The sequence below is a fragment of the Gemmatimonadales bacterium genome, assembly GCA_019637315.1.
Lineage (GTDB): Bacteria > Gemmatimonadota > Gemmatimonadetes > Gemmatimonadales > GWC2-71-9 > SHZU01.
Genome location: JAHBVU010000003.1, coordinates 1 through 57,671 on the forward strand (window position 1 = coordinate 1; position 57,671 = coordinate 57,671).

Genomic DNA, 57,671 nt, shown 5'->3' on the forward strand with positions numbered 1-57,671 from the left:
GCAGCCAGAGGATCGGCTCGATCGGGCCGAGCACCACGCGCTCCAGCGGCTCCACGAAGACACCACGTCCGGCGTTGACGGGATAGCGGCGCTCCAGATCCAGCGCGAGGGCGGCTGCTGCTTCCTGCGCAGCAGCCGGTTCCACGGTCGGCTGGAGGCGTCCGAGCAGCAGGAACGGATGGGTATAGCGTGGAAACGCGGCTTCGTTCACCTGGAGCGGAAGCCACGCCTCCACCGGTCCACCGCGCGGATATGGCGCATGGTATGCCGCCCGCGCATGGATCTGGTCGATCCCCGTGCTCGCCGCGTCCGGGACGACTCCGATCACGGTATACGCCTGATCGCCGAACGAGAGCGCGGCGCCGATCACAGCGGGGTCACCTGCCAGTCGCGAACGCCAGAACCCCTCTGCGAGCACCGCGACCCGCGGCCCGCCGGGAGCGGTCTCATCCGAGGTAAAGAGCCGCCCAGCGATGGCACGAACGCCAAGGGTTTCGAACAAGCTTGCCGTAACGGCGAGGCTTCGGAGCCGGGTCGGCTCTGCCCCGGAAGAGGTGTAGCTCACCGCTGTGCCCTGGATGGCGGCCAGATTGGCCAAGGTACCAGTGAGCCCAGCCTGAAAGTCGAGATAGTCGGGCCAAGAGCCCGGTTCCCTGGTCGTGCCGCTCCGGCGATCGGTTTCCCAGAGCATCACGAGCCGGTCCGGCGCCTCGAAGGGGAGCGGCCGCAGCAAGACGCCATCGAGCACACTGACGATGGCCGTGTTGGCTCCGATCCCAAGCCCAAGGGTCACGACGGTCACGGCAGCGAACGCCGGCGCTCTCCGCAGCTGGCGTATGGCCTGCTTCGTATCGCGGGCAAGATCCTGCAGCAGCGTCACCCCGCGCGCCGCGCGCACCGCCTCGCGCGTCTGGGTCACCCCGCCGAAGGCTACCCTGGCAAGGCGACGGGCCTCCTCGGCGTCATGGCCACGCTCGCGGTACTTCCGCTCCTCCATCTCCAAGTGGAAGCGGATTTCTTCCGCTGTGTCGTCATCTGCCGCGGTCCCGCTGTGGAGCGCCCGCCACCGGGCACGGATCTCGGTCCAGAGGCTCATAGTGCTTCCCCCGACCACGCCAGGATCGAGTTGACGGCCTGCGACGAGCGCTCCCAGCCCTGCTGCTGCAGGGCAAGCTGGCACCGCCCGTCATCGGTCAACTCATAGTACCGCGCTCGTCGGTTATTCTCTGTGATCCGCCACTCAGAGCGAATCCAGCCTCGGCGGCCAAGCCGCTCGAGGGCCGGATAGAGCGATCCTTGGTTGACCTGGAGCACCTGCCGGGAAAGCTGCTCGATCCGCTGGGTGATGCCCCACCCGTGCATCGGCTCGACTGAGAGAGTCTTCAGGATCAGCAGTTCCATCGTTCCCTGGAGCAGGTCGGCGCGTTCTTCGAGCATTCAACACCCCCTCTGGATCCTGCCAGACCACCCGCCCGACCCAGCGCGAGAACGGTTCGACCTCGACCCGGTCGGCACCATGGCTTCTCTTGACTGTCGAGAGCAAAAATGAGCCCATTACTCTCGACCGTCAAGAGTTACGACGGAGTTCTTGCCAGGCGGCTCAGGAGCGACCAAACGACAGGGGCCCATCGATGTCATCGATGGGCCCCTGTGTGCGGATCAGCTGATCTGCCGTTACGCCGGCTGCCCCTGCGGCTGTCCGGGGTCGCCGGCCTCATCCTCATGGTGGGCCCCGTGGCCCGCTTCATGGTCGGCCGCGATCTGCGCCAAGCGCGGTGAGACCATCGGATAGGTCCTGCCAAAGAGTGCGTAGCAGAAGAGGAACAGACCCAGCATGAGGAGGGTCGGGCCAAGTTCAGGCAGGCCGAAGATCGGACCGCTGCCGGCCGTAATCGAGGGCAGCACGAGCAGGTAGCGCTCCAACCAGAGCGAGCTGGCGCTGACGAGAGCAAAGAGCCCGAGGACCAGCGGCGACTTCTTCGCCGCGATAAACAGGAGCCCCCAGAACGGCAGCAGGAACATCCCGATAAACACGATCCGCGCCACCGGCATCCACTCGCCCCAGAGACGCTGGAACACGAAGCCGGTTTCTTCCGGGATATTGCCGTACCAGATCACGAGGAACTGTGACCACATCAGGTAGGCCCAGAAGATCGTAAAGCCGAAACAGAGCTTACCCAGATCGTGACGTTGCTTGGGCGTGACCAGGTCCGTAATGCCCAGGTGGCGACGGGTGTACAGCATCAGGAGCGCCAGCACGGTATGGGCACCGAGGAAGGAGCCCATGAAGTACCAGCCACCGAGCAGGTTACTGAACCAGTGCGGCTGCAACGCCTGGATCCCGTCGAAACCGATCAGGCTGAAGACGAGCGCGTACAGTACCACGTAGCCCGCGGCGAATCGGTTGGTCGAGGCGCGCTGGGTCTCGACGGCAGCCTCGGAGCCATCAAAGCCCTGCGTTGCGGCCTCATAGCGGGCCTTGCGGTCGTCGCCGACCGTGTTGCGTGCCAGGAACATGTCGCCCACCATATCGGAGCGGATCATCTTCCAGCCGACCCAGTAAAGGGCCGCCATGCCGACGAGCAGCCGACCGAACATGAACGGCTTCGACAACCAAACCGCTTTGCCGTGCGGCAGCGAATGCAGCTGCTCGTACATGTGACCGTAAATCGAGTGATACCCCACCGTGAAGATCAGGATGAGCCCGATCAGGGATACCACCGCAAAAAAGACGTGGGCCGCGGCAAACCTGACGATGACGCCCGACCACTTGGCGTTCGCCAGCTTGTTCGCAGCAACCAGAGCCAAACTGCCGCCGGTCAGGCCGGTGAAGTAGATCCAGTTGACGTGAAAGAGCTGCCAGGCGCGCTCGCTCTCGCCCGAGAACAACGAGAGCGCGAAGAGCGCGGCTCCAACGGCCGCCAGGGCCAGCCCCACCGTCCACAGCAGGTTGAAGCGCCCCGCATTGCCGCGAACGATGATGCGTTCGCGCTGTGCCGCTCGGCTCATTGGCTGGCTCCTTCCGCCACCGCAGCAGTCGCGGGCGGCGTGATCCCTTGCAGGTGCCGCATATAGTTCACCACGGCCCAGCGGTCATGCTGCCGAAAGATCTTGTCACCGTACATTGGCATGATACCGCGGCCATAGCGCACGATGCTGTACAGGTACCCGTCCGATAATCCCTTGGCCTTGTCGGTCAGCAGGGACTGCGCGCCTAATCGAACACCGACCGGACCGTCTCCCGCACCCGAATCACCGTGACAAACCGTGCAGAAGTTCCGGTAGACCTCTTCCCCGCGCTTCAGCGTTTCGGAGAACTCGGCAACGGTCGGGTTGCGCACCCTGGCGGCCGCGAGCGTGTCGAAGCCGTACATAGGCACGGGTCCCGAGAAATTCAGGAGTCCCCAATCCGCCTCCCCGCCGGTGATCGGCACCGATCCCTTCGGGGTGTACCGAGGAATGTCAGCCCGCTGATATGGCGATGGCGTGGGCGACTTGATCATATGATCGAACCACGGCACGGCCTTCATCAGGTCGTCGGGCGACGGCAGCGTGTCGTAGTACCAGTTGCAGCCCGACAGCCCCGCCAGAAGGCCGAGGGTCGCGAGCAGTCGCTTACGCGCCATGTTCCGTCACCTCGTCTGAACCGATTTCTTCCAGAAACTTCCGAACTCCGTTCCGCTGGTCCGGCGGGCACGGCACAAACAAACCGATGGTGTCGTCACTGAACTCGGGCTTGAATGGGCGTCCTTTGAGGGACTTGAGCGCGGAGAGAATGATGACGCCCGCCACCGTGGAGAGCGAGCCGTACAGAATCGTCAGCTCGAAGGCAATCACGACGTAAGGCGGAATCGCCCCGATCGGCTTGCCACCGACGAGAAGCGGCCAGTCGTAGGACATCCAGAGGGTCAGCCCGAATCCGGCACCCAAGCCGATCAAACCGCCGATCAGCGTGAAGGCACGGACCCAGCTGGTCTTGTGCTCGAGCGCTTCTTCGATGTGGTGATTGTGTGCGGCCGTATAGACGGTCAGATCCCGGTATCCCCGAGCCCTGAGGCCTTTGATGGCATCAATTGCCGAGTCCTCGAACTTGAACGCAGCAAGCACACCCGAGAGGGTCTTGGCAGCCATCAATGCCCTCCCTTCTTACGGCGCGGCATCGGAATCATCTCCTTGATCTCCTGGATCGCGACGACCGGGAAGGTCTTAGCGAACAACAGGAAGTACATCCCGAACCATCCGAACGAGCCGATCAGAATGCCCCAGTCAGCCCAAGTCGGATTCATGCGGTCCCAGGCAAACGGAATGAAGTCGTTGGCCAGTGACGACGAGATGATGACGTAACGCTCAAACCACATTCCGATATTGATGAAGATCGAAATGACGAAAAGCGCAGTCAGGTTCTGCCGGATTTTCTTGAACCAGAGCAACTGGGACACAAACGCGTTGCAGATGATCATGGTCCAGCCGGACCACCAGAGCGGACCGAACGCACGGAGCCAGAAGGTCGTCTGCTCAAAGGTGTTGCCACTGTACCAGGCGATGAAATACTCCATCGCATAGGCGTAGAACAGAATCGTGCCGGTCAGTAGCGTGAGCTTGGCCAGATTGTCGAAGTGGTAGTCCGTGATCATGTGCTCGATCTTGAGCACTTTTCGGAGCGGAATCACCAGCGTCAACACCATGCCGATGCCGGAATAGATCGCACCGGCAACGAAGTAGGGAGCGAAGATGGTGCCGTGCCATCCGGGGATGACCGACACGGCGAAGTCCCAAGAGACGACCGAGTGCACCGACAGCACCAGAGGCGCCGCCAGCGCTGCCATGAAGCCATAGCCCTTGACGTAGTGTCGCCACTGGCTGTCCGCACCGGTCCAGCCTAGGGACAGCGAGCCGTACACCTTTTTGCGCCAGCCGGTGACCTTGTCGCGCACGGCCGCAATGTCGGGGATGAGCCCGACCACGAGGAACGTGGCTGACACGGTGAAGTAGGTCGAGATGGCAAAGACGTCCCAGACCAGGGGCGACTTGAAGTTCGGCCAGAGGAATCGCTGGTTCGGGTACGGCAGCAGCCAGTAGAAGATCCACTGACGTCCGATATGAATGATCGGGAACAGTGCCGCCGTCATAACGGCGAACACGGTCATGGCTTCGGTCGATCGGTACACCGCCGTTCGCCAGGGCGATCGGAAGAGGAACAGAATCGCGGAAATCAGGGTTCCCGCGTGGCCGATACCGACCCAGAAGACGAAGGTCGTGATGTAGACGGACCAGAAGATCGGCGGCTGATAGCCCGCCAGACCAAGACCTTCCTTGAGGAGCGCAACGAAGGTAACGGCACCAATCAGGAACATCGCGATGGCGCCGAAGAGCGCCATGTAGTAGCCGCGACTCGGTGTCTCGAGTGTCTTGACGACGTCACGAGTGACGTCGGCGTGGCTCATGTCCTGGTGCGGCATCCCGTGTGGCATCGCGGTCATTGGATTAGGCCTCCGATCCCGCCACGACCTTGGCCAAGTAGGTCACGGACGGCCGCACGTTGATGAGGTCGAGCACCTGATAGGCACGCGGATCACGCGCCGCGCGGCTCACCTGGCTGTTCGGATCGGTGATGTCACCGAAGGTGATGGCGCCGGATGCACAGGCCTGAGCGCATGCGGTCTGAATCTCGCCGTCGCGCACCGACCGATCTTCGAGTCGGGCCTGATGCTGCGCCGAGCGGATCCGCTGCACACAGAAGGTGCACTTCTCCATCACACCGCGCGCCCGCACCGTGACGTCCGGGTTGAGCTGGAGGTTGAGCGGCTCCGGAAAGGCGCGCTGATTGTACGCGTACCAGTTGAAGTAGCGCACCTTGTAAGGGCAGTTATTGGCGCAGAACCGGGTGCCGACACAACGATTGTACACCTGACCATTGAGTCCGTCAGGCGTATTGTACGCTGCGTAGACCGGGCAAACCGGCTCGCACGGGGCGTTCTCACAATGCTGGCACAGCATCGGGATGACTCGAGCCGAGAACGGTTCGCCGTCCTCGCCGCCGTGGTAGTAGCGCTCGATCCGGAGCCAGCTCATTTCGCGACCGCGGAAAATTTCCTCCTCACCCACGGTCGGAATGTTATTCTCGGCGTAGCAGGCGGTGACGCACGCAGAGCACCCGGTGCACTTGGCCAGGTCGATGACCTGATGCCATTGCGGGTGGTTGCCACGATACTCACCGAACTTCCGCTTCTCGACCTGCGCCTCGCGGAACCCGGCAATGGCTTCGAGTTCCTTGTCGGTGTTGATGTGGTGCTCTTCGCCGCCCTGTTCGTAGTACGCCTGCTTGACGGTCAAGCCACGTGCCGCGAGCGCGAGCGGCATTGTCTCTGTGATTCCCCGGCCGAGTTCACGCGGGTTACCCTCGGTCTTGGCGACCTTCCGGTAGCGGCCCGTCTTCTCGACCTTGATCTTGGTCGAAAGGTACGGCAGGAAGCCCTGACCATCGGCGGCCGAGAGCAGGTCGAGGGCGTTGACGCCGCGCCCAGTGGCGTAGCGACCGAACTCCGAGTGGCCCAAGCCGAGCGGCATCGCGAGCACGTCCTTGCGAATGCCAGGGTAGACATAGACCTGCGCTTCGATCGATCCGGCAGGCGAGACCAGACGAAGGATCTCGCCCTCCCGCACGTCGATGGCGCGGGCCGTCTCGGGATTCAGCTCAACCCAAGACTGCCAGGTAATCTTCGTGACGGGATCAGGAATCTCGAGCAGCCAGGGGCGATTGGCACCTCGGCCGTCGTGATAGTGAAGACTCGGGAATGGCGCGAAGATAAACTCGCCGTCGCCGTCCAGGGTGGGCGCCTGCGGGGCAAACGACGCAGCGGTGCTCGCCAGCCGCACCGGCGTCGCCGGCGCGGGAGTGTCGTAAACGCCGCCGCGGGCGAGCGCCGCGCGCCAGAACGCCTCCGTGTCGGCTGCGCCACGGCTGCGCGCAAAATCCGCCCAGACACTCTTCAAATGGGCTTCGAACGTCGGCGCGCTGAACGTCGCCGCCATGGTGCCGCCCAGCTTGCGGGCCGTCTGCAGCAGCACGTCGCCCGTCGACACGTTCTTGAAGACCCGCTCCATGACCGGCTGCATCAGCCCGCGCACCCCCGCCCGAGGGCGCGCATCGTCCCACCGCTCCAGCGAGTGGAGATTGGGAATCAGGAGGTCGGAGGCCGCAGCCGTCTCGTCGAAGTAGAGGCTGGTCGAGACCTTGAATCGTACCTTGTCGAGTGCCGACCGGAACCCGCCGCTCTTGGGCAGCGTGAAGAGCGGATTGACATCGTGGAAGATCACGACATCGATCTCACCCGCCTCCATGGCGCGTTCCAGGCCGAGCATGGCCCCGTAGCCGTCGCCGCCCGAGTTGCCACCCCCAAACCGGACCGTCGTTCCGACGTTGCCCGCGAGGTAGTTGAGCAGGTTGACCGCAGCGCAGAGATCCGCCGCTCCGCGATGCTGCGCCCCGATACCACCGGCCACCGCGAGGCTCGGCGCATGGGACACGAACTCGTCGTAGAAGCGGCGGATCTGATCGGAAGCAAGGCCAGTATCCGCGGCAACCCGTTCCAGTCCGTAGCCCGCGAGCAGGGGCCGAAGGGCGGCGGCATCCGCCGGCAGATTCGCACGGGTATTGATCACGGCGTTGGCCAGGCCGAGAACCAACGACGTTTCTGAGCCCGGAATCGGCGCGAGCCACTGGTCGGCATTGACGCCCGTCAGCGACATGCGGGGTCCGACGTACACGAACTTGGCCATCTGCCGGCCGACGAAGCCGTGGGCCTGGGCAAAGCCTCGCTCGTTCTCGATCGGGCCGTTCCAGGTCTCGAGGAAGTCGGCGCCGAACGACACGATGTACTTGGCCGCGGCAAAGTCGTGGGCGGGAATCTCGTCGAGCCCAAAGATCCGCTGACTCGCCAGCCGGAGCGGCTCGTGGTCGAACGCCTGATAGCGCACCAGCCGGCCGCCGAGCGTCGAGACCCACTGAGCCATCAGGTCGGACATGGTTCCGGCCCCTGCTCCGCTCACGATCGCCACGCGCGACCCTGCAGTTCGGAGTTCGGCCGCCAGTTGGTCGATCGCCTCGTTCCAGAGGATCTCGGCGTGCTTGCCGGCCGCGTTGCGCAGCTTGGGGCCCTTCAGCCGATCGGGATTGTAGAGTCCCTGGAGCGACGCCTGCCCCCGAGAGCACAGCGCGCCCCCGTTGACCGGATGCTCGGGATTGCCCTCGAGCTTGATAGCCCGACCCTCACGGGTCCGGACATGCAGGCCACAGCCTCCTGCGCATTCACCGCAGGTGCTCGCGTAGACCGTCGGTATGCTGGGCACCTGGTCTTCTGACTGGACCAGATACGGAATCAGCTTCTCGACCTTGCCCGTGGAGCACCCCGAAAGCGCGGCGGAGCCGGCACCGGCTACGCCCACAACCTTCAGAAATCGGCGTCGATCCAAGGCTTCGTTGTCTGCCATTCCCTCTCCTATCGGCACGGACCCGGTTGCGTCCGCCGCCCTATCCTGCCGTGACCGTCCGGTTCGACGTCCCGGCCCAATCGCCTGGTAACCTGCGCTGTTCTACCGTTGTGCTGCACCTAGTAATGGCACGCCGTGCAATCGCGCGTCACACCCCGCTCCACGTGGCAACTGATGCAGAAGCCCATGTTGTTCACGTTGTTGGCCTTGAAGACCTGCGGCATCCGCGCGACATCACCATGACAGGTGGAGCAGGCATTCGGCCCCATCGCCTTGACGTGAACGCTATGCGGGAAGTGGGCGTGCTTGGCAAGCGTGTGAATCCGAACCCATTCGATCGGCCGCTTCTCGCGGAACGCCTCACGCACCTTGCGGATCTCTGCCCGGTCCGTGCTGTCCGTGCCCGCAATGGCCAGGTGGCACCCCATGCACGTCTGCACCGATGGAATGCCCGGCTCGTTGCCATCGGCGACCGAGTAGTGACAGTACTGGCACTGAATCTTGAACTGCCCGGCGTGAATGTCGTGCCGGAAGAAGATTGGCTGCCGCGGGCCCCTCAAATTGGCCGAGTCCGCGACCGTGAGCCGCGGAGCGACGATCGAGTCGGCCGGCGCTTGGGCTGCCTGCTGTTGAGCAATGGAGGGCAAGGGCAACGTGAGAAATACCGCTGCGCCGGCTACTGCCACCGCAACTCCAGCAACCAAGAGCTTACGCATGCGTCTGCATCCGCCGATCCATGGTGACGAAGTATGTGAAACTTTTCACGACCAGAGAAAACGCGCGCAAGTGCATGTAGCGCAAGGCGCAACGCCGCGAGAAAAATACCCGCAAGCGACTCGGAAACAAGCCTCGAACCTTCGGGATAACTCCGGCCTCGACAACGAGATATGCGACCGAGAGAGTCCCTATTCTTCCCCAGGCTCCGACTCCCCCGGAGGCGTCATACCCGCCGGCCAGCGGAGAGCCGCCGGCAGTTCGCCAAGCACTTGATGCCGCGTGAGATAGTGGACCGTCTCGAGCGCCATGGCTCGCAACAACTTCGCCTCGCGCGAGTCCGGGTCGGCCCGATAGACGATTTCACGAAATGAGCGCATCACGTTCTCGGCATTTCGACTCTTGAAAAAGTCGAGGGCCCACAGGGCGCGGTGCCAGTCGTGAAAGGTTTTGTCGAGATCCTCGGCCGTAGCCCGGGTGGCGCGCCGACGCGGGGCCTTCCGGGTCTGCTCAGCGCCCTCCCGCGCGTTCCAGCACTCGTAGCTCATGATCGCGACCGCCTGGGCCAGATTGAGCGAACGATGGGTCGGATTGGTGGCGATGGTTGTCAGGGTCTGACAGGCGTCGAGTTCCGCATTGGTGAGACCGCTGTCCTCCCGACCGAAGACGAGGGCGACCGGCCCGTCCGCCGACTGCTCCGTCAACCACGCGGCCGCCGCGGGCGGGCGCAGCAGGCGGCGCTTGGCGGCCCGTTCCCGTGCCGTCATTGCCACCGCATGCACGCAGTCAGCAATGGCTTCGGCCAGCGAGTCGAAGTGGCCGATCCGTTCGACGACGTCACCGGTGTTGTGGGCAATGCCTTCGATCCGGTAGGGATCGAACACCGCGGGTTTGACGAGCCGGACGTTGGGAATCCCGAAATTTTTCGCGATCCGGACCGTTGCTGCGATGTTGACGAGGTCCTGCGGTTCGACCAGGACCAGGATGGGCGGCGCGGTCACCCGTTGTCCAGAAAGGCGGTCGAGACGCCACGCGATTTGAACATCGCGAGCAAGCCGGCCTTGTCGACCGCCTTGAGGTACGCCTCTTTCGGCTCGACCTGCTGCGACTCGACCAACTCAACCAAGGCATCATTGAGCGTGACCATCCCGGCCCGGCGGTTGGTCTGCATGATCGAGGGGATCTGAAACGTCTTGCCTTCCCGGATCAGATTCGAGACGGCGTGGTTCGCCAGCAGCACTTCGTACGCTGCGACTCGGCCACCGCCGACCTTCTTGCAGAGCGTCTGGGCGATGACACCGCGGAACGACTCGGCCAGCATGACGCGAATCTGCGCCTGCCGATCGGCGGGGAACTGGTCGATGATCCGATCGATGGTCGAGGCTGCCGTTGTCGTGTGCAGCGTCCCGAAGACGAGGTGTCCGGTTTCAGCCGTCTCGAGCGCTATCGCCACCGTTTCGAGATCTCGCAGCTCGCCGACCAGGATGACGTCCGGATCTTCTCGGAGTGCGGCGCGCAAGGCGGACTTGAACGTCTTGGTGTGCACCCCGACCTGTCGCTGGGTCACCACGCACTGCCTGCTCTGATGAACAAACTCGATCGGGTCCTCGATCGTCAGGATGTGATCGTTTCGAGTCGCGTTGACGAGATCAACCAGCGCGGCAAGCGTGGTCGATTTCCCTGACCCGGTCGGCCCGGTCACCAGCACCAAGCCCTTGGTGAGCTGACAGAGCGCCTGCACCTCGGCGCTCAGGCCGAGTTCCTGGACGGTGCGAATGCGGGTGGGAATCAGCCGAAAGACGCCGACGGGTCCCAGCCGATCCCGGGCCGCGTTACACCGGAGCCGCCCGACCTCGGCAAGTTCATAGGCGTAGTCGGCATCGCCGTCCTCGCGCCATGCGGCAAGATCGCGCGGCGTCATAGTGGCGCGCAGCATCAGTTCGATCTCCTCGGCGCTCAGGGCCGGCTCCTCGAGCACGGTCAGCGAGCCGGAGGCTCGGAGAATCGGCGGGCTCCCGACCCGGAGGTGGAGATCGCTGCCGTCCCGCTCCGCCAGCGTGTGGAAGAGGCCCTCGATTCGTTCACGCGGCCCGCTGAGGTCGACCGCCACCGGCTCCTCGGCCGGGGCGCGCGCCATCGGGGGGAAGAGCGATCGGAGAGTCGCTGACAGGCTCCCGTTGGACGGCGCAACCTGGACCTCGATGGCCCCATCCGGACCATCGTACGTGAAGGCGAACTCCACTGGCCCACTGCCCAGTCGGTCGCTCAGCTGCGCCGGCGCGATTTCCCGAAGCAGGCTGACAACCTGCTGCTCGGAGAGCGCCTCCTTGGTCATCGAGCGGACCAACCCGTTCTTCTTGAGGGCAACGGGCTGCCCAGGCACCAGGCGAATCGCTTCACCCGCCTGCGCCTTCATGACACCGAGAAAACGATCAAGCCTGGCCACGTCGAACACCCACGACTGGACTTGCGGCCCGAATGTGATTGCGGTTGACGATCCGCACCGCGTCCTCGGTCCACAGCGGGAAGAAGGTCGGCGCCGCATTCAGAAAATCCAGCGCGCGAAGCCGATCCGGCGGCAACTCGATCATGACCATCCCCTCCAACAGGGTTCCGTCGGCCAATTCGATTTCCAGTTCGAGACGCCGCGCAGCCGAGGCACGATCGGGGTCTTCGATGGCGGGCTGGGGCGGCAGCTCGAGGTACAAGGTGTGTCGCTTGGCGACGAAGACCGGTTGCCCCTCATCGAGGATAAGGACGTAGAACATCTCGTCTCGATTGAGGAGATCGTCCGTCGTTTCAGGACCGCTGTGATGGCGTGCGATCATCTGGAGATGGATACTGCCCGTCAGCACCCGCCGATCGGTCAGGTGGACGGCAGCCTGCTGGCGCTGGGTCGTAATCCAATCGCTCATCCGCGAATCTCTACTCCCGCCCGTTGCTCGCTCCGGCGAATCGGATCAAGGTAGTCTGCGGCCTCGCCCAACTCACTGCGCAGCGCGGCCGAATGCTCAGCCACGACATCGAGCAGCGGCGATTCGAGATCGAGCTGGCGAATCAGTTCCAGGGCAATCCGAACATCCTTGTCGAGCAAGGCCAGCCGAAACAACCGGGGCCACGCCCCGGTCAGGACCCGATCTGGCACCAGACTCTCGCTGACGAAGCTTCGGCCGCTCGAGGCGTTGAGCACCTCGAGGCCGGCCCGCGCCGGCACGCCGGCTTTCACCATGGCCGTAAGCGCTTCGGACAGCGCCAGGATATGGGTGGCGAGCAGCACCTGATTGATGGCTTTGATCGCGTCGCCGGCGCCGACGGGGCCCATGGGAACGATCAGTTTGCCAAAGGTTTCCAGGTAGGGACGGGCCCGGTCGAACACTTCCGGCTCGCCCCCTACCATGACTGTGAGGCCGCCCTGCTCCGCTCCAGGCGGCCCCCCACTCACAGGACAATCGGCAAAGGCAACCTCGCGTTCCGCCAGCCGCGCAGCAATGCGCCTCGAGGTGGCCGGATCGCCAGAGGTGCAGTCGAGAAACAAGGCACCGCGCCGAATGCCTGCGAGGACGCCATCCGGCCCGTCGAGGAGACCGAGCACATCCGCTGAGGTAGGGAGACAGGTCAGAACGACGTCAGCATCTCGAACGGCTGCGGCCGGGGTGGCGGCAACCCGACACGAGGTGGACCGCGCAAAGGCTTCCGCCCGCTCCCTGGTCCGGTTCCAGACCGTCAGCGGGTACCGTTCCGCGACTCGGGCCGCCATCGGTCGTCCGATGGCGCCGAGCCCGAGAAACGCGACAGCGGTCAATCGCCCGGCTCCCGCTTGCCGAGTTCACGATCGAAGATGAAGAGACCGGAGGCGTTGTCGCCGATCTGCTTCAGGGTATCGACGATTTCCGTCGAGGTCTTCTCTTCTTCGACCTGCTCCGTGATGAACCACTGAAGCATGGCCTGGGTAGCCCAGTCCTTTTCAGCCGCAGCCTGCTCATAGAGCTGGAAGATCCCCGCGGACACTTTCTTCTCGTGGTCACGCGCCAGCTCGAACACCGCGAGCGAAGACGGGAAATCCGGCGGCGGACGGTCGATCGCTTCGAGCACGACGCGGCCACCCCGATCCTCGACGAAGTCGATGATACGCATGGCGTGCTTGGCTTCTTCCATGGCCTGCATCCGCATCCAGCGGGCAAAGCCGTTGCGGCTCTTTTCCGCAAAGTACGCGGCCATCGAGAGGTACAGGTACGAGGCCCCGAATTCTTTGTTGATCTGATCGTTCAGCGCCTTCTGAATGCTGGCTGACATGCGCATCGTCGTGCTCCTTGAGGCTGGGACACCATCAATATAAAGCGGCGCCATCATGCTGCGCTGGGCCGGTGACGGGACTGGGATCACCCCGTGCGCCACGTTACCGGAAATTGCCCCCCTCGAACCGAAGTCCGACAATGCCACTCGGATCCACCTGGGTCCCCAGATCCAGGAACGTGGCCGTCCGCCCGGCTCGATCGACCGCCCGCACTGTGGTGTTGCGGTACAACGGATAGAAGCCGATCGGCATGCGGATCGCCCCGGCAGGCACCTCGCAACCGCAATCTGAGGCACCCTCGAGTCCCGCGTTGACCGTAATGCGGAGCGGGCTGCCGGTCTCATTGGTAATCAGCGGAGCGAACATCGGGATCCGGGTCCGCGCCAATGACAGAACGGCTCGATTCGACCCGCGTCTCGCCTCGAGCCCGACCTCGCCCGACAAGGGATGTCCATGGGTCGCACCACCGTCGCTCTGGAGCGGCGCTGCTCGCCAGAGCAGCCGGGCAAACCCAGGCCGATCGAGCCGGGTCGTGATGGTGCGCCCGGCCGCCACCGACAGACTGTCTCCGGCAGGCAACGTTACGACCGCCGCCACCGCGAGACGGTTGTCGAGTCGAACCGAAACGGGACGCCCGAAGAACCACCACGCCGCGCTCGCAGCGAGCAGGATGAACCAGAAGGTTCCCCAGCCACGGCGGCGCGGCGGTGGACCCACCGGTGCCACCGGCGCCTCCAGCTGCGCACTGACGCGATGCGCCACCTGGCCGGCTGAGACCGAGGGCCCGTGGAGGCCCCCCGCCTGACCCTGCCGAATCGCGGTGACGACTTCGTCGGCCGACTGATAGCGGTCGATCGGTCGCTTGGCGAGACACTTGACGATGACCTCGGAAAGCCAGATCGGAATCCGGGCGTTGCGATCGACCGGGGCCGGCACCGGCGCCGCGATGTGCTTGCCGACGATTTCCTGCGACGAATCGCCGTCATAGGGCGGCGCACCGGTCAGCATCTGAAACAGGAGGGCGCCAAACGCATAGAGGTCACTTCGGACGTCGACCTGGGTATCGCCCAGCGCCTGCTCCGGACTCATGTACTGGGGTGTGCCCACGACAAAACCGGTCTGGGTCTGCCCCGCCGCTGCATCGAGCCGCTTGGCGATTCCGAAATCCACCAGGAGCGCGCGCCCCGACACTGCGTCGATCATGATGTTGTCGGGCTTGATGTCCCGGTGCAGCAAGCCCGCCCGATGCGCATGCCCCAGTGCTTCCAAGACCGGGACCGCGATCTCGAGCGCCCGGCCGGACTCCAGGGCGCCGAAATCCCGCAAGTACGCACCAACCGAATGCCCGTCGACGAAGGGCATCACGTAGTAGGTGAGTCCGTGACCCTCGCCGACGAAGTGGATGGGCAGAATGTTGGGATGATTGAGACTGGCCACGACCCGGGCCTCGTCCCGAAATCGAGCCAGCATTCCCGGCGTCCAGGCAATGTCTGGCCGCAGCACTTTGACCGCCAGGCGACGAGCCAGGCCCCGATCATAGACCTCATAGACCTCGGCGAACCCGCCGCGACCGACGAGACCGCGAACCTCGTAGCCATCGCCGAGGACCAGGGCGAGCTGGTGGCTGAGATCGGCAGGTCGCACCTCAATGGCCGCCACTGCCCCTGCGCCTCCGAATCGCGTGCCACAGCGGGGGCAGAACGCCGCCGCGTCCGGTAGCTGCGCCTGGCAACTCGGGCAGGTTGTCTCCGCCATGCTCTCTCCTGACCGCTGCATCGGTTGGAACGGGCCATCACGAAGGGCTGCCCCGCGGGGCGGGCAGGACGCTCGAAATATAGTCGACACAGTTCGCCTATTGCGTTGCCAGGTAAACAGATATAGACTTGCTTGTCAGCTAGCAAGTTACTGATGACCAATTTGACGCTGTTCGCCAGAGACCGAGAACGCAACGCCGTTCGTTCGCGCGAGTTGATCCTCGACGCGGCGGAGCGGCTCTTTGCCGACCAGGGGTACGAGGAGACCAGCCTCAGCGATGTCGGCCGGGCGGCGGGCCTGTCGCGGGCGACGCCAGGGTATTTTTTCGGCTCCAAGGCCGACCTGCATCGTGCCGTTCTCGAACGGTGTTTCGAGGACGTTCGCCGAGCGGTTCGCGAGGGCCGCGACCGAGCCCTGGCCAGCGGCCACCCGCCGGAGGTTCTGCTGGCAGGCGCGGTGTCGGACTACGTCGATTTCGTGGCCGCGCGCCCGCATTTCGTGCGGCTGATTCAGCGCGAGGCCCTGAGCGGACGGACGACCCTGGACGCGTTTCCACTCGGTCTCGCTGCTGGTCGAGAAATGATCTCGGCGCTGACCCTGGAACTCGGCCTCGAGGAAGTCGACCCCGGCGAGGTGGCGCATCTGCTGTTCAGCCTGATCGCGCTGACCTGGTTTCCCCACCAGGGATCGAGCCTGGCCCGCGCCATCGGCATCGATACGGAAGCGCCGGGCTTCCCGACCGAGCGCAAACGTCACGTGACCGAACTCATCACCGGATGGCTGGCGGCGCGACGGGCCAGCATCCCATCCCGTTAGGCAGACCGGAGACCAACGCCATGACCGCGACTGCAGAGCCCCGCCCCACCGCGCGCCCAGCCACCGGACGAGAGGCCGAGCAGGCCGCGCGCGACACCGCCGAAGCGGCCCGCGAAACGGAGTGGAACGACAGCTTCGTCAAAGAACTCTTCGAGGGCAACCTCCGGCTCGACCTGATTCATCCTTTTCCCGAGCCCAAAGCCGAGGACGTTGCCCGTGCGGAACCGTTCCTGGAGGCCCTGGAGCAGTTCCTGCTCACCAAAGTCGACGCGGACCGGATCGATGAAGACGGTCAGGTCCCGCCTGACGTCGTCGAGGGGCTCCGCAAGCTGGGCGCGTTCGGGATCAAGGTGCCCGAGGCGTTCGGAGGCAAGGGGCTGAGCCAGTTGATGTACACGCGGGCCATTGCGATGACCTCGAGCATCTGCGGGAACCTGACCGCACTGCTGTCCGCCAGCCAGTCGATCGGCGTTCCCGTTCCCCTCAAGTTGTTCGGCACGCCTGAGCAGCAGAAGAAATACTTTCCGCGGCTGGCGAGCGGGCAGATCTCCGCGTTTGCCTTGACCGAGAACGACGCGGGGTCCGACCCGGCCGGCCTGTCCACCTCGGCGCGCTTGAGCGAGGACGGAAAGCACTGGATCCTCTCCGGCGAGAAGCTCTGGTGTACCAACGGCACGGTGGCCGACGTGATGGTGGTCATGGCCCGCACCGGCCCCAAGGCAATCACGGCGTTCATCGTCGAGGCGGATTGGCCCGGCGTCGAAGTGGTCCAGCGTCTGCACTTCATGGGATTGCGGGCCCTGGAGAACGGCATCCTCCGGTTTCACGACGTCAAGGTTCCGGTCGAGAACGTGCTCTGGGGCGAAGGCAAGGGACTCAAGCTTGCCCTCATCACGCTCAATACCGGGCGCTTGACCCTGCCGGCATCGTGCGTGACCGGTGCCAAACGGATGCTCGAGATCGCGCGCCGCTGGGCATCCGAGCGGGTGCAATGGGGCCAGCCGATCGGGAAACACGACGCCATCGCGCAGAAGGTCGGTCGGATGGCCGCAGAGACGTTTGCCCTCGAAGCCGTCAGCGATCTGTGCTCGCTGCTGGCCGATCGACCCAAGACCGACATTCGGCTCGAAGCCGCGATTGCCAAGATGTGGAACTCCGAGGTCGGCTGGCGGATCGTCGATGATACGCTGCAGATCAAGGGCGGGCGCGGCTATGAGACGGCAGCCTCCCTCAAATCACGGGGAGAGCGGCCCGACCCGGTCGAACGGGCGCTGCGCGACTGGCGCATCAACCTGATCTTCGAGGGCAGCTCCGAGATCATGCGGCTCTTCATTGCCCGCGAGGCCGTCGACACCCATCTCAAGGTCGCCGGGAAGCTGATCGACCCGCGCTCGTCGTTCGGCGACAAACTCGGCGCACTCCTCAAAGCAGGCCTCTTCTATGCCTGGTGGTATCCCAAGCAGTACCTCGGATGGGCCCTGCCGCCTCGCTATGCCGAGTTCGGGCCGCTGGCCAAGCACCTGCGGTTCGTCAACCGTGCCTCCCGTCGCCTGGCCCGCAACCTGTTCCACGCGATGATCCGCTTCGGACCGCGGCTCGAGAAGAAGCAATCTGTGCTGTTCCGCATGGTCGAGATTGGAGCGGACCTCTTTGCCATGAGCGCCGTAGTCTCCAAGGCCCAGCTGCTCGCCAAACAAGATCCGAGCAACCGCGGGCCGATCGAGCTCGCCGATCTGTTCTGCCGGCAGACGAGCTGGCGTATTACCGTTCGGTTCGAAGAAATCTTCGGTAACGACGACGACCGTGCCTACCGGCTAGCCCAGGACGTGATGAAGCAGGAGTACGTCTGGCTCGAGGAGGGCATCGCAGGGTGGGAGGGCCGGAAAAAGCCCTGAGGACCAGAGCCGCTCGCGCGAATCGCTTGCGGCGAGCGGCTGGCCGGAGGCCCGACTAGATTGCGCCCCGACCGGAGGAAGTGACCATGGCGACAGCTGAAGGCAGGACCATCCCGTTCGTCGGCCCAGAGCACATCGATGTCGCGGTGCTTGAAACTTTTGCGTATGACGGACCGGATCAGGACATCGTGACGGAGACGGACGAGTTCAGCGCGGTCTGCCCCTACAGCGGGCTGCCGGACTACGCCACGTTGACGATCAGCTACACGCCAGGCACGAGCTGCATCGAGCTCAAGAGCCTCAAGTATTACATTACCAGCTATCGTAACGTCGGAATCTTCCAGGAACATGCCACGGCGCGGATTGCCGAGGATCTCTTCCGGGTGCTTGCCCCCAAGCGTCTTTCCGTTCGGACCCTCTACAACGTACGGGGCGGCTTCGAGACCACCTGCACGGTGTCGCTGCCCGCCGCCTAACGTTCGGCCCGCGCCGTCTCGGCCGACCAGCCGTCGCGGGCCGCGAGCAGCGCCCGCCCCAGCCGGCGCGCGGATGGGGCCTGGCGGTCAATCTCCTGGCGCGCCCGCTCCGGGACGCCCTGGTGGTACAAGGTACGCAGAACCTGATCCAATTCCCTGACCAGGTCGTGGATCGGCTCGCCGATCGACGGACGGGACCAGACCGGCACCTGACGCAGTTGGGTCACCAGTTCGGCTGGAGCGTCGTTGGAGAGCAAGACGTCGAGCACATCCGCTACGAAGTCACGACGCCCCTGCAGGAAGCATCGTGCGGTGGCCGCGGCTACGAGCGCTGCAAACCAACCCAGGGCACTCGGATCGAGCAAACGCGCCGCGTAGTACACTCCCGAATACAGATTCCGGGGCTGGTGGGCCAGCCTGGTAGCCATCCCGACCGTTACGACTGCAGCACCGAGCCCCGGACCGAATGCGTCGTCGGGTGCGGGCATACCGTGCTCTCCCAGCCAGCGAACGGCGCGCGCCACCACGGGACACTCGCAAGCGTTCGAGATCTGCCCCCACCGTGCCGCAAGCCGTCCGAAGTCGGGGGACGATCGCTGAAGTTCCTCGTCGAGCAGCCCTGCCAGGGTCGCTTCGCCAGGACGCGGCAACGCGGGCGGAAAGAGGGCGATCCGCAAACCATCGGCGCGGGCGGCTGAATCGAGGGGCGGTATGATCGAAGGCACGGCGGAAGATAATCGGGTTGCGTATCTTCGCTCAGAGCGAAAAAGGGGTCGAAATTCCGAGCAGCGGGAGGCCTGGTCTTCCTTCCTCTGCTATGTTTCGCGCAGCACAACTCGACCGTGCGCGCTGGCGTGCGCAGATGCCGTTCCAATCAGCTGAAAGAAGGTTTGCGGTGGCCAAGGATACTCTCTCCATCACCGACAATCGGACCGGAAAGACCTACGAGGTCCCTATTGCCGAAGGCACCATCCGGGCCGTCGATCTCCGCAACATCAAGACGGGCGACGACGACTTCGGCCTGATGACCTATGACCCCGCCTTCATGAACACGGCCGCCTGCCGCAGCGCGGTCACCTTCATCGACGGCGACAAAGGCATCCTCCGCTACCGCGGATACCCGATCGAGCAGCTTGCTGAGCATGCCAGCTTCCTCGAAGTTGCCTACCTGCTGGCCGAGGGCGAGCTGCCGACTGAGGATCAGCTGGCGAGCTGGACCAACGAGATTCGGTACCATACCTACGTTCACACCAACGTCACCAAGTTCCTCGAGGGCTTCCGGTACGACGCTCACCCGATGGGCATGCTGGTCAGCGCGGTCGCCGCGCTCTCGACCTTCTACCCCGAAGCGAAGCACATCAACGATCCGGCCAATCGCTACATTCAGCGGGTCCGGTTGCTGGCCAAGTTCCCGACGATTGCGGCATTCATTTTCCGCCATCTGCGGGGCCTGCCGTACGAGTTCCCGCGCAACGATCTCGACTACATCGGCAACTACGTCAACATGATGTTTTCGATCGGCGGGCAGCATCAGCCGAACAAGGTGCTGCAGCGCGCCCTCGAGATCCTGCTCATCCTGCACGCCGACCACGAGCAGAACTGCTCGACCAGCGCGGTGCGGGCCGTTGGCTCCTCGCAGGTCGACCCTTTCTCCGCCGTGTCAGCCGGGGTGGCTGCGCTGTACGGCCCGCTGCACGGGGGCGCCAATGAAGCGGTCTTGGCAATGCTCGACGAGATCGCCGACAAGAAGAACATTCCGGCCTTCATCGCCAAAGTGAAGGCGGGCGAGGGCCGTCTGATGGGCTTTGGGCACCGCGTCTACAAGTCCTATGATCCGCGTGCCACGCTGATCAAGAAGACGGCATACGAGGTCTTTGCCGAGACCGGAATGAATCCGAAGCTCGAGATTGCTCTCGAACTCGAGCGCATTGCGCTCGAGGACGAGTACTTCATCAAGCGGAAGCTGTACCCGAACGTCGACTTCTATTCGGGCCTGATCTACCAGGCCATGGGATATCCGGTCGATTACTTCACCGTGCTCTTTGCGGTGGGGCGGCTGCCCGGTTGGCTGGCGCAGTGGGAGGAGATGCTGGTCGACAAGGATCAGAAGATCGCGCGGCCGCGCCAGATCTACACCGGACACGATGCGCGGGACTTCGTTCCGCTCGCGGCCCGCAAGTAACCCGATCGCTCCGCATCTATGACGAAGAGGGCGGGCCCGGATCGAGGCCCGCCCTCTTTCGCGTTCCCCCCTGCGAACCGTCAGCCGTTGGCTGCGTCGTCCCGATCGACCGGTTCGCCAACCGGAATGTCGCCCTCGAGATAGGTGTAGCCTTCGAGCCCGGCGACATAGTCCGCGATGAAGGCATTCGCCTCGTTGCGGCTCAAGCCCTCAGCCCGGGCCACCTTGCGACGGAAATTGGCCAGCAGGTCTGACGCCTTGAACTGCACATAGTTGAGCACTTCGGTCACGGTATCGCCATGCACCAGATCGGTAATCTCGTATCCGGTCGGGGTGGCCCGAACGTGAACGGCGTTGGTGTCGCCAAACAGGTTGTGCAGATCGCCCAGAATCTCCTGGTAGGCGCCCGCCAGGAAGATGCCGAGGATGTACGGTTCGCCCGGCCGATGCGGGTGCAGCTCGAGACTTGGCTTGCCCTTGCGACCGCCGGCAAAACGATCGATCACGCCGTCGGAATCGCAGGTGATGTCCTGGATGGTCCCGCGTCGAATCGGCTGCTCATCGAGCCGATGAATCGGCATGATCGGGAAGAGCTGATCGATGGCCCAGTGGTCCGGCAACGACTGAAACAGCGAGAAATTGCAGAAGTAGCGGTCAACCAGCGCCGTTTCGATGTGGTTGAGGATTTCCGTATACGCGGAGCGATCCTCGCGCGCAATCAGCTTCGCGATCGCGTTGATGGTGCAGAGGTAGAGTTCCTCGATGTTGGCAAGCTCGCGCAACGTGATCGCGTCGCTGGCAAACAGTTCCTGGACCCGTTCCTTGGCAGCAATCGCATCGTGGAACGCTTCCTCGACCCGGTCCAGCGAAAGCGACTCGAGATTCTCGTGCAACTCGACCAGGACGCGGTGATCGTCGGGCCGCAACGGCGGGACCTTCGGGTCGGTCTGCGCCTCGACATCCGTGACATTGACGAGCAACAGGGAGTGATGCGCCGTCAACGCTCGACCTGACTCCGAGATCAGATTCGGCATCGGAATGCCCTGCTCCCGGCAGATCGTGCCAAGCCCGTACACGATGTCGTTGGCGTATTCCCGCGTCGTGTAGTTCATGCTGGCGGGTCGGGTGGTCTTGGACCCCTCGTAGTCGACGCCGAGCCCTCCACCCACGTCGACATGGGTCAGGTCAAAGCCCATTTCTCGAATCTCGACGTAGAATCGCCCGATCTCTTCGAGTGCTGCCTTGATGTAACGAATGTCCGTGATCTGGCTGCCCAGATGAAAATGCAGCAGCTTGAGGATGTCTTTCCGCCCCATCCGGTCGAGCTTCTCGAGCAGTCGCAAGAGTTGCGGAGCACTCAAGCCGAACTTTGACTTCTCACCGCCGCTCTTGGCCCAGCGCCCCGCGCCTTCGGTTGCCAGCTTGATACGGACCCCAATGATGGGGACGACCCCGAGCTCCTCGGCTACCTGAAGTACCAAGTCGAGTTCCGAGGACTGCTCCAACACGATGAAGACGGTGTGTCCGAGCTTCTGCGCCATCAGGGCAAAGCGCAGAAACTCCTCGTCCTTGTAGCCATTGCAGACAATCAGGTGGTCGGTTCGGTCCGTGGTACCGAGCACCGCCTGGAGTTCGGGCTTGCTGCCGCACTCGAGGCCCAGCCCGAACGGCGCGCCGGCTTCGAGGATCTCCTCGATGACATGGCGCTGCTGATTGACCTTGATCGGATATACCGTGGTGTATTTCGCCTCGTACCCGAACTCGTCGATGGCCCGCGCAAACTCCTTGGCCAGCAACTCGATCCGAGACTGCAGGATATCCGAGAAACGAATCAGGAGCGGAAGCGGAACGCCCTGCGCGTTGAGGTCGAGAGCGAGGCGGTAGAGATCGAGCGCGACACCATTGCTCGGATCGGGATGGACCGTGACATGACCCTCCGCATTGATGCGGAAGAACCCCTGCCCCCAACCCATCATGTTGTAGAGCTTCTCTGCGTCCTTGACGGACCACGACGAGGTGCTGATCGAAACCTCCTGCAAGGACAAGACGTGCGACGGCGGAACAATTTAGGGACGTCGACCCGCCCTGGCGAGAGGCAGCGCTATCTTTGGGTATGCAGATCGACCGAGTGACCGAGATCCTCTCGCCGGCTGACGCGATCTTCGCCTGGCACGAACGGCCCGGTGCGCTCGAGCGCCTGACCCCGCCCTGGCAGCCCGTGGAGGTCACCTCCGATCCCGGGCCCCTCGAGGCGGGGCGGACCGTCGCCCTGCGGATCAAGGTCGGGCCGGTGGCGCTGCGGTGGATTGCCCGCTACGAGTCGGTCAGCCCGGGCGCCGGCTTTGTCGACATCCAGGAGCGGGGGCCGTTCGACCGCTGGCGGCATACCCATCGCTTCGATGCCCTCGATCCGAATCGCACCGCGGTTTCCGACACGATCGACTTCGAGGCTCCTGCCGGGCCACTGGGCAGCCTGGCCGAGCCGGCGATCCGGCAACGGATTCGGCGGCTGCTTCGCTACCGGCACGACGTGATGGCCGCCGACCTCGCCTGGCACGCCCGCTACGCATCCCTGCCCCGGCAAACGGTGGCAATTACCGGCGCATCCGGATTGGTCGGCGCCGCGCTGAGTGCGCTGCTCACCACCGGTGGGCACCGAGTCAGGCCGATGGTGCGGCGTGCTCCCGGCCCCGGGGAGATTGCCTGGGATCCGAAGCGGGGCATGAACCCGGCTGACCTCGAGGGCGTCGACGCCGTGGTCCACCTGGCGGGGGAGGCGATCGTCAGCGGGCGCTGGACCGCAGAGCAGAAGCGGCGGATCCGCGACAGCCGTGTCGCCGGCACCGGGACGATCGCTGATGCGATTGCCCGCGCGCCCAACGGGCCCAAGGTCCTGATCTCGGCTTCGGCCATGGGGATCTACGGCGACCGCGGCAACGAGATGCTCGATGACGAGGCAGCACCGGGGCAAGGGTTCCTCCCGGAGCTTGCGGGCCAGTGGGAGGCTGCAACGGCACCGGCCGCGCACGCCGGGGTCCGGGTTGCTCAGGCCCGCTTCGGTCTGATCCTGTCACCGGCCGGAGGTCTGCTTCAGCGGATGCTGCCCCCGTTCCGGCTTGGAATCGGCGGCCCGCTCGGAAACGGGTCGCAATGGATGAGTTGGATCTCGATCGACGATTGCATCACCGGGCTCGGCCACCTGCTCTTCAATCCGCTGCAGGGCGCGTTCAACTTCGGATCGCCCGAACCGGTGACCAACCGCGATTTCACCAGAACGCTGGGCCGCGTGCTGCGGCGGCCGACATTCTTTCCGGTTCCAAAGACCGCCCTCCGGCTCGTCTTTGGCGAGTTGGCCGATGCCGGGATCCTGGCCAGCACGCGGATGGCACCGACACGCTTGCTGGCGAGTGACTTCAGCTTCAGGCACCGGGAACTCGAACCGGCGCTGCGGCACCTGCTGGGTCGCCACCGGCACGCATGAGTGCAGCGGCCGTCATCCTGCTCAGCGGAGGCCTCGATTCCGCCAGCGCTCTGGCAACGGCCAAGGCGCTCGGGCTCACTCCCTACGCGTTGAGCTTCCGATATGGCCAGCGCCATGTGGCCGAGATCCGAGCAGCCCAAGCGGTTGCTGCGCACCTCGGGGTGGCTCGCCACATCGTGGTCGACATCGACCTCCGGGTCTTCGGCGGCTCGGCCCTGACCGCCGACATCCCGGTGCCGGTCGACCGCACGGCCGACGCCGCGACCGCGGGCATCCCGATCACCTACGTGCCGGCTCGCAATACCATCTTTCTTTCGTATGCGCTTGCCTGGGCCGAAGTGCTGGAAGCCCGCGACATCGTAATCGGCGTCAACGCGGTCGACTATAGCGGGTATCCTGACTGCCGACCGGAGTACATCGCCGCGTTCCAGACCATGGCCAACCTGGCCACCAAGGCCGCGATCGACGGCAACCGCGTGACCATCCATACCCCGCTGATCTGGCTCTCGAAAGCCCAGATCATCCAGCGTGGCCTCGATCTCGGTGTCGACTTCGGCCTGACCCGCAGTTGCTATCAGTTGACTGACGAAGGCCTCTCGTGTGGTCGCTGCGACGCCTGCAGCATCCGCCTGCGTGGGTTTGCCGAGCTGGGGCTGACCGACCCGGCACCGTACCTGACGAGTTGAGACCGTGTCATACGCCGTCAAAGAGATCTATTTCACCTTGCAGGGCGAGGGTGCCCAGACCGGCCGGGCCGCCGTATTCTGCCGCTTTGCCGGGTGTAACCTGTGGACCGGGCGTGAGCACGACCGCGGCTCGGCCGTTTGCCAGTTCTGTGACACCGACTTCGTTGGAACCGATGGTCCGGGTGGCGGGAGGTTCGGGACCCCGGCTGCGCTGGCGGCGGCCATTGGCGCCATGTGGCCGGAAGGTGGCGGGCCGTCGAGCCGGCCCTATGTCGTGTTTACCGGGGGGGAACCCCTGCTGCAGCTCGATCCGCCGTTGATCGAGGCAGTTCACGCGCTGGGATTCGAAACTGCCATCGAAACCAACGGAACCCTGCCCGTGCCGCCAGGCGTCGACTGGGTCTGTGTCAGCCCCAAGGCAGCGAGCACACTGGCCGTGACTCGCGGCGACGAGCTCAAGCTCGTCTATCCACAGGAAACCGCTCGGCCCGAGCGGTTTGCCGACCTGGCATTCCGGCACTTCTTTCTGCAGCCGATGGACGGACCGGATCGAGAGGCCAACACCCAAGCCGCGATTGCCTATTGTCTGGCGCACCCCGCGTGGCGATTGTCCCTGCAGACTCACAAGCTGACCGGACTCCGATAGCCCGTGTACTCCGACCGAATTCATCACGCGCTCGCCTTCGCGGCCAAACACCATCCCGAACGCATCTCCCGCTACGACGGGCAGTCCTGCCTGATTCGCGCCTCGAGCGTTGCCGTCATCCTGGCGCGTTTCGGCGCCGACGAGTCCACCATCGTCGCCGGGATTCTGAAGCACCTTGCTGACGCGGTGCCCATCACCAGAACACCCTCGCTGGCCCAGGAAATCGACCGGAAATTCGGTGCGCCCGTGGCCGCGATGGTGGCGGCCTCAACCGAGCCCCGATTCGATGTCCTCGGGCGGGAACGGACCTGGAAGACCTGCCGTCTCGAGTACCTCGCGCAGATTGCCGAGGCCACACCCCTGGCGGTCGATATCTGCGTAGCGGAGGAACTGCATCGGATCGGCGCCGCGCTGGTCTCCATCCGGCGTCTGGGCATCGAGTATCACGAGACGGTCGGGCAAGACAACATCGGCAGCCCCAAGTCCGCCGAAACCCTCTGGTGGCTCGGCATTCTGGGCGACACGCTGGAGCGGCACCAGACCTGGAACCACCCGGTCATGATGGAGGCGTTCCGCAACTCGGCCGACGAGTTGAGGCAGCGCCTCAGGGCGGGCTAGACCTCAGTGTGACGCGGCAGCGGCAGGTGGCCCGTCGTTCGCCGCCACGACGCCTTCGACGGTCGGCGGCTTCGCTCGGACAGCCTCAGCCTCACGCAGCGCCCTGAGATAGCCACGGGCCAGCCCGGTGTTGACCCGGACGGCCGCCTCGCCCATCCCCTTGAAGCGATAGGTGTCGGTGATGGCCGGCAAACGGTCGGCCGCGTTCTGCTCGGAAACCGTTTGGCCGGCGGGAACATACCGGTTGGGCGGAATGGTGACGCCGATGACCCGGGCCCCGGGCTCGATCACGACCCCAGCGCTGATCCGGGACTGGAATACCAGTGCCTGCATGCCCACATAGACGTTGTCATCGAGTTGGGCCGGGCCGTGGACCAGCGCCTGCGGGGCAAGCGAGACTCGCTTGCCGATGTAGACGGAGTATTCCCGGGTTCCGACCTTGAAGGTTCGCCCGGGAATCGGCTTGCCCTCATCCACAGTCTCGAGCGCCTGAACGACCGCACCGTCCTGGATGTTGCTACCCTCCCCGACGGCAATCGGCTGACCGGCGGCATCGCCACGGACCGATGCCAGCGGAGCAACGAAGACATCCTTGCCCAGCTGGACATACCCGACCACGCTCGCGAGCGGGTCGACGAATGCGGACGGGTCGAGCGACGGTGCCATTGCAGCCGGGATGTCCGGTGTGACCGCTCCAGGTCGGCCGGCAACGAAGCCGCGCGCCGGCATGGTCCCGCCCAGGGCAACGCGCATGCTGTCGACCGCGCGCCGGATCACTACCAGGTCATCCCCGGCCCGACGGAGCTCACGCCCCGACATCGCAATCACGCCCACCAGAACCGCGCCTCCAAAGGCTGCGGCTCCGGTGGCCAGCAGTTTCACAACGAACATCCCGAGCTCCTTGGCACAAAGCCTGCCAAACCAGAATACGTCCAAGTATCGGCAACCGGGTCGGAAGGTTAAGCCCGGCAGGCATTTGCACCATATTTCGCCGCCACGGGCACGCCCCTATTATTCGAGCTATGGACGGATCCATCTCCGCGATTTCCGAGCTTCCCAGCGCCTTCTCGATCGCCTGCCGCCAGGCCAGGTCGGACGGGGAATTGCTGGAGCGATGCCGGCGGATCCTCGCGGAGCGGTTGGCATCTGACCGGATCTGGCTTTCGGTTACTACCGCGAGCGAAACCCGGTGGTTTGGCCCGGCCGGCCCGGAGGCCGAGCGGGTTCAAGTGGCGCACTATGCTGCTGGGGACACCGCCATCGCGATCTCGACGGAAAACGGGCTGGTGGAACAGCTGCGCCCGCTGGCCTACCAGGTCGGTTTCGGCCTTTCGGTCGTCCTCGACCTCCGAAGCGTGCTGGTCGACCGCCAGCTGGCCCTCGACGATGCGGTGTTCCAGCTGCGCGCCCTCCGCCAGGTGGCCCGGTTGCTTTCCTCTGCCCATTCCACCGGTGAAAGTGAAACCCTGGTCCTCGACTTCATGGCCGAGGTCTTCTTTGCCTGGTGGGCATGCCTCTACCGACCAAGCGGGGCCGCGTTCGTGCCGATGTCGATCCGATCGCTCGATCGGGATCGGGTGCCTGAAAGCATCGGTCGGGAAGAACTCGAACTGGCGGTACCGCTCGGGTCCGGCATTGCCGATCCTCGCGAGGTGGGGCTGGCCCAGCTGATCCCCGCCGGCACCGAGATGCTGATTCCGCTGGACGCCGGTGGCGAGCGAGTTGCCGTGCTGCTGCTGGGCCCTCGGCTCAACGGGCTGGCGTACGGCAAAGCCGAGCGCGACCTCGCAGCGACACTGGCGTTTGCCGGCGCGATTGCACTCAAGAACGCCGAGCTCGTGGAACGGCTCCAGAACGCGGCGACGACCGATCAGCTGACCGGCCTGTTCAACCGCCGCGCTCTGGCTGAGCGGCTCGAGGCCGAGATCTCACGCAGCGTGCGTCACCAGATCCGCACCACCATCGCTATGATCGACCTGGATCGGTTCAAGGTCATCAACGACACCCTGGGGCACGCCGCGGGCGATCGGTACCTCGTGCTGATCAGTCAGCTGCTCCGCCGCCATATCAGAACCCTGGACGTGGTGGGACGTTTGGGTGGCGACGAGTTTCTCGTCATCCTCCCGATGACCAATCCGTCCGAAGCCCAGGGGTTCGTCGACCGCGTCATCGCCGCCTTCGGCGAAATGGTGACCGAGTATCCCGAGTTCGGCATTGGCTCATTGTCGATCGGGATCGCCGAGGCACCGCGCGACGGTCTGACACCGGCCGCGGTGATGGCCGCCGCCGACGCCGCGTTGTACAAGGCGAAGAAATACGGCGGCCACGCCGTCGTCACCACCCGCGACGAGTGACCAACCTCGACCCGGCCTCACTCTTCGCAGCAACCGAACGGCGGCTGGGCTCGCGCTACCGGTTGGAGCGACTGGTTGCGGCCTCGCTCGAGCGGGTGCTGTTCGTCGGCCGGGATACCCTGCTCAACCGCCGCGTCAGCATTCGGGTCAACTTTTCGGGCAATGACCAGCTGCGGGTCTGGTTTCTCCGGGAAGCGGAGGCGCTCGGCCAGCTCGATCATCCAGCGATCCGTCACGCCTATGATGTTGGCGTGGTCGACGACATGGCATTCCGGATCGGCAACTGGATCGAAGCAGAATCGCTCCAGATTGCGGTGACCCGGGGGCCGCGACCGATTCCCCAAGTGCACGTACTGGCCCGCGACCTCCTGCGCGGCATGGAGCATGCCCACGCCAACGGGATCATCCTTCGGCGCGTCGTGCCGAGTTCGCTGCTGGTCAGCGCCACCGGGCGGGGTACCATCACCGACGTGCGGTTCTGCAGCTATGTCTTGCCCTTCATCCCGCCGACGGAGGGACCGTCGTCGCCCCATTTCATGGCACCCGAGGTACGGGACGGGTCGATGGGCGACGTCATGGCCGACGTATACGCAGCTGGCGCTGTCATCTACTACGCCCTGACCGGCGTCGAGCCCGATGCCGATCCGACCAGGATCGAACCGCCTTCGCAGATTCGGCATGCCAGCCCGCAACTGCTCGACCGCATCCTGATCCGTGCCATGCAGCCACAGCCCAATGCGCGGTTTATGAGCGTGTCGGAAATGCTCGAGGACTTCGCCTCGGAGGCCGGCGCATATACCACCGCCTCGACCCTGGACGCGACCCCGCAGTCCGTGAGCGAGGCGCCGCGTGAGTGGGAAAAGCGGATCCGTCGCGCCTTTGGCGACGACTACGAACTGCTGGGCGAAATCGGGTCGGGCGGGTTCGGGCGCGTCTACCGGGTTCGCGACCTGCATCTGGAGCGGGTCGTTGCGCTCAAGCTGCTGCATCCGACGCTGACCCAGGATCCTGCTGGCCTCGAGCGCTTCCGCCAGGAAGCGCAGCTGGCAGCCCGCGTCAATCATCCCAACATCGTCAATATCTATGAAATCGGCGGCCGGTCGGGACTGCTCTGGTATACCATGGAGCTGATCGATGGCCCCAACCTGGCGCAGCTGGTGGAACGCGAAGGGCCGCTCGACGCGGAGCGGGTCGTAGGCCTGCTCCGAGAAGCGCTCGGCGCACTGGCCCACGCACACAGCAGCGGACTCGTCCATCGTGATATCAAGCCCGAGAATCTGCTGATCGATCGCGCCGGACGACTGCGGATCACCGACTTCGGATTGGCCGTCGCGTTGCTCGGGCAAGGCCGGTTCGGCGGTGCGTCGAGCCGAAGCGGAACGCCTCAGTTCGCCAGCCCCGAACAGTTGCTCGGCGACGGGATCGATCACCGGTCGGACCTGTACAGCCTCGCGGCGGTCGGGTACTACGCCCTGCTCGGTTACCCTCCCTTTTCCGGCAACCGCCCCGAAGTAGTGCTGGCCAAGCAGACGATGAATCGACTCCCCGACCTCGAGACCGAGCAACCCGATGTCGGATCAGGACTGGCCGGGGTGCTCCGACTCGCGATCCAAGCCGACAAGAACTCCCGCTACCAGTCCGCAGCCGAATTCCTGCACGCCTTGAATCGTGCCGCACGCCGAGACCAGCGCGCCCGGTCGAAGTTCTGGTGGCAGAAGGGTCTGGCACGGCTGTACGAACCCTATCGGCCAAAGTCTTGACACCTTCGATACCCGGAGCCAACATTGATGCCGGCTTCGATGAAGCCGTCGTCCACCCTACCAATCAAAGTCGTCGTTCGACGTCGGCCGCTGACATCCTGTTCGGCGGGTTGCTGCGCGGTCGGCGTAAAGTTTCCCGGCGCGAGATGGGCTCGCGCTCCGTGGAATGGCCGGGCGATCTCGTCGTGCACCGGCTGCGGTAATCATCAAATGAGGGAGTAGGCGTAATGGCTCGCATCACCGGCACCGTGAAGTGGTTCAACGACGCGAAGGGGTTTGGCTTCATCACCCCCGAGAACGGGGAAAAGGATTGCTTCGTTCACCACTCGGCGATCAAGATGGATGGATTCCGCAGCCTCGCCGAGGGCGAGCGAGTGGAGTTCGACATGGTGTCCGGGGCGAAGGGCCCGGCCGCAGAGAATGTGACCAAGGCCAGGTAGGTTCGCCGCCTCAGCGCATACGAGAAGGGGCCGCTCCCGATTCGGAGCGGCCCCTTCTGGTTTCAGAGGCTGAGGTCGTCGTCGCGCGTCCTACTTGTGGCGATAGATGACGCGGCCGCGGGTCAAGTCGTAGGGCGAAAGCACCACACTGACCCGGTCTCCCTCGAGCACGCGGATCTTGAACTTGCTCATCTTCCCGGCGGCGTATGCGAGGATCGTGTGGCCGTTCTCGAGCAGCACACGGTAGTTTCGGTCGGGGAGCACCTCCTGCACCACCCCTTCCATCTCAATGCCTTCTTCCTTCGCCATCCGAGATGCCTGATCCTTTCGGCGGTGAATCCAATCCAACCCAGATTGATAAATCTGCCCTGAACCGGGCTTCAGGGCAACCGCGGCCCCCAGCCGGCCCACGGCTGCCAACGGCCAGCGGCGGCGGTGGAACCGGTCAGCTATCCAATCACCGCCCGCTGCCGCTCGATTTCCGACTCGACCAGGCCGACCAACGCCTCCATCGACTTTCGGTCGAAGACGAGTCGGGCCCCGGCCTCCCGGTACAACTCGGGCAGCGAGGCGGTCGCACCGAGCGCCAGGAAACGGCGATATGCGTCGAGCGCCGCAGCGGGGTTCTGGCGGTGATTCTGCCAGACCTGAATCGCACCGAGTTGGGCTATCCCGTACTCGATGTAGTAAAACGGATACAGGAAGATGTGCAGCTGCCGGTACCAGCGGGCTACCCGCTCTGCGGCGAGCATGCTCCAGTCGACGGCAGGCTCGAACCGCGACCGGAGCGCCACCCAGGCGTCGTCCCGCGCCTCGGCGATGGCCCCGTTCGGGTCGGTATAGATCCACGCTTGAAAGGCATCGACCGATGCGACATGACACAACGTCACGAGCACGTCCTCGAGATGCTCGATCCGGGCGACTGCGGCATCGCGCTCGGAGAGGAACACACCGGGCGAATCGAGCAGCGGCGCCGCCAGCAGTTCCATCGACATCGACGCCAGCTCGGCTGACTCGGCAGTCGGATGGCGCTGCCAGATCAACGGCTGCCGATGCGCCGAAAAGGCGTGGAACGCATGTCCCGCCTCATGCAGCAGAGTCTGCACGTCCTCCATCACGCCCGAGGCGTTCATAAAGACGAACGGGCGCCCCCGGTAATGGAGGGTATCGCAGTACCCGCCAGGCGCCTTGTTCTTGCGGCTGTCCAGATCCAGCAACTGCTCGGCTGCCATGATCCGGAACTGGCTTGCCAGGTCATCGTCGAGTCGTTCAAACAGGCGAGCCGTCTTGCCGATCAGCTCGGCAACATCCCCAAACGGGCGGAGCGGCTGGTCCCGGTAGATCGGCGCCATCAGATCCCAGGGCCGAAGTGACGACACACCGAGCCGGCGCTGCCGCTCCTCGTAGATCCTGGCCACGGCGGGAACGGCAACCGCTTCGACCGCATCGTGAAAGCGCCGGCACTCATCCGGCCCGTAGTCGAACCGGCACTTGGCGGCGAACGTATACTGCTGGAAGTTCGCGAATCCAGCGTTGTGGGCCACCTGCTGTCTCAGGCGCAGCTGGCGGTTGAACAGCTCGGCGAGCTGATCGCGCGCCGCCATGTAGGGGCCGACAATCGCCCGAAAGGCGCGCTCCCGGACTGCGCGGTCGGCCGACTGCAGGAAGGGTGTCAGCTGAGGAATCGGCTTCCGCTCGCGCTCCCAGTCAGCCAGCATCCCACCGGTCGTCCGCTGATACTCGGTTGCCGTTTCTTCCAGCTCGGCGATCAGCGGTATGTTGGCCTCACGAAAGATCTCGATGGCACGGCGGAAGCGGGCCGTCATCTGTTCGATCCCAGGCCGGTCGTACCCGAGCGCGGCAAACTTCTCGGCCAGTTTGACGCTCTTTTCCTCAACCTTCGGCGCAATCTCGACAACGAAGCGCCGGTGAGTCGCCTCCTTGTCCTCGTCAGCCGTGTCGCAGGTATAGGCAATCATCGCCGTCGAGATTGCCTCCGTGACGATCTCCTCGAGACGCGACCATTCAGCCAACCACGATTCAACGTTGTCCCGGTCAATCGGGCGATCGAGGAGCAGATCGAAACTCGGCTCGAGGTCGGCCCAGGAGGCATCACGGATAGACTGCGGAGAAGTCACATTCATCGGGGAAGTTTAGCCACTTTCGTCGCTCTGCGGACCCGCTGGCCGGTCCGGCAGCTGAAACGCCAGGAGACCGACCATCGCGACGATTGCCGCAGCCACGTAGAATGGCGTTCCCGCTCCCAGACGCTGGAACAGAAAGGTCGCCGCGAGCGGGGCCACCACCCTCGAGGTTCCCGCAAACGCCTGGGCCACGCCCATCGTCGTTCCGAGGGCCGAGGGGTCGGAATACTTTGTCATCAGGGCCGTCGTCGACGGGAAGAGCAAGGCTGTCCCGATCGGCATCAGGAGCATCACCAACGGCAGAATCATCAGCGAAGGCACCAGGGGATAGGCAACCAGCCCGACGACCAGCGTGATGGTCCCGAGCCGAATCGCCCCGGTCTCTCCCAACCGGCGTACGGCCGGGCCCAGCACGATGGCGCGCATCCCGAAATTGAGCAAGCCGAGATAGGTGAAGAACGGACCGATCTTGTCAGCGGTAATGGCAAACCGATCGTGAAGGTAGAGGGCAAACACCGATGTCATTGCCGAGAAGCCGAGCATGCCTGCGCCATAGATCCACACCAGGCGCGACACCGTTTCACGGGGCCGCCGGACCACGGTCGCGAAGGCGGCACGGATCGAACGGCGTGGGCGGGCCGCATCACCGGCCTCACGAATGCGGGACTCGGGCAGCCACTTCCAGGTAAACACGAAGTTGAGCAGGCAGAGCCCCGCCGCCACCATGCCCGGAACGGCGGTGCCGTACTTGACCGCCCATGACCCGATCAGCGGACCAACCGAAACCCCGAGGCCGGTCGCTGCGGAAATCCACCCCAGTGCCTGGGCCCGGCGTTCGGGACGGATGGCATCACCGACATAGGCGTGCAGCACGGCCGTGGTGCCGCCTCCCGCGCCCTGCACCAGCCGGGACAGCAGCAGCACCCAGAGACTGGTCGCGTAGCCGAAGACCAGATAGGCGATCCCCGAGGCCGCCAGACCGGCCAGCACCGCCGGGCGGCGACCGTGGCGATCGGAGACGCGTCCCCAAAGCGGCGCTGACGCCAGCTGCGCTACCGAAAAGGACGCCATGATCCAGCCGATGGCAAACGGCGACGCATTGAGCTCGATGGCGTAGAACGGCAGCAGCGGGAAGATGATCGCGAATCCGATCATATCGATCATCGCGGTGGCGATCAGTACCGAAACCTTCTTGAATTCGGGATCGCGCAGGGGACCGACGCGCCATCGCTCGTGGGGCTCGCTCACCCGGTTTGATTCCCTTCTCCGGCAGCGTAAAACACCACGGCGCTCACCAGCATGAGGAGCACCCCATAGGCGGCGGCAACGCCAACGTCTGCCTGCCGCAAGCTGGACAGGATCTCGAGGGAGATCGGCCGGGTATCGTAGGTGTAGAGCAGAATCGAGGTCACGAAATCTCCGAACGCCGTCACGAACCCCAGGGTTGCTGCCGCGACAATCGCGGGTTTGAGCAGCGGCATGGTGACCCGTCGCGCGGTACGCCAGGTGCCCGCACCGAGCGTGGCCGCGACCTCATCGAGACTGGGATCCAACTGCCGGTAACCGGCCAGCAAGGCGCGACCGCTGACCGGCAGATTCCTGACGAGATACGCAAGCGGCAGGATGACGGATGTTCCGACCAGCAGCAACCGACCGGTCCACGGTGCATTGACGCTGAAGGCCGTGGCCAACGCAATCGCGAACACCGTGCCGGGCACCGCCCAGGGCAGCGCCATGACCGTCTCCAGGAAACGAGCGGTTCGGACCCGGGCCCGAACCGCGAGCCAGCTGACCAGAACAGCCAGGGCCACGGCGCCAACCGTGGCGACGACTGCCATCCAGCTGCTGTTGAGAATCGGGCCGAGACGGACGGGATCTTTGAAAAGCGTGAGGTAATTGCCAGGCGCCAGCACCGGCGGAAACGCCTGCGAGGTCCAGGTGCCGCGCGGTACGAACGACACCAGCAGCAGCGCCAGGTGCGGAAGGATCAGCACCAGTGCCGCGCCCCAGGCGGCCACGGGCAGGGCAACGCGTCCCAGGCTGCCGGCCAGCGGTCGTGGCCGCGGCGGCGTTCCCTTGCTGCCACCCCGCCCAGCGGGCGCCTGGTCGGCCCGTCGAACCAGCCAGAGCCCAGCCAGCGCCAGGAGCGTCAGCGACAGCGTCTCGACCATCGCCAGGCGATCGTCGCCGTTGAGCTTGGTGGCCATGATCTGGGTCGTCATGACCCGGAATCGGCCGCCGAAGAGGTAGGGTGCGCTGAATGAGGCCAGTGAGGTCATCAGGACCAGCAGGGAGGCTCCCGCCAGATGGGTTCGCAGCAGCGGCAAGGTGACTCGACGGAAGGTGCGCCACGGCCCCGCACCGAGCGATGCCGCAGCCTCGTAGACCGAGCCATCGATGCCTGTCAGGCCGGCTCGCACGAAGAGGTAGAAGTACACGTACATCGTCGAGACGTGCACCAGGAGAATCGCCGGAGCGCCCTCGAGTCGCCACGGGGGGGTCTCGAGACGAAGGGCCGCCTGCACCAGATGGGAAATGAATCCGCTTTCACCGTAGAGAAACAGAAAGGCCAGCACGCCAACGAGGGGCGGGAGGACAGCAGGCAGCGACAGCAACGCGCCAACCAGCCGCCGTCCGGGAAAGGCAACCCGGGAAACCAGCACAGCAAGCGGAACCCCGATCAGCGCAGATCCGACCACCGACGCGACCGACAGCCCCATCGAATTGGCCAGCACCCGCCATTCGACCCGACTGGCGACAAAGCGCGAGACTGCCTCGAAGGTAGTGCCGTCCGGGCCCGAAACCGCCTCGATCGCGACAAATCCCAGAGGGAGCAGGACAAGCCAGGCCAACAGAATGGCCACAGCAACGCCCAGCATTTCGAGGCCGGATCGATTCATCCCGGCAGAGCCCCGGCAAAGATGTGCAACCCCTTCCCGGTCGGTTCCAGACCGACCCGCTCGCCGATGGCCGCTTCCTCGGGAGACGCCTCAACCTCGAGCTCGAGCCCTGCTCCGTCCAACGCGACCCGAAGCAGCGCCGTATTGCCCAGGTACCGTCGCGCGACGACCTGGCCCGACCAGCGCCCCGCGCCACCGGACCGCAGACGGAAGGCTTCGGGCCGGACCGCAACCCGAACGGGACCCGCGGCAACCGCCCCGAGCGGAACCTCGAGGCCCTGCCCGGCAAACGTCAGCAGCCCTCCCTGCTGCCGAACGGTGAGGTCCGCATCAATCAGGGTGGCTCGTCCGATGAACCCGGCCACGAACGGGGTCGCTGGCGTGCGATAGAGCTGATCCGGCGTCCCCAACTGGTCCAGTCGTCCCGCATGGAGCACAGCGATTCGGTCTGCCAGATCGAATGCCTCTTCCTGCTCGTGGGTCACCAGAACCGTTGTGATGCCGATCCGCTGAATCAGCTCCCGCAACTCGCGGCGAGTGCGTTCGCGAAGCGAGGGGTCGAGATTCGACAGGGGTTCATCCAACAGCAGTACCGGCGGCTCTGGAGCAAGCGCCCTCGCGACCGCGACCCGCTGCTGCTGACCGCCCGACAACGAGGCAATCGAACGGGCCCCGTAACCGGCGAGATCGACGGCACGGAGCACCCCCTCGACCCGGTCAGTCAGTGCAGCCGTGCCAAGCTTGAGGCTCTCGAGACCGAAGGCCACGTTCTGGGCAACGGTCAGGTGCGGAAAGAGGGCATAGTGCTGAAACACCATCCCGAACCGACGCGCCACGGGTGCCATGGTCGTGACGTCCGCACCGTTCACGACAATCCTGCCGGCATCCGGTTGCTCGAATCCGGCCAGCAGGCGCAAGGTCGTCGTCTTGCCCGATCCACTCGGACCCAGCAGCGCGAGAATCTCACCTCGGGCGAGCGAAAGCGATACGTCGCGCACCCCCGCACCGCCATCGAATCGCTTGCTCAGGCCGTCGAGAATCAGGTAGTCAGATTGGCTCATCGGCGTCCCGTTCCACGAACATGCTGATCCCAATGGCGCATCCAGCCGGCGCCCTCACGCACCAGGAGCGCCCAGTCCATCGGCGCGGTGACCATCTCCGTTTCCACCTGGGCCACCCAAGCCGGCACCGAATCGACCGGCAGGTCCGACCGAGCGGGGAGCCGAAAGACATGCCGCGCAGCAAGCAGCTGTCCCTCGACCGACCCGACGAAATCGATGAACAGTTTGGCCGCCTCCGGCTGCCGACTTCCCTTGACCAGCGCAATCGGATCATCGATCACCACCGTGCCGCTCCGGGGAAAGACATAGTCGATGGCGACGCCCGCCGCGCGGTCGCTCAGCACGTCCCCCAAGTCCCACAAGGTGATCAGGCCCTCCTGCCGAGCCAGGCGCTCCATCAGAATCGCCGGGTTGAGGGCATATGCCTTGGTTTGGCCGTCCAGGCGTCGGAGCCAGCTCATGCCCGCTGCGGTATCGCCGGTCGCCTCGATGCTGCGAGTCAGGATGAGGCCCCAGATGGCTCGCATGGTCCCGCTCGCCATCGGGTCACGAATCAGCACCTTGTCCCGCCACTCGGGCGCCAGGACCTCGTCCCAGTCCTTCGGTGCCTGCTCACGGGTGATTGCCGCGGAATTGAACGCAATCACCGCCGGAGTCCGATAGGCCGGCCAGTACAGCTCGTCGGGCCCGATACCATTCGGGCCAACGGCGTCGGCCCAGACAGGTCGGTAGGGCGACAGCAACTGCTCGCCAACCGCCCGATCGAAGATGCTGCTCGGCCCGCCGAACCAGACATCTGCCTGTGGATTGGCCCGCTCCGATCGGATCCGGTCGAGGATCTCCTGGCTCCCCATATCGAGCCAACGAATGTCGATCTCCGGATGTTTCGCTTCGAAGGCCCGCTCCAGCAGATCGAGCTGTTCCCGCCCATGCGGGGAGTACAGCAGCACCGGGGTGCGGCCGTCGGCACAGCCAGTGCCAACGAGGACCGCAGCAAGCATCAGGTTACGGATGCGACGGCGCACGGTCGGATTCCATCAGATTGAGAAAGAGGCGCAAGGCCCCTGGCACACCGGCGGCGAGCTGCCGGAAGAAGGCGAGGCCGGTATACCAGTAGGTGCCCTCACCATAGCGGGCGCGGAGCAGGCCGCCCTGCAGGGGCGGACCACCGCGATCGTTCATTTCGAGCAGCGGCTGCCAGGCATCTCCCCAGGTGCGGGGGAAGTAAAGCCCACGCTCCTGGACCCATCCCTCCCAGTCGGCAGGCTCGATCCGATTGGGTGTAGTAAAGACCGGGTCGTCGGCCAGGAGCAGACGCACGGGAGCCGTTTCATCGGTGACACGGTCATGTTGCCGAGCAACCGACAGCGGATACGGAGCGAGCTGCCCGCCGAAGTACGTCTGCTGCTGGTACTGGACGAGCAGCTGTCCCCCGCGCCGGACGAACTCGAGCAAACGGGCATTGGAGGCAACCAGCGCCGGATTGATTTCATAGGCCCGGCTTCCCACCACGATGGTCTGGAAGCGACCCAGGTCGCCTCGCTCGAGCGTCGCCGGATCGAGGACTTCGAGGTTGAGCCCGACCGCAGCAAGCGCCTCCGGAACCTGATCTGCCGCGCCACGCACATAACCGATGCGTTGCGCCCGGACCGGAAGACGAACCGAGGCCGTCCGGACGGTTGCCACGCTGGGGATCAGATAGGCACGGTCGCGAATGTGGGGATAGGCCACCTGCACCCGCCCCGCCTGATAGCGCCGGCCCGCCTGATCGGTCGCCCAGGCTGTGATTGCCACGTCGGCCCGCCCCTGATCGCGGGGCGCAGTCACCGAGAAGGTGAAGGTTTCGCGCTGGTCCGGACGCGTCATCCGAAAGGGGATCGGCCGGTCTGCCGTCCAGCCTGGCGGCAGATCCAACCCGATCTCGCCAACCGTCGTGTCGCGCCCGCCGTGGCGGAGGGTCACGACGAGTTCCTGCGGACCCGCGCTCGGCAGGGGCCAGACCTTCACCGGCGGCGTCACCCGCAGATCGAGGCGCGGGACCACGGCCAGCGGGACCCGGAGCTCACCCAGGGTTCGGTCTCGAACCTGAGCGGTCGCCTCCCGTTCGAGTCGAACCGTCTGACCCGACCACCCCAGCTCAAAGCGCGCCGTCACGAGCGGCGGATCGAAGGGATCACCCCAATACCGGACCGGTCCATCCCAATGATAGAAGCCCGGCCCACGCGGCTGCCGAAGAAAGTAGGGTGAGGTTGGGCTTGCGGCAGCCGGAATGCCGACCTCGGCCGTACACTGCACGAGTTGGCCAGGCGCGAGCTGGTGCTCGGCAGCCAGGCAGGACGCCTGACTGTCCCACCCCTCAGGCAGAACGAGACCGACCCGACCCGAAGCGGGTGCCGATCCGGTGTTCCAGATCGAGAGGGTGACTGTGACGCTCTGCCCGCCAACCACGCTGGCACGGTCGGTCGTGGCATCGACGATCAGGCCTGCCCGCCCAGCGGCGGCTTCGGCTGCGAATCGGTCGAGATCCTGCGCCTCCGGTGATCCGGACCTCGGCGGCGCGGTATCGACACCGGCGAAGAGCGGCGAGCCGGCACCGGTTCGATCGGCCAGCAACGCGAGACGAATCGAACTCGGCCCAACCTGCTGCAGCGCGCCCATGTCCTGCGAGCGGTGCAGACTCCGACTCCGCATCGCGATCTGCCGATAGGATTGGCCCACCTCAGGATCGAGCCGGCCACCCTCGAGCACGAGACTGACGCCAGTCGTATCAAACCACGCCGAGCGATACAGCTTGAGCGGCTGCCAGGGGGCAAGCCCCTCGTCGCGGACCAGTTCCGGGAAACGCGCGGGATCGCCCGCCGCGTGAAAGGCTTCCGCCGCGACCCACCCTGCGGCCTGATGATGCCCGTGACCGTCACGAGGGGTTCCGGAGAAAATCGAGACCACGAGCTGGGGCCGAAAGCGGCGGATGATGCGGACGGCGTCCTTGAGCAGCGAATCGGCGGGCCAAAACTGGAGCGCTTCGTCAATCGATTTCGAAAATCCGTAGTCGAATGCGCGGGTAAAGAACTGCTGTGCGCCATCGAGTCGGCGCGCCGCCAGCAGCTCCTCTGTCCGGATCAGCCCGAGCGCCTCGCCCAGTTCCGGGCCAATCAGGTTCTGGCCCCCCTCCCCCCGGGTCAACGACAGGTAGGCCGTCACAGCCCCCTCCCGACGAACCAGGTAGGTGAGCAGCTCGGTATCCTCGTCGTCGGGGTGCGCAGCGATCATCAGCACCCGTTTGGTATGACCCAGCATGCGTTCCGCCCGCGCCAGCGCGGCGGCCCCGCCCGTCGATGCCCCGGTGATCTCCTGTCCTGCCCCGCCCGCTACTCCAAACGCGCACAGCACGGCAACCAGCGCCGCAGTCTGCCTCATTCGCCGGTCTGAACGTCAGGGGCCCGATGCTGACGCAACTGATAGGCGCCACGACGTCCGACCACAAAGGCGGCCACGAAGGCCAGCAGTGCCGTCACCAGCAGGGCCTCAGCGCCAGACCCGTCTCGATCGTGCAGGATCAAGAGCATCCCGAGCGACACGAGGATCGTTCCGGCAGCACGAAGGATCTCATCGAGATTCTGCCATGAGGTTCGCCGCCCCCAGTACACCGCGGCAACCAGGCCGACCGATCCGGTCAACAGAATCCCGTACCAAATCACGATCCACCAGCGGTGTCCTATGATCATGGCGTCGACGCTATCGGTGAGGAGTTGACCCGCAACCACGCGAAGGTAAAGATGCCAGTCGAGTGACCATCGCTCCAGTGAACCCGGAGCCCATATGTACCTACGAGTGCAAGATGCACCGGCCGGATATCATCAGGAATCGTCGCGGGATCCAACAGGGGACGACTGGACATCTCTTCGACGCACTCGGCGCAGGGACAGGCAAGCCGAAGCGCCCGCGATCCGAAGGCTGTCCTGGTTCCGTGCTGATCCCAGTCGAACAGGATGGCATCGTCACGTCTGGTTATTGATACGGGCGTCTGGCCGTGCAATTCGGCGTTCCTTCCTCGGAGCCGTTACTTTACTCGCTCACTGGCATTTAAATATCCGACGAAATATGACGGGTTTCAACGATGACCGCTCCTCTCCCCAATCCTTTTGGCACCCGCTCCACGCTCGATCTCGGCAATGGTCGTCATGCGACGATCTTCCGGCTGGGCGAGCTGGCACGTCAGGGACTGATCGACCTCGACCGAATTCCCTTCTCGATCCGGATTCTCGTTGAGAATGCCTTGCGACATGCGGGCCGGGGCATCGTCACGGAGGACCACGTCCTTCAGATCGGGAAATGGACCGGCCAGCCTGCTCCGGGCAAAGAGATTCCGTTCATGCCCGCCCGCGTCGTTCTCCAGGATTTTACGGGCGTTCCCTGCGTCGTCGACCTGGCCGCAATGCGCGATGCAATGGCCGCGATGGGCGGCGACCCGAACCGGATCAACCCGGTGGTGCCCTGTGACCTGGTGATTGACCACTCAGTTCAGGTCGACCACTACGGCACGGCGCTGGCCTTCCGCCAGAACGTGGCCCTGGAATTTGAACGCAACAAAGAGCGCTATCAACTCCTCAAGTTCGCCCAGCATGCTTTTGAAAACTTCCGGGTCGTCCCTCCCGGCACCGGGATCGTCCACCAGGTCAACCTCGAATACCTCGCCCCGCTGGTCCAGGTGCGCGAGCAGTATGGCTCGCTCACGGCCTATCCGGACAGCCTGGTCGGCACCGATTCCCACACGACGATGATCAACGGGCTGGGCGTGATGGGGTGGGGCGTCGGCGGTATCGAGGCCGAGGCGGTGATGCTGGGCCAGCCGTACTTCATGCTGATTCCCGAGGTGGTCGGGATGAAGCTCGTCGGCGAGCTCCCGATCGGCACGACCGCGACGGACCTGGTCCTCCACGTCACCAACATCCTGCGCAGCCAGGGCGTCGTCGACAAGTTCGTCGAATTCTACGGGCCTGGCCTTTCGAGCCTGGGTCTCGCCGACCGTGCGACCATTGCCAACATGGCGCCCGAGTACGGGGCCACGATGGGCTTCTTCCCGGTGGACGACGAGACGATCGAGTATCTCCGCCGCACCGGTCGGCCGGCCGATGTCGTAACCGCGTCGGAACGGTACTGCAAGGAGAACGGTTTCTTCCGCACCGACGCAACGCCAGATCCGATCTTCACGTCGAGCCTGACCCTCGACCTGTCGACGATCGTCCCGAGCCTGGCCGGCCCGCGCCGTCCTCAGGATCTCGTCAGGCTGACCGATGTCCGCCGCAATTTTGCAGTCAACCTGCCTGGCCTGATGCCGGCGGCCGTGACACCTGATCGTAAAGAAGCCGCAACCAGCAACTCTGCCCGCTGGGAGGGCGAAGGTGGCGCCCTGGCGACCCTCGACGCGCCGCCCGAGGTCGACTGCGAGCTCGACGGCCACAGCTTCAAGCTCCGCGACGGCTCCATCGTCATCGCCGCCATCACGAGCTGCACCAATACCTCGAATCCCTCGGTCATGGTCGGGGCCGGCCTGCTCGCGAAGAAGGCCGTCGAGCGCGGTCTGACCACCAAGCCATGGGTCAAGAGCAGCATGGCCCCGGGCTCACGGGTGGTAACCGACTACCTCGATAACGCCGGCCTGACGCCTTTCCTCGATCAGCTCGGCTTCAATACCGTCGGCTACGGCTGCACCACCTGTATCGGCAACAGCGGCCCGCTGCCGAGCACCATCGAAGACACCATCGCCAAGCACAATCTCGTCTGTGCGGCGGTCCTGTCTGGCAACCGGAATTTCGAGGCCCGGATCCACCCGCTGGTGCGCGCCAATTACCTCGCCTCACCCGTGCTGGTCGTGGCCTATGCACTGGTGGGCCGAGTCGATCTCGATCTGGCCTCAGAACCGCTGGGAACGGACCGGAACGGTCAGCCGGTGTACCTGGCCGACATCTGGCCCAGCAGCGAGGAGATCCAGCGCGTCATGTCGGAAGCGCTCAACCCCGCGATCTTCGAGAAGAGCTATGGTTCTGTCTTCGAGGGCGATGTCGAGTGGCAGAACCTCGAAGCCCCGGGCGGAAGTCGGTTCGAATGGGACACCGAGTCGACCTACGTGCAGAACCCGCCGTTCTTCCAAAGCCTGGCCGCCGCGCCCGGAGCCTATCGGGACGTTACCGGCGCCCGGGTGCTCGCCGCCCTCGGCGATTCGGTCACGACCGACCACATCTCGCCGGCCGGCTCGATCCCGAAGAACGGCCCCGCCGCCCGTTTCCTGCTCGACCGCGGCGTCGACCCCAAAGACTGGAACACCTTCGGCGCCCGACGCGGCAATCACGAAGTCATGATGCGCGGCACCTTCGGCAACGTGCGCATCAAGAATGCGCTCGTACCGGGTCGCGAAGGCAACTGGACGGTCGACTTCAGTACTGGTGAGGTGATGTCGATCTACGACGCGGCAATGGGCTACATCGAGCGCGGCACGCCGCTGATCGTGCTGGCGGGGAAAGAGTACGGCACGGGATCCAGCCGCGACTGGGCGGCCAAGGGCACCACCCTGCTGGGCGTCAAAGCCGTGATTGCCGAAAGCTACGAGCGGATTCACCGCAGCAACCTGGTCGGCATGGGCGTGCTTCCCTTGGCCTATGTTCCCGGCCAGAACCGGGAGGCGCTGGGCCTCACTGGACGCGAAACGTTCGACATCACAGGCATTGCCAACGGTCTGATTCCCGGCGGACGGGTGCAGGTCACCGCCACCGCTGAGGACGGGTCCAGCAAGACCTTCGAGGCCGTGGTGCGCCTCAACTCGAATGTCGAGCTCGACTACTACCGTCACGGCGGCATCCTGCCGCGGGTGCTCCGGATGTTCCTGGCGAAATAGGGCTGCTCGTCGGCAGGGCAACAAAGAGACGCGGGGGAGGCATCGGCCACCCCCGCGTTCTTACTTCAGTCGAACCGTACTGCAGGTCGAATCAGGCGACGAGATCCTTGAGACGATCGCCCGTTTCCCCTTCACGCAGGCGCTGGAGCGCCCGGTCCCGGAGCTGACGGATCCGCTCGCGGGTGACACCCATCATCCGACCGATCTCTTCGAGGGTCCGACTGTTGCCGTCCTCGAGCCCGAAATAGAGCCGGAGCACTTTGGCATCGCGCGGCGGCAGCGTAGCAAGCGCCGCTTCGATGTCGTTGGTCTGGCTGTTGGCCAGGGTCGAGCTGTCCGTGCCCTCCTGATCGGTGGCGGCAAATCGCTCCATCCGCTCGTTGCCATCGCCATCCCGAGTGGGATGATCGAGGCGAACGGCCTCGGAGTTGAGCGCGCTCAAGCTCCGCACCGCCTCCGGCGTCAAACCGGTGGCCCGGGCCAGCTCCTCGGTCGTCGGCATCCGCCCCATCCGCTCCTTGAGAAGCGTCGTGGTTCGACCGAGACGCGAGAGGTCTGCCGTCCGGTTGAGCGGTACCCGGACCGGCCGACCGTGGCGGGCGATTGCCGCCTGGACGGCCTGACGAATCCACCACACCGCATACGAGATGAACTTGACGCCCCGATCCGGATCAAACTTCCGGGCCGCAGTCATGAGCCCCAGGTTGCCCTCGCCGATCAGGTCGACCAGCGGCACCCCGCGGTTCTGGAACTTCTTGGCTACCGAAACCACGAACCGGACGTTATGACGAGCCAGCTTCTCCTGTGCGGCGATATTGCCCCGAAACGCTTTGCGAGCGAGGTCCATTTCCTCGTCTCGACTGAGCAGCGGTACTCGGGAAATTTCATCCAGGTACAGGTCGAGGCTCTCACGGCCCTCGTCCACCGCACGGGCGATCTGGGCCGGCCTTGCCGCCCTGCGCTTCGCACGAGGAAGAGTCACTTGTCCTCCACTCATTGAATGTCACGCCGACCCGTTGAAACCCCGAATGGTTCCCCGTCGTCGGCACGCCAATATACAATCTAACCTCAAAAAAATCAACAACTTAGCATCAAAAACCGCACTGAAGGTCCTAAACCAGCCTGGGATAATGGGTTGCAACACCCACATCCCAACCTCCGTCACCAGCCACAAGCCCCCGCAGCGGCGAACGGAGTAGCTCGGACCACCCCGTTTCCAGGGTATCGGCTACATCGGGGAGACGTTCAGGGCCCGGCCAACCCGCACCGAACGTCTCCCGATGAACCAAACTCAGACGGTCTTGAGTTCTGCAGCGAGCTTCTGGAGCGAGGATTTCGCGTCACCAAACAGCATCGCTGTCTTGGAATCGAAGAACAGTTCGTTCTCGATCCCGGCAAAACCGGTTCCGGCGCCGCGCTTGAGGACGATAACCGACCGCGCCTGATCGGCGTTGAGGATCGGCATGCCGTAGATCGGACTGGAAGGGTCACTCCGGGCAGCCGGGTTCACGACGTCGTTGGCGCCGATCACGAGGCAGACATCGGTCCGGGCAAACTCTCCGTTGATGTCCTCCATGTCGTAGAGCTTGTCGTAGGCAATGTTGGCCTCAGCCATCAGCACGTTGAGGTGCCCTGGCATCCGGCCAGCGACAGGATGAATGGCATACTTGACCTCTCCCCCCCGCTTTTCGATCAACTCGGCCACCTCGCGGATCAGGTGCTGGGCCTGCGCCACGGCCAAACCATACCCCGGCACCACTATGACCTGCTTGGCGTAAGCCAGCTGGATTGCCGCGTCCTCGACACTCACCTGCCGCATGGTCAGTCCTTCGGCCGACTTCTTGGCTGCGGCCCCACCGCCCCCAAAGGCACCGAAGATGACGTTGGCAAAGGACCGGTTCATGGCCTTGCACATCAGGATCGACAGCAGGAATCCGGAGGCCCCGTCCAACGCGCCGACGATGATGAGCAGGTTGTTCCCCAGCGCAAAGCCCATGGCCGACGCCGCTAGCCCGGCATAGGCATTCAACAGCGAGATCACGACAGGCATGTCGGCCCCGCCGATCGGAAGCACCATCAGGATGCCGAGCACTGCTGCAATCCCAAGCATCAGGAGGAAGAGGTGCGGCTGCCCGGGCACGATCAGCTGATAGATCAGCAAGCCCACGGTCAATGCGAACAGGGACAGATTGATGAAGTTCTGTCCCGGATAGGTGATCGGCTTCCCGGTGATGATTTCCTGGAGCTTGCCGAAGGCCATAAAGCTGCCGGTGACCGTCAACGCGCCGAGAATGACCTCGAAGCTCAGCGCCACCATCACGGGACCCGACGGCCGCGTGTCCAGCGCCAGGTACTCGGTCAAACCGACGATGGTAGCCGCGATGGCGCCGAACATGTGCGAGATGGCGACAAACTGCGGCATCGCCGTCATCGGGATGTTGATGCCCAGCGGGAGCCCGATGATGACGCCGACCAGCGATCCGGCAATCAGCCCGGCCACGATGAAGTCGAACCGAACGATGTCGTGGTGCAGCAGGGTTCCGACGACCGCCAACAACATGGCGATCGACGCCTGGTGCATACCCCGGCGCGCCGTGGTCGGACTGCTCAGCCCTCGAAGGCCCAGGATGAACAGGACGGATGAGGTCAGGTAGAAGGCCTGAATCAGACCTTCGCGAACCGCTGGAGCCAAATATCCGGCCTCTGCAGCGGCCCCGCTCACGATTTCCGATCCGGGCTCTTGAACATCTTGAGCATCCGATCAGTGATCAGGAAGCCGCCGACCACGTTGATGGATGCGCAGGCAACGGCAATGGCACCCAGAACATTGCTCAGCATGCCGCGATCCATGCCGGCCACCACGATCGATCCGACCAGCGAAATCCCTGTCATGGCGTTGGCCGCCGACATGAGCGGAGTGTGCAGCAGTGAGGGCACCCTGGAGACGACCTGGTATCCCACGAATCCGGCGAGCACGAACACATACACCTGCATGATGACCGTGAGGTCGACGTTCATTGCGGTCTCCGGTGATTGGACGGAACTCCTTACGCCACGCCGAACCGCACCGCGCCAGCGTGGGTCACGCACATCGGTCCCAGAATCGGATCGTCGAGGCTGAGGCGGAACTGCCCCTCCGCCACGGCGTGCTCGAGGAGCGACTGAAAGTTCTTGCTGAGCATGAAGCTGGCATGGTAGGGCAGCCCGCTCGCCAGATTGAGCGGACCAAGAACCGTGACGCCGTGGACGACCCGTTCCTCGCCGGCGACGGTCGCTTCACAGTTACCGCCGGTTTCCGCCGCCACGTCGACGACGACCGACCCGGGGCGCATCGTCGCCAGCATCGCGGTGGTCAACAGCACCGGGGCGCGCTTGCCGGGAATGGCGGCCGTCGTCACGATCAGGTCGATGTCGGGCACGTGACCGCCGATGGCCGCGAGCACCCGAGCCTGCTGATCGTCCGACAGCTCTCGGGCGTAGCCCCCGGATCCCTCGGCCGAGGCGCCGGCTTCGACGAAGCGTGCCCCGAGGCTCTCAACCTGCTCTTTGACGGCGGGTCGCACGTCGAACGCCGTGACGACTGCACCGAGACGACGGGCCGTCGCAATGGCCTGCAGTCCGGCAACACCGGCCCCGATAACGAAGACCTTGCCCGGCGTAATCGTACCTGCGGCCGTCGTCAGCATCGGCAAAAACCGGCCGAGGTGCATGGTCCCGGCCAGCACAGCCCGGTACCCGGCCACGGTGGCCTGAGAGGACAGGACGTCCATCGATTGTGCTTTGGTGGTCCGCGGCACCAGTTCCAGGGCCAGGGCCGTGACACCGGCAGACGCCAGAGCCGCAAGGAGGGCGGCCTGCTGGTGCGGCTGCATCAGGCAGATCAGCACACCATCGCGCCGAATCAGCCCAACCTGCTCGGCGGTGGGCGGCTGCACCTTGAGGACGAGATCGGCATCACGCAGCCCGTCAGCGGCCGAGGCAACCACGACCGCTCCGGCGCTGCGATACTGCTCGTCGTCAAGGGCGGCAGCGGCGCCGGCGCCACGCTCGATCGTGATCGCGTGCCCCTGCTGGACCAGACGTGCCACGGTCTGAGGCACCAGTGCTACGCGGCGCTCACGCGGTTCGGTTTCCCGCAAGACTGCAATCCGCATCGGCCCTCACTGTGATGGGAGTACCGCCGGGCTACGAACGACTGAACTCGTCATGAATCGCGTCGCTCGGAGCGGGCCGAATCTACCCACCCGATCGAAGCGGCGACAAGTGGACTTTCCCGAGTTGGGCCACTAAGCTCCGGCCCACTGATATTTCGACGGTTCATGGCGACAGTTCGTGTCTACGTTCCGGGGTCGATCGGTAACGTCGGTCCCGGTCTCGATATTCTTGGCCTCGCGGTCCGCGGCGCGGGCGACACGGTTCATGCCGAACGGCTGGCCGCACGCCGGATCGAGGTTCGCAACCCGGGCCATCCCGACCTCCCGACCGACCCCGAGCGCCACGCCACCGCCCTGGCCGCCTCGGCCGCCCTTCGGCTTGGCGGACGACGCGGTCGCATCGGGCTTGCCCTCTCGCTGACGAAGGGTCTACCGCTGTCCGGCGGGCAGGGCGGCAGCGCGGCCTCAGCCGTCGCAGGCGCGGTGGCGGCCAACGCGCTGATGGGAAACCCGCTTGGTACGGAAGAGGTGCTTGCCGCGGCCCTCGAAGCCGAAGCGACCGTGGCCGGGCGTCACCTCGACAATATTGCACCATCGCTGGTCGGCGGCCTGGTGCTGATCCGCTCACTCGACCCGATCGATATCTGCCAGCTCCCGGTACCAGCCGGGATCCGGATCGTGCTGGCCAAGCCCAGCTACGAAATGTCGACCAAGCGAGGGCGTACCGCTCTGCCCAAGTCCCTGCCGCGCGCGACCGCGATGCATCAGGCGGCGCAGGTCGCGGCGATGGTCGCCGGCGCGTGCCGCAACGACCTCGCGCTCTTTGGCCGCGCCATCGATGACCGGATTGCCGAGCCCGCCCGAGCGCCGTTACTCCCCGGGTTCAGCGAAGCCAAAGCCGCCGCACTGCGCGCCGGCGCGGTCGGCTGTTCCATTTCGGGCAGCGGGCCCACGCTGTTTGCCATTGCCGCCGACGACGCAACGGCAGAGCGGGTTGGCCGCGCCGTGACCCGCGCCTACCGACGTGCCGGGTTCGACACCTCTCTCCGCGTGACCGCGCCCGATCGACGAGGCGCAAGGATCCTCCGATGACATCGTGGCTCCGCTGCGATAGCTGTGCAACAACATTCACCCTCGACGAACCGGTCACGCGTTGTCGTGCCTGCCGCGGCCTGCTGACCCTGGCTTCCGATGACCATCCGGCCGACTTGGCTCGTCGGATGACCGATCGGGGCAGCTGCGGCACGGGTCTGGCGCGCTCAGGCGTCTGGCGCTTCCGTGATCTGATTCTGCCCGAGGCCCGCGACGGGGATATCGTCTCCTTCCCCGAAGGCAATACGCCGCAGATCTCGCGACCCGCAGTGAGCGACTGGGCCGGTGCGGCGCGGCTCGCCCTCAAGCTCGAAGGCATGAACCCGACCGGCTCCTTCAAGGACCGAGGCATGACCGTGGCCGTCTCTCAGGCCAAGCGACTCGGCATGCGGGCCGTGGCCTGCGCTTCGACCGGCAACACGTCCGCTTCTCTCGCTGCGTATGCCGCCCAGGCGGGCATCGCCGGCATCGTGCTGATTCCCGCGGGCAAGACCGCCCTGGGCAAACTGGCCCAGAGCGTGGCGTACGGTGCCACCATTCTGGCCGTACGGGGCGATTTCGACGCCTGCCTTTCCCTGGTCGATCAGGCCAGTGATCGGCTCGGCGTGTACCTGGCCAACAGCATCAATCCCCTGCGTCTGGCCGGGCAACGGACCATCGTCTTCGAGCTGCTGGAGGATCGCGGCTGGCGGGCCCCGGACTGGATCGTGCTGCCTGCCGGCAACCTGGGCAATACGGCAGCCTTCGGTGCCGCGCTGGTCCAGGCGAAAGCCGCGGGGTTGATCGACCGGATGCCGCGGATCGCTTCGATCCAAGCCGAGGGAGCCGCACCATTTGCGCGGAGCTATCGGGAAGGTTTTGCCAACCGGTACCAGGTCGAGGCGGAGACGGTTGCCACGGCCATTCGGATCGGCAACCCGGCGTCCCATGATCGTGCCATCGAGGCGATCCGCGCCACCAACGGCGTCGTGACCACCGTGAGCGATGCGGAGATCCTGGCTGCCAAGCAGGTGATCGACCGGGCCGGGGTCGGCTGCGAACCGGCCAGTGCCGCATCGGTGGCAGGAGTACGTCGCTTGGTGGGCGAAGGAGTCATCGAACGCAGCGATGATGTCGTGGCCATTCTGACCGGCCATCTCCTCAAGGACCCGGAAATCCTGCTGCAGAAGGGGCAGGCGGTGACCCACGAAATCGACCCGACCCTCGACGCGGTCGAGCGAGCCCTGGCACAGGCAAGCCGCTGACCCGCTAGCTGGCGGAGCCCCAGCTCACGATTTCCGCCAGCACCCGCCTGAAGGCGGGGACGTCGGCAATCCCGATTCCTGCGTGAGAGGGCCCTGCCCCAACCCGAATCGTGATCGCCTCCGGCGGCAACACCCGGAACAGCTCCTCGTCGGTGGAGTCGTCGCCGGCAGCGAGGATCCCGGTTCCCATACTGCGCTCCGACAGCACGGCGCGGGCAATCAGCCCCTTGTTGATGCCTTGCGCCCGGACTTCGACGATCCGATTGCCGACCAGCACGTCGGCGCCGGTGCGCTGCAGCACCTGGGCCAGATGCAGCACCAACTCGTTGGCGGCCTTTTCCGAGCCCGGGTCAGCGCTGCGCCAATGCCAGCAGAGGCCGAACTCCTTGGTTTCGGTAAAGGCGCCAGGCGTGACCCGGCTGAAATCTTCGAATACGCTCCGGACTCGCTCCATCCAGCCGAGTTTGACACTGGCCCGAATCCAGTCCTTCGCACCGAGCGGCCGGCTCGCCGCACCGTGTTCGGCGTGGAGATTGACGGGCAGGTGGCCAAGCCACCGTTCGAGAAACCCGGCGGATCGCCCGCTGACGATATGCACTGAATGGCGGCGGTCGCGGGAAAGCCGGGCCAGCAGATCGAGGAGTTCCTCGTCGGGCAGCGCCAACTCCGGGCGTTCGGCCAGCGGTGTCAGAGTGCCGTCATAGTCGAGGAGCAGCAGCCGTCGTCGGGCCGTGCGCAGTCGGTCGAGCGACAACCGCAGTGCGCCGCTGCCCATGCGGACCGGGCGCCGAATGCTGGCGCGCCACTCGCTCTGCAACGCATTGAGAAATGTGGTCGACCACCAGCTGCTGCCATAGCGACCCACCCGGTGGCGCAGCGACGCCATCCTGGTGCGCCGATCGGCCTCGGCCATGGTCAGCGCCTCTGCCATCCGACCGGCCAGCTGATCGATGTCGTAGGGATTGACCAGCACGGCCTCCGGCAGATCGGCAGCGGCGCCGGCAAACTCGCTCAGCAGCAGGACGCCATCCCCGTCGACGCGAGAGGCAACGAACTCCTTGGCCACCAGGTTCATACCGTCGCGGATCGGGGTCACCACCATCACATCGGTGGCCCGATAGAGGGCAACCAGGCTATGGCGGTCGACCGCGCGGAACATGTAGTGAATCGGAGTCCACCGCGGGGTCGAGAACCGACCATTGATCCGACCGACGAGACCATCGACCTCCTGTCGAAGCTCCTGGTAGGCAGGCACCGTTTCACGGCTCGGCACCGACAGGTTGATCAGCCGCACGCGCTCGTGCAGCTCTGGGTGGGTCGCGAGCAGCCGTTCGAAGCCCAGCAAGCGCCTCCGCACCCCCTTAGTGTAGTCCAGCCGATCGACCGCCACCATCAGCTTGCCGGAATCATCGCCCCGGATCTCGGCAATCAGGCCGTCGGTCGCCGGATCGCGGGCCACCGTTTCGAATGCCGCAGCCTCGATCCCTACCGGGAAGACACCGAGCCGGACGGTCCGGTCTCCCAGGGTGACGCGGTCGATGTCAGTCGGCAGACCGAGCAGTTCTATCAGCGCCGTCGAGAAATACCGAAGATACGATGCGGTGTGGAAGCCGATCAGACTGGCGCCCAGCAAGCCACGCAGCAGCTCGGTCCGATGCGGCAGGGTCCGGAAGACATCAGCCGTCGGAAACGGCACGTGCAGAAAGAACCCGATTGGCGCATCGGGGATCGCTGCCCGGATCATGCCGGGCACCAGAAACAGGTGGAAGTCGTGGACCCAGATCAGGTCGCCCGGCGTGTAGTTCGCGATGACCGCATCGGCATAACGTTGATTGACGTCGCGATAGACACCCCAATCGTCGGTGTCGAGCGGCGTCTTTCCGGTAATGCTGTGGAGAATGGGCCAGATGAAACTGTTGGAGAATCCGCCGTAGAAGCGCTCTGACTCATCCCGGGACAGCGGAATCGACACCAGACGCGAGGCGCGCAGCGTTTCCACCACGTGGTCCCAGCCGGCCTGGTCGAGCTGGTCGGAGGTAATACCGGGCCACCCGACCCAGACCCCCCCGCGCTGCTCGTGGACTTCCCCCAACGCGGTTGCCAAGCCGCCCGAGCTCGCCGCGAATGTGATGCCGCCCTCGCCAATCGACGCCGTCATCGGCAGCCGGTTGGCCACCATGATGACCCGTTTGGCGTCAGACCCAGGCACGAACGCGACCATCCCTTGCTTCGAGTAACTCGCCGATCGTCATGGCGGCGTGAATCAGGCCGACGTGCGTATAGGCCTGCGGGAAGTTGCCGAGCAGCGCTCCGGAATCAGGGTCGATGTCTTCCGAGAAGAGGCCGACCGGATTGGCAAAGGAGAGCAGCCGCTCGAAGACCTCCACGGCTTCCTCCAGGCGCCCGACCAGGGCCAGCGCCTCGGCGTACCAGAACGAGCAGATCGTGAAGGTGCTCGATGGCAAACCGAAGTCATCCGGATTGCGATACCGGTACACCAGACCTTTTCGAGTCAGCATACGGCCCGTCGCATCGACGGTGGACACAAACCGCGGGTCCCGAGCGTCGATGATGCCCAGCGTCGGCAGCAGCAGATTGGAGGCATCCGGGTACTGTCCGTCCAGCCCCTGCGTAAAGTAGCCCAACTCCGGGTTGTAGCCCCGCTCGAGTACGATGGCCCGCTCCCGCTCGGCAATGGCCTCCCACCTCCGGGCAACGGCATCGTAGCCCATCCGCGCCGCCAGCAGCGCACCCCGATGGATGGCAACCCAGCACATCGCTCGCGAGAAGGTGTGGTGCTTGAGCGAGGTGCGAAACTCCCAGATTCCGGTGTCCGCGACGGGCGCGAGGCGAATCGCGTCTTCGACCATGCGCTCGACGAGCGGGAAAAATCCTTTGGGGTCACTATGGCCGATGCGCGGATCCGAGAGCAAAGTTTCCATACACAGGACGACTTCGCCCATCAGATCGTGCTGCGCCTGAAGACTGGCCGCGTTGCCAATCCGAACGTGCCCGTTACCGCGGTACCCCGACCAGTGATCGAGATACTCTTCGGGCAGGTGGCGTTCCCCGCCGATGCCATAGAGCGGCTGCAGCGGCCCGTTCTCGACGACGTCACGCAAAAAGACCAGCAACCGCTCGCCCTCGTCCAGGTACGCCAGGCGGCGCAGCGCCTCCGCCACGAAGGCGGCGTCGCGAATCCAGCAGAAGCGGTAGTCCCAGGTCCGCTCCGTCCCCATTTCTTCGGGAATACTCGTGGTTGCGGCAGCGATGATGGCGCCAGTGTCGTGATAGGCGTGCAGCTTGAGGCAGAGGGCCGATCGGAGCACCGCCTCTCCGGCAAAGGTCGGCAGGCCGCAGGTCTTGGCCCAGCGCTGCCAGCCGGCAATCGTCACGTCGAGCTGAAACTGCACATCGGCCCAGACCGGGCGAACCATCCGCCGGCCGTACCGGATGGCCACGAAGACCGGTCGGGTCAGGGCGAACTCCTGCCGACCCGTCAGATACGGCAGCGGCAGGTTAGCAGCGACATCGAGGGTGCCACCGCTCCACTCGAGCAAGGTGCCGCGATCTTCGGGAATCCAGCGCACCGCGGCGCGGCCGTAGTCCGGCCGGGGATCGAGTTCGATCGACAGGCGAGGCGTTCCGGCCAGCGGGCGGATCACGCGGACAATCTCGACCGGGCAGTCGAGCGCCAAGCCGTTGGGAAGCCGCGGGGCGAAATCGATGATTTCCCAGGCCGCCTCGCCATCGCGAAACTCGCCTCGTACCACATTGGTGTTGCGGATATAGCTGAGATGACCATGCACGCTACGCCCGCGCGACAGGACCTTGAAGGTACCGCCTCGTTCGGCGTCGAGCAGCGCACCAAAAACGGAGGGCGAATCGAAGCGCGGCAAGCAGAGCCAGTCGATGGCACTGTCGGGACCAACCAGGCCAAGCACCTGACCGTTGCCGTAGGCAGCGTAAGGAAGATGACGGGTCATGGTCAGGATCGCTCCGGAATGAGAGACAGCGTGAGCGGGCCTACCATTCGCTCACAGATCATTCCGGCCAGACGAACGAACGCAGGCACCTCCATCACGCGGGACCCTGGCAATGTACCGGACGCCGGGATCACGGGCAACCCGAGGTCGGCGCTTCGCTTGATACGCATGCGAGGCGGCCCGACCTCGGGCGGGGGCGCTCAGCGCCCCCGCGCGGTTTTGACCGCCGCCGCCAACTCCGTGTATGCGGTCGGGTCCGTTTCGCGGAACGGCGAAATGACGCTCGCAATCACACCGTTGGGGTCGATCACGTAGAGGGTACGATGCGAGTACATCATTTCTCCGCGCGTGAGCAGCACCCCGTAGGCGCGACTCACGGCGCCGCCGACGTCGCTGAGAAACGAGATGGGGTACTGACGCTCCTGTGCCCAGCTTGCGAGCATGGTATCGGGATCGACACTGACGGCAAAGACCCGAACCCCGTTGCCCCCGTTGAAGAGCGTGGCATACTGCTCCCGGTACGCTTCCATCTGTGCCGTGCACCCCCGGGTCCGCGCCCGCGGAAAGAACGCCAGCACGACCGTTTGCCCCTTGAGCGCCGACAGACGCACCGGCTCGGCCAGGACGCCCGCCTGGTTCGCACCACCGAGGGTGAAGTCCGGCGCGGGAGCTCCGACGGCCAGGGGAGTCGCCCCCGGCGCGGCCTGCTGTCCCGCCAAGCCGTTCGTCATCGCCAACAGACCGATCAGAACCGTCACCGCCGTTTTTGCCACCATGTTCGCTCTCCCGAGCTCGGGTCCCCTGACCATCTGGCTGCCGTCACCCGCCAGATCTTACCATACCGACTACTACTGACATATAAACTAGCCATCGGGCCCTTCTGCCACACCGGTCGGGCCGATCGAGGTCTGTCCACCCGAGGACAGGACGAAATTACTCCACTGCCATGAGGACCCCTCACGGGAGGGAAAGAGACCCGAGACCCCACGTGCGGGAAGGGTACCCGATTCCCCAGCCCCCATGAACGGCCAGGAAACGCCACCACGGTACTCAGCAGTTAACCTGGTCCCGGTGTGGAACGTCGAGCCCCACCCTCGAGCCACGCCCGGGGCGCTCACCGGCGTGGGCCAGCATACCTTCGACCAGCGCCAGGCCAGGATTGCTCATACCGACCGGTTCTCGACCTTGGGATCACGGAAGGATAACGGCTTCCCGGTCGGCACCTGCCGGCCTACCCAGGACACCCCGCCCGGCCCTATGTTCCCGGGCTTATGGCTAAACATCAATACATCTTCACGATGCAGAATCTCCGGAAGGTCGTGCCGCCGAGCCGAGAGATTCTCAAAGGCATCTACCTCTCGTTTTACCCGGGCGCCAAGATCGGCGTGCTGGGATCGAATGGCGCGGGCAAGTCGAGTCTGCTCAAGATCATGGCCGGCGTCGACCAGGATTTCCTGGGCGACGCTCGGCCGGCCGATGGCATTCGAATCGGCTATCTGCCGCAAGAGCCCTCGCTCGACCCGAGCCTGGATGTGCGCGGCAACGTCGAACGCGCCGTCGCCCCGATCCGAGGCCTGCTGACGCAGTTCGAAGAAATCAGCATGAAGTTCGCCGAGCCGATGAGCGATGAGGAGATGAACGCGCTGCTCGAGAAGCAGGGCGACCTCCAGACCACCATCGACGCGCTGGGCGCGTGGGAGCTCGATCGCAAACTCGACATTGCCATGGATGCGCTCCGGCTGCCCCCAGGGGACGCCGAGGTGACCAATCTTTCCGGTGGCGAGAAGCGCCGAGTTGCGCTGTGTCGGGTGCTGCTCGAGCAACCTGACATGCTCCTGCTCGACGAGCCGACCAACCATCTCGACGCCGAGTCGGTGGCGTGGCTGGAGCGCCATCTGGCGGAGTTTCCGGGCACCGTGGTGGCGATTACCCATGACCGCTACTTCCTCGACAACGTAGCCGGATGGATCCTCGAGCTCGATCGCGGCGCCGGGATTCCCTGGGAGGGCAACTACTCGAGCTGGCTCAACCAGAAGAAGAAGCGGCTCGAGCAGGAAGAGAAAGCGGCATCAGCTCGGCAGCGCACACTCGAGCGCGAACTCGAGTGGATCAACCTGTCGCCCAAGGCTCGCCAGGCCAAAGGCAAGGCACGCATCAACGCCTATGAGTCGCTGCTCGCGGAAGGTCAGCAGGAACAGGAGGGCAGCGCGGAGATTCTGATCCCGGTTCCGCCGCGCCTGGGCGACGAGGTCGTCGTCGCCAAAGACCTCCGAAAGGGCTTCGGCGATCGGCTCCTGTTCGAGAACCTCAACTTTGCATTGCCCCGCGGCGGAATCGTCGGCATCATCGGACCCAACGGCGCCGGCAAGACGACGCTGTTCCGGATGATCATGGGCGCGGAGCAGCCGGACGGAGGCGAGCTGGTCGTCGGCAGCACGGTGCAGCCGTCATATGTCGATCAATCGCGCGAGGCACTGGACCCGGACAAGACGGTGTACGAGGAGATCTCGGGAGGACAGGACATCCTGGACTTCGGCAAGCGCCAGGTCAATGCGCGCGCCTACTGCGCCGGCTTCAACTTCAAGGGCGCCGACCAGCAGAAAAAGGTCGGCGTCCTGTCCGGCGGAGAGCGAAACCGGCTTCATCTGGCCAAACTGCTCAAGAGCGGGGGCAACCTGCTGCTGCTCGACGAACCCACCAACGACCTCGACGTCGACACACTGCGTGCGCTCGAGGATGCTCTGCTCCGCTTCGCAGGTTGCGCCGTCGTGATCAGCCACGATCGCTGGTTTCTGGACCGGGTCGCGACCCACATTCTGGCCTTCGAAGGCGAGAGTGAAGTCGTCTGGTACGAAGGCAACTATCAGGACTACGCCGCGGACTACAAGCGGCGTAAAGGGGTTGCCGTCGACCAGCCGCACCGGATCCGTTACAAGAAGCTGGTGCACTAGCAGAGCAGCCGTACCCATCCCGGCCTCGCGGCACGGCCTTCGCAGAACGCGGGGTCCGGGATCGACACGACGAGGACGCATGTCGCTGTTACGACAAAAGATTACTGCCCTCCCGCCGCGACTGGAGGGTCTTGCCGCCCTGGCGACCAACCTGTCGTGGAGCTGGAACCGCGACGCGCGGGAGCTCTTGCGTGCCATCGACCCGCCACTCTGGCGGGAGACGCGTTATAACCCGATTGCCATGCTGCGGGAGGTCTCGCCGACCCGACTGCAGGCGCTGGCTCGGGACAACGAGTTCCTGGTTCGGTACGATCGGGTCATGGGCTGGCTTGCCAACGACCAGACTCGCGAGCGAACCTGGTTCAATCGGAAGTACCCTGGTCTGGGCGACCGGCCAGTTGCCTACTTCTGTGCGGAATTCGGGTTGCACAGCTCGGTCCCGATCTACAGCGGCGGCTTGGGTATCCTGGCAGGCGATCACTGCAAGACGGCCAGCGACCTCGGGGTTCCGTTCGTCGGCGTCGGCCTTTCGTACATGAAGGGCTACTTCGACCAGCGGCTCCGGGCCGACGGGTGGCAGGAGGACAGCGACGAGCACGTCGACCCGAATACCACCCCGCTGCTGCCGGTACGGGGCCCG

The 57,671-nt window shown here is 64.9% G+C and carries 49 protein-coding genes (1 of these 49 running past the window's edge); 16 read left to right on the forward strand and 33 right to left on the reverse strand.

Annotated elements, in window-relative coordinates:
* The 14 genes from KF785_03610 to KF785_03675 all read right to left on the reverse strand — a co-directional run.
* On the reverse strand, positions 1-1,096 hold a 1,096-nt coding region (locus KF785_03610; protein MBX3145829.1), incomplete at its 3' end, for an ABC transporter permease.
* On the reverse strand, positions 1,093-1,437 hold the full coding sequence (locus tag KF785_03615; protein ID MBX3145830.1) for a PadR family transcriptional regulator: 345 nt from the start codon (positions 1,435-1,437) through the stop codon (positions 1,093-1,095). The genes KF785_03615 and KF785_03610, both read right to left, overlap by 4 nt.
* Positions 1,438-1,674: 237 nt before the next feature.
* Positions 1,675-3,009 (reverse strand): hypothetical protein, encoded by a 1,335-nt coding sequence (locus tag KF785_03620; GenBank protein MBX3145831.1) that lies wholly within the window; start codon positions 3,007-3,009, stop codon positions 1,675-1,677.
* On the reverse strand, positions 3,006-3,626 hold the full coding sequence (locus tag KF785_03625) for a cytochrome c (protein ID MBX3145832.1): 621 nt from the start codon (positions 3,624-3,626) through the stop codon (positions 3,006-3,008). Before KF785_03625 ends, KF785_03620 begins: the two co-directional genes overlap by 4 nt.
* A complete protein-coding gene (locus tag KF785_03630; GenBank protein MBX3145833.1) occupies positions 3,616-4,131 on the reverse strand; it encodes a DUF3341 domain-containing protein in 516 nt (171 codons plus the stop codon). The genes KF785_03625 and KF785_03630 overlap by 11 nt, the downstream gene beginning before the upstream one ends.
* Positions 4,131-5,480, reverse strand: coding sequence for a polysulfide reductase NrfD (gene nrfD / locus KF785_03635; protein MBX3145834.1), 1,350 nt, complete (start codon positions 5,478-5,480; stop codon positions 4,131-4,133). The genes KF785_03630 and nrfD overlap by 1 nt, the downstream gene beginning before the upstream one ends.
* A gap of 4 nt (positions 5,481-5,484) precedes the next feature.
* A complete protein-coding gene (locus tag KF785_03640) occupies positions 5,485-8,490 on the reverse strand; it encodes a 4Fe-4S dicluster domain-containing protein (protein MBX3145835.1) in 3,006 nt (1,001 codons plus the stop codon).
* A 119-nt stretch (positions 8,491-8,609) separates the two neighbouring features.
* Positions 8,610-9,206, reverse strand: a complete 597-nt coding sequence (locus KF785_03645; GenBank protein ID MBX3145836.1) for a cytochrome c3 family protein — start codon at positions 9,204-9,206, stop codon at positions 8,610-8,612.
* 189 nt (positions 9,207-9,395) lie between these two features.
* Entirely contained in the window at positions 9,396-10,205 is an 810-nt protein-coding gene (locus tag KF785_03650) for a TrmJ/YjtD family RNA methyltransferase (protein ID MBX3145837.1), read from the reverse strand.
* A complete protein-coding gene (locus KF785_03655) occupies positions 10,202-11,341 on the reverse strand; it encodes a type IV pilus twitching motility protein PilT (GenBank protein ID MBX3145838.1) in 1,140 nt (379 codons plus the stop codon). The genes KF785_03650 and KF785_03655 overlap by 4 nt, the downstream gene beginning before the upstream one ends.
* Before the next feature lie 295 nt (positions 11,342-11,636).
* Positions 11,637-12,119, reverse strand: a complete 483-nt coding sequence (locus KF785_03660) for a hypothetical protein (protein MBX3145839.1) — start codon at positions 12,117-12,119, stop codon at positions 11,637-11,639.
* On the reverse strand, positions 12,116-13,006 hold the full coding sequence (locus KF785_03665) for an NAD(P)-dependent oxidoreductase (protein MBX3145840.1): 891 nt from the start codon (positions 13,004-13,006) through the stop codon (positions 12,116-12,118). The genes KF785_03660 and KF785_03665 overlap by 4 nt, the downstream gene beginning before the upstream one ends.
* On the reverse strand, positions 13,003-13,503 hold the full coding sequence (locus tag KF785_03670) for a ferritin (GenBank protein MBX3145841.1): 501 nt from the start codon (positions 13,501-13,503) through the stop codon (positions 13,003-13,005). Before KF785_03670 ends, KF785_03665 begins: the two co-directional genes overlap by 4 nt.
* Before the next feature lie 97 nt (positions 13,504-13,600).
* Positions 13,601-15,253 (reverse strand): protein kinase, encoded by a 1,653-nt coding sequence (locus KF785_03675; GenBank protein ID MBX3145842.1) that lies wholly within the window; start codon positions 15,251-15,253, stop codon positions 13,601-13,603.
* A 153-nt stretch (positions 15,254-15,406) separates the two neighbouring features.
* On the opposite strand from KF785_03675, the gene KF785_03680 reads away from it, so the two are divergent.
* The 3 genes from KF785_03680 (at position 15,407) to queF (ending at position 18,440) form a co-directional block, all read left to right on the forward strand.
* Positions 15,407-16,069 carry a TetR/AcrR family transcriptional regulator gene (locus KF785_03680; GenBank protein MBX3145843.1) on the forward strand — a complete coding sequence of 221 codons (663 nt, stop codon included), beginning with the start codon at positions 15,407-15,409 and terminating at the stop codon, positions 16,067-16,069.
* Positions 16,070-16,089: 20 nt separating this feature from the next.
* On the forward strand, positions 16,090-17,964 hold the full coding sequence (locus KF785_03685; protein ID MBX3145844.1) for an acyl-CoA dehydrogenase family protein: 1,875 nt from the start codon (positions 16,090-16,092) through the stop codon (positions 17,962-17,964).
* An 86-nt stretch (positions 17,965-18,050) separates the two neighbouring features.
* A complete protein-coding gene (gene queF / locus KF785_03690; protein ID MBX3145845.1) occupies positions 18,051-18,440 on the forward strand; it encodes a preQ(1) synthase in 390 nt (129 codons plus the stop codon).
* Here queF and KF785_03695 read toward each other — a convergent pair.
* The gene (locus tag KF785_03695) at positions 18,437-19,165 is read right to left on the reverse strand and encodes a hypothetical protein (GenBank protein ID MBX3145846.1); all 729 of its coding nucleotides are present in this window, start codon (positions 19,163-19,165) and stop codon (positions 18,437-18,439) included. The two genes, queF and KF785_03695, sit on opposite strands and share 4 nt — an antisense overlap.
* 137 nt (positions 19,166-19,302) lie before the next feature.
* Between KF785_03695 and KF785_03700 the strand changes: the two genes are divergently transcribed.
* On the forward strand, positions 19,303-20,622 hold the full coding sequence (locus KF785_03700; GenBank protein MBX3145847.1) for a citrate synthase: 1,320 nt from the start codon (positions 19,303-19,305) through the stop codon (positions 20,620-20,622).
* Positions 20,623-20,702: 80 nt separating this feature from the next.
* Here the strand turns inward: KF785_03700 and speA are convergent, their stop codons facing one another.
* Positions 20,703-22,661, reverse strand: coding sequence for a biosynthetic arginine decarboxylase (speA, locus tag KF785_03705; GenBank protein ID MBX3145848.1), 1,959 nt, complete (start codon positions 22,659-22,661; stop codon positions 20,703-20,705).
* 74 nt (positions 22,662-22,735) lie between these two features.
* Between speA and KF785_03710 the strand changes: the two genes are divergently transcribed.
* The 4 genes from KF785_03710 to KF785_03725 are packed head-to-tail and all read left to right on the forward strand — an operon-like array spanning position 22,736 to position 26,053.
* Complete coding sequence (locus KF785_03710; GenBank protein ID MBX3145849.1) at positions 22,736-24,103, forward strand: TIGR01777 family oxidoreductase; 1,368 nt, start codon at positions 22,736-22,738, stop codon at positions 24,101-24,103.
* Positions 24,100-24,789, forward strand: a complete 690-nt coding sequence (gene queC / locus KF785_03715; protein MBX3145850.1) for a 7-cyano-7-deazaguanine synthase QueC — start codon at positions 24,100-24,102, stop codon at positions 24,787-24,789. The genes KF785_03710 and queC overlap by 4 nt, the downstream gene beginning before the upstream one ends.
* 4 nt (positions 24,790-24,793) lie before the next feature.
* Positions 24,794-25,435, forward strand: coding sequence for a 7-carboxy-7-deazaguanine synthase (queE, locus tag KF785_03720; protein MBX3145851.1), 642 nt, complete (start codon positions 24,794-24,796; stop codon positions 25,433-25,435).
* 3 nt (positions 25,436-25,438) lie between these two features.
* Positions 25,439-26,053 (forward strand): HD domain-containing protein, encoded by a 615-nt coding sequence (locus KF785_03725; protein MBX3145852.1) that lies wholly within the window; start codon positions 25,439-25,441, stop codon positions 26,051-26,053.
* 3 nt (positions 26,054-26,056) lie between these two features.
* On the opposite strand, the gene KF785_03730 is transcribed toward KF785_03725, so the two are convergent.
* Positions 26,057-26,944: a hypothetical protein gene (locus KF785_03730; GenBank protein ID MBX3145853.1), complete on the reverse strand. Its 888-nt coding sequence runs from the start codon at positions 26,942-26,944 to the stop codon at positions 26,057-26,059.
* Positions 26,945-27,075: 131 nt separating this feature from the next.
* Here KF785_03730 and KF785_03735 point away from each other — a divergent pair, with 131 nt between their 5' ends.
* The 3 genes from KF785_03735 (at position 27,076) to KF785_03745 (ending at position 30,607) form a co-directional block, all read left to right on the forward strand.
* A complete protein-coding gene (locus KF785_03735) occupies positions 27,076-28,407 on the forward strand; it encodes a sensor domain-containing diguanylate cyclase (protein ID MBX3145854.1) in 1,332 nt (443 codons plus the stop codon).
* Positions 28,404-30,167 carry a serine/threonine protein kinase gene (locus KF785_03740; GenBank protein MBX3145855.1) on the forward strand — a complete coding sequence of 588 codons (1,764 nt, stop codon included), beginning with the start codon at positions 28,404-28,406 and terminating at the stop codon, positions 30,165-30,167. The genes KF785_03735 and KF785_03740 overlap by 4 nt, the downstream gene beginning before the upstream one ends.
* A 227-nt stretch (positions 30,168-30,394) precedes the next feature.
* Positions 30,395-30,607, forward strand: a complete 213-nt coding sequence (locus KF785_03745; GenBank protein ID MBX3145856.1) for a cold-shock protein — start codon at positions 30,395-30,397, stop codon at positions 30,605-30,607.
* A gap of 90 nt (positions 30,608-30,697) precedes the next feature.
* Here the strand turns inward: KF785_03745 and infA are convergent, their stop codons facing one another.
* From infA to KF785_03790, 9 genes are all read right to left on the reverse strand, one after another.
* On the reverse strand, positions 30,698-30,916 hold the full coding sequence (gene infA, locus KF785_03750) for a translation initiation factor IF-1 (protein MBX3145857.1): 219 nt from the start codon (positions 30,914-30,916) through the stop codon (positions 30,698-30,700).
* A 140-nt stretch (positions 30,917-31,056) separates the two neighbouring features.
* The gene (locus KF785_03755) at positions 31,057-32,751 is read right to left on the reverse strand and encodes a M3 family oligoendopeptidase (protein MBX3145858.1); all 1,695 of its coding nucleotides are present in this window, start codon (positions 32,749-32,751) and stop codon (positions 31,057-31,059) included.
* A 9-nt stretch (positions 32,752-32,760) separates the two neighbouring features.
* Positions 32,761-33,999, reverse strand: coding sequence for an MFS transporter (locus tag KF785_03760; GenBank protein MBX3145859.1), 1,239 nt, complete (start codon positions 33,997-33,999; stop codon positions 32,761-32,763).
* Positions 33,996-35,651, reverse strand: coding sequence for an iron ABC transporter permease (locus KF785_03765; GenBank protein MBX3145860.1), 1,656 nt, complete (start codon positions 35,649-35,651; stop codon positions 33,996-33,998). The genes KF785_03760 and KF785_03765 overlap by 4 nt, the downstream gene beginning before the upstream one ends.
* Positions 35,648-36,712 carry an ABC transporter ATP-binding protein gene (locus KF785_03770; GenBank protein ID MBX3145861.1) on the reverse strand — a complete coding sequence of 355 codons (1,065 nt, stop codon included), beginning with the start codon at positions 36,710-36,712 and terminating at the stop codon, positions 35,648-35,650. The genes KF785_03765 and KF785_03770 overlap by 4 nt, the downstream gene beginning before the upstream one ends.
* Positions 36,709-37,737: an extracellular solute-binding protein gene (locus KF785_03775; protein MBX3145862.1), complete on the reverse strand. Its 1,029-nt coding sequence runs from the start codon at positions 37,735-37,737 to the stop codon at positions 36,709-36,711. Before KF785_03775 ends, KF785_03770 begins: the two co-directional genes overlap by 4 nt.
* Positions 37,718-40,129 (reverse strand): PIG-L family deacetylase, encoded by a 2,412-nt coding sequence (locus KF785_03780; protein MBX3145863.1) that lies wholly within the window; start codon positions 40,127-40,129, stop codon positions 37,718-37,720. Before KF785_03780 ends, KF785_03775 begins: the two co-directional genes overlap by 20 nt.
* Positions 40,126-40,437, reverse strand: a complete 312-nt coding sequence (locus tag KF785_03785) for a hypothetical protein (protein ID MBX3145864.1) — start codon at positions 40,435-40,437, stop codon at positions 40,126-40,128. The genes KF785_03780 and KF785_03785 overlap by 4 nt, the downstream gene beginning before the upstream one ends.
* Positions 40,434-40,748 (reverse strand): DUF971 domain-containing protein, encoded by a 315-nt coding sequence (locus KF785_03790; GenBank protein ID MBX3145865.1) that lies wholly within the window; start codon positions 40,746-40,748, stop codon positions 40,434-40,436. The genes KF785_03785 and KF785_03790 overlap by 4 nt, the downstream gene beginning before the upstream one ends.
* A gap of 81 nt (positions 40,749-40,829) precedes the next feature.
* On the opposite strand from KF785_03790, the gene acnA reads away from it, so the two are divergent.
* Positions 40,830-43,604, forward strand: coding sequence for an aconitate hydratase AcnA (gene acnA, locus KF785_03795; GenBank protein ID MBX3145866.1), 2,775 nt, complete (start codon positions 40,830-40,832; stop codon positions 43,602-43,604).
* A 91-nt stretch (positions 43,605-43,695) separates the two neighbouring features.
* Here the strand turns inward: acnA and KF785_03800 are convergent, their stop codons facing one another.
* The 4 genes from KF785_03800 to KF785_03815 all read right to left on the reverse strand — a co-directional run bounded on the left by KF785_03800 (position 43,696) and on the right by KF785_03815 (position 47,758).
* The gene (locus KF785_03800) at positions 43,696-44,586 is read right to left on the reverse strand and encodes a sigma-70 family RNA polymerase sigma factor (protein MBX3145867.1); all 891 of its coding nucleotides are present in this window, start codon (positions 44,584-44,586) and stop codon (positions 43,696-43,698) included.
* A 309-nt stretch (positions 44,587-44,895) separates the two neighbouring features.
* Positions 44,896-46,326: an NAD(P)(+) transhydrogenase (Re/Si-specific) subunit beta gene (locus tag KF785_03805; protein MBX3145868.1), complete on the reverse strand. Its 1,431-nt coding sequence runs from the start codon at positions 46,324-46,326 to the stop codon at positions 44,896-44,898.
* On the reverse strand, positions 46,323-46,622 hold the full coding sequence (locus tag KF785_03810; protein ID MBX3145869.1) for an NAD(P) transhydrogenase subunit alpha: 300 nt from the start codon (positions 46,620-46,622) through the stop codon (positions 46,323-46,325). The genes KF785_03805 and KF785_03810 overlap by 4 nt, the downstream gene beginning before the upstream one ends.
* Positions 46,623-46,651: 29 nt before the next feature.
* Entirely contained in the window at positions 46,652-47,758 is a 1,107-nt protein-coding gene (locus KF785_03815; GenBank protein MBX3145870.1) for a Re/Si-specific NAD(P)(+) transhydrogenase subunit alpha, read from the reverse strand.
* A gap of 165 nt (positions 47,759-47,923) precedes the next feature.
* Between KF785_03815 and KF785_03820 the strand changes: the two genes are divergently transcribed.
* Complete coding sequence (locus KF785_03820) at positions 47,924-48,850, forward strand: homoserine kinase (protein MBX3145871.1); 927 nt, start codon at positions 47,924-47,926, stop codon at positions 48,848-48,850.
* Positions 48,847-50,094 carry a threonine synthase gene (locus KF785_03825; GenBank protein MBX3145872.1) on the forward strand — a complete coding sequence of 416 codons (1,248 nt, stop codon included), beginning with the start codon at positions 48,847-48,849 and terminating at the stop codon, positions 50,092-50,094. Before KF785_03820 ends, KF785_03825 begins: the two co-directional genes overlap by 4 nt.
* A 4-nt stretch (positions 50,095-50,098) precedes the next feature.
* Here KF785_03825 and KF785_03830 read toward each other — a convergent pair whose 3' ends face one another.
* The 3 genes from KF785_03830 to KF785_03840 form a co-directional block, all read right to left on the reverse strand.
* Positions 50,099-52,303: a bifunctional alpha,alpha-trehalose-phosphate synthase (UDP-forming)/trehalose-phosphatase gene (locus KF785_03830; protein ID MBX3145873.1), complete on the reverse strand. Its 2,205-nt coding sequence runs from the start codon at positions 52,301-52,303 to the stop codon at positions 50,099-50,101.
* Positions 52,290-54,080 carry a glycoside hydrolase family 15 protein gene (locus KF785_03835; protein MBX3145874.1) on the reverse strand — a complete coding sequence of 597 codons (1,791 nt, stop codon included), beginning with the start codon at positions 54,078-54,080 and terminating at the stop codon, positions 52,290-52,292. Before KF785_03835 ends, KF785_03830 begins: the two co-directional genes overlap by 14 nt.
* A 200-nt stretch (positions 54,081-54,280) precedes the next feature.
* Positions 54,281-54,856 (reverse strand): redoxin domain-containing protein, encoded by a 576-nt coding sequence (locus KF785_03840; GenBank protein ID MBX3145875.1) that lies wholly within the window; start codon positions 54,854-54,856, stop codon positions 54,281-54,283.
* Between the two features lie 495 nt (positions 54,857-55,351).
* Between KF785_03840 and ettA the strand changes: the two genes are divergently transcribed.
* Together ettA and glgP are read left to right on the forward strand one after the other, a co-directional pair.
* Positions 55,352-57,031, forward strand: coding sequence for an energy-dependent translational throttle protein EttA (gene ettA, locus KF785_03845; protein ID MBX3145876.1), 1,680 nt, complete (start codon positions 55,352-55,354; stop codon positions 57,029-57,031).
* 79 nt (positions 57,032-57,110) lie between these two features.
* Positions 57,111-57,671, forward strand: partial view of an alpha-glucan family phosphorylase gene (gene glgP / locus KF785_03850; protein ID MBX3145877.1) — the start only. Its footprint extends 1,602 nt past the window's final position; 561 of the gene's 2,163 nt are visible here — the first part of the coding sequence; it begins with the start codon at positions 57,111-57,113; its stop codon lies beyond the right edge, outside the window.

Bases quoted from the DNA above. Each gene is read 5' to 3' on its own strand.
- KF785_03615 (MBX3145830.1), bottom strand. From the start codon at position 1,437: ATGCTCGAAGAACGCGCCGACCTGCTCCAGGGAACGATGGAACTGCTG.
- KF785_03620 (MBX3145831.1), bottom strand. From the start codon at position 3,009: ATGAGCCGAGCGGCACAGCGCGAACGCATCATCGTTCGCGGCAATGCG.
- KF785_03625 (MBX3145832.1), bottom strand. From the start codon at position 3,626: ATGGCGCGTAAGCGACTGCTCGCGACCCTCGGCCTTCTGGCGGGGCTG.
- KF785_03630 (MBX3145833.1), bottom strand. From the start codon at position 4,131: ATGGCTGCCAAGACCCTCTCGGGTGTGCTTGCTGCGTTCAAGTTCGAG.
- nrfD (MBX3145834.1), bottom strand. From the start codon at position 5,480: ATGACCGCGATGCCACACGGGATGCCGCACCAGGACATGAGCCACGCC.
- KF785_03640 (MBX3145835.1), bottom strand. From the start codon at position 8,490: ATGGCAGACAACGAAGCCTTGGATCGACGCCGATTTCTGAAGGTTGTG.
- KF785_03645 (MBX3145836.1), bottom strand. From the start codon at position 9,206: ATGCGTAAGCTCTTGGTTGCTGGAGTTGCGGTGGCAGTAGCCGGCGCA.
- KF785_03655 (MBX3145838.1), bottom strand. From the start codon at position 11,341: ATGGCGCGCGCCCCGGCCGAGGAGCCGGTGGCGGTCGACCTCAGCGGG.
- KF785_03660 (MBX3145839.1), bottom strand. From the start codon at position 12,119: ATGAGCGATTGGATTACGACCCAGCGCCAGCAGGCTGCCGTCCACCTG.
- KF785_03670 (MBX3145841.1), bottom strand. From the start codon at position 13,503: ATGCGCATGTCAGCCAGCATTCAGAAGGCGCTGAACGATCAGATCAAC.
- KF785_03675 (MBX3145842.1), bottom strand. From the start codon at position 15,253: ATGGCGGAGACAACCTGCCCGAGTTGCCAGGCGCAGCTACCGGACGCG.
- KF785_03680 (MBX3145843.1), top strand. From the start codon at position 15,407: ATGACCAATTTGACGCTGTTCGCCAGAGACCGAGAACGCAACGCCGTT.
- KF785_03685 (MBX3145844.1), top strand. From the start codon at position 16,090: ATGACCGCGACTGCAGAGCCCCGCCCCACCGCGCGCCCAGCCACCGGA.
- queF (MBX3145845.1), top strand. From the start codon at position 18,051: ATGGCGACAGCTGAAGGCAGGACCATCCCGTTCGTCGGCCCAGAGCAC.
- KF785_03700 (MBX3145847.1), top strand. From the start codon at position 19,303: ATGCCGTTCCAATCAGCTGAAAGAAGGTTTGCGGTGGCCAAGGATACT.
- KF785_03710 (MBX3145849.1), top strand. From the start codon at position 22,736: ATGCAGATCGACCGAGTGACCGAGATCCTCTCGCCGGCTGACGCGATC.
- queC (MBX3145850.1), top strand. From the start codon at position 24,100: ATGAGTGCAGCGGCCGTCATCCTGCTCAGCGGAGGCCTCGATTCCGCC.
- KF785_03730 (MBX3145853.1), bottom strand. From the start codon at position 26,944: ATGTTCGTTGTGAAACTGCTGGCCACCGGAGCCGCAGCCTTTGGAGGC.
- KF785_03735 (MBX3145854.1), top strand. From the start codon at position 27,076: ATGGACGGATCCATCTCCGCGATTTCCGAGCTTCCCAGCGCCTTCTCG.
- KF785_03745 (MBX3145856.1), top strand. From the start codon at position 30,395: ATGGCTCGCATCACCGGCACCGTGAAGTGGTTCAACGACGCGAAGGGG.
- infA (MBX3145857.1), bottom strand. From the start codon at position 30,916: ATGGCGAAGGAAGAAGGCATTGAGATGGAAGGGGTGGTGCAGGAGGTG.
- KF785_03755 (MBX3145858.1), bottom strand. From the start codon at position 32,751: ATGAATGTGACTTCTCCGCAGTCTATCCGTGATGCCTCCTGGGCCGAC.
- KF785_03765 (MBX3145860.1), bottom strand. From the start codon at position 35,651: ATGAATCGATCCGGCCTCGAAATGCTGGGCGTTGCTGTGGCCATTCTG.
- KF785_03770 (MBX3145861.1), bottom strand. From the start codon at position 36,712: ATGAGCCAATCTGACTACCTGATTCTCGACGGCCTGAGCAAGCGATTC.
- KF785_03780 (MBX3145863.1), bottom strand. From the start codon at position 40,129: ATGAGGCAGACTGCGGCGCTGGTTGCCGTGCTGTGCGCGTTTGGAGTA.
- KF785_03785 (MBX3145864.1), bottom strand. From the start codon at position 40,437: ATGATCATAGGACACCGCTGGTGGATCGTGATTTGGTACGGGATTCTG.
- acnA (MBX3145866.1), top strand. From the start codon at position 40,830: ATGACCGCTCCTCTCCCCAATCCTTTTGGCACCCGCTCCACGCTCGAT.
- KF785_03810 (MBX3145869.1), bottom strand. From the start codon at position 46,622: ATGAACGTCGACCTCACGGTCATCATGCAGGTGTATGTGTTCGTGCTC.
- KF785_03815 (MBX3145870.1), bottom strand. From the start codon at position 47,758: ATGCGGATTGCAGTCTTGCGGGAAACCGAACCGCGTGAGCGCCGCGTA.
- KF785_03820 (MBX3145871.1), top strand. From the start codon at position 47,924: ATGGCGACAGTTCGTGTCTACGTTCCGGGGTCGATCGGTAACGTCGGT.
- KF785_03825 (MBX3145872.1), top strand. From the start codon at position 48,847: ATGACATCGTGGCTCCGCTGCGATAGCTGTGCAACAACATTCACCCTC.
- KF785_03835 (MBX3145874.1), bottom strand. From the start codon at position 54,080: ATGACCCGTCATCTTCCTTACGCTGCCTACGGCAACGGTCAGGTGCTT.
- KF785_03840 (MBX3145875.1), bottom strand. From the start codon at position 54,856: ATGGTGGCAAAAACGGCGGTGACGGTTCTGATCGGTCTGTTGGCGATG.
- ettA (MBX3145876.1), top strand. From the start codon at position 55,352: ATGGCTAAACATCAATACATCTTCACGATGCAGAATCTCCGGAAGGTC.